The sequence below is a fragment of the Belliella pelovolcani genome (assembly GCF_900156785.1).
In the GTDB taxonomy this organism is placed as follows: domain Bacteria; phylum Bacteroidota; class Bacteroidia; order Cytophagales; family Cyclobacteriaceae; genus Belliella; species Belliella pelovolcani.
Genome location: NZ_FTOP01000021.1, coordinates 1 through 50,988 on the forward strand (window position 1 = coordinate 1; position 50,988 = coordinate 50,988).

43 protein-coding genes and 1 pseudogene are annotated in these 50,988 nt (G+C 39.3%); 18 read left to right on the forward strand and 26 right to left on the reverse strand.

The genetic code is table 11. The features are described 5' to 3' along the window. Window positions 1–13 precede the first annotated feature (13 nt). Both BW935_RS18720 and BW935_RS18805 read right to left on the reverse strand, forming a co-directional pair. Entirely contained in the window at window positions 14–709 is a 696-nt protein-coding gene (locus tag BW935_RS18720) for a recombinase family protein (protein WP_262484378.1), read from the reverse strand. 75 nt (window positions 710–784) lie between these two features. Continuing rightward, a pseudogene (locus BW935_RS18805) lies at window positions 785–1,231 on the reverse strand (recombinase family protein); the annotation flags it as partial. 257 nt (window positions 1,232–1,488) lie between these two features. Between BW935_RS18805 and BW935_RS18810 the strand changes: the two are divergent. The 8 genes from BW935_RS18810 (at window position 1,489) to BW935_RS16540 (ending at window position 14,570) form a co-directional block, all read left to right on the forward strand. Then, window positions 1,489–1,614 (forward strand): hypothetical protein, encoded by a 126-nt coding sequence (locus BW935_RS18810; protein WP_262484377.1) that lies wholly within the window; start codon window positions 1,489–1,491, stop codon window positions 1,612–1,614. Between the two features lie 413 nt (window positions 1,615–2,027). Continuing rightward, window positions 2,028–5,198, forward strand: coding sequence for a hypothetical protein (locus tag BW935_RS16510; RefSeq protein ID WP_076502895.1), 3,171 nt, complete (start codon window positions 2,028–2,030; stop codon window positions 5,196–5,198). Between the two features lie 5 nt (window positions 5,199–5,203). Beyond that, window positions 5,204–9,274, forward strand: coding sequence for a DUF6443 domain-containing protein (locus tag BW935_RS16515; RefSeq protein WP_217695382.1), 4,071 nt, complete (start codon window positions 5,204–5,206; stop codon window positions 9,272–9,274). Next, complete coding sequence (locus BW935_RS16520; RefSeq protein WP_139325565.1) at window positions 9,271–9,759, forward strand: hypothetical protein; 489 nt, start codon at window positions 9,271–9,273, stop codon at window positions 9,757–9,759. The genes BW935_RS16515 and BW935_RS16520 overlap by 4 nt, the downstream gene beginning before the upstream one ends. Further along, complete coding sequence (locus BW935_RS18495) at window positions 9,756–10,094, forward strand: hypothetical protein (protein ID WP_175606688.1); 339 nt, start codon at window positions 9,756–9,758, stop codon at window positions 10,092–10,094. Before BW935_RS16520 ends, BW935_RS18495 begins: the two co-directional genes overlap by 4 nt. Window positions 10,095–10,609: 515 nt before the next feature. Further along, window positions 10,610–11,830, forward strand: coding sequence for an RHS repeat domain-containing protein (locus BW935_RS18500; RefSeq protein ID WP_076502898.1), 1,221 nt, complete (start codon window positions 10,610–10,612; stop codon window positions 11,828–11,830). A 1,109-nt stretch (window positions 11,831–12,939) separates the two neighbouring features. Further along, entirely contained in the window at window positions 12,940–14,214 is a 1,275-nt protein-coding gene (locus BW935_RS16535; RefSeq protein ID WP_217695383.1) for an RHS repeat-associated core domain-containing protein, read from the forward strand. Beyond that, entirely contained in the window at window positions 14,211–14,570 is a 360-nt protein-coding gene (locus tag BW935_RS16540; protein ID WP_076502901.1) for a hypothetical protein, read from the forward strand. The genes BW935_RS16535 and BW935_RS16540 overlap by 4 nt, the downstream gene beginning before the upstream one ends. Before the next feature lie 32 nt (window positions 14,571–14,602). On the opposite strand, the gene BW935_RS18505 is transcribed toward BW935_RS16540, so the two are convergent. The 3 genes from BW935_RS18505 to BW935_RS16550 form a co-directional block, all read right to left on the reverse strand. Further along, window positions 14,603–14,743 carry a hypothetical protein gene (locus BW935_RS18505; RefSeq protein ID WP_175606689.1) on the reverse strand — a complete coding sequence of 47 codons (141 nt, stop codon included), beginning with the start codon at window positions 14,741–14,743 and terminating at the stop codon, window positions 14,603–14,605. 1,688 nt (window positions 14,744–16,431) lie between these two features. Then, entirely contained in the window at window positions 16,432–17,040 is a 609-nt protein-coding gene (locus BW935_RS16545) for a hypothetical protein (protein WP_076502902.1), read from the reverse strand. Window positions 17,041–17,456: 416 nt separating this feature from the next. Further along, window positions 17,457–17,708, reverse strand: coding sequence for a hypothetical protein (locus BW935_RS16550; protein ID WP_076502903.1), 252 nt, complete (start codon window positions 17,706–17,708; stop codon window positions 17,457–17,459). Between the two features lie 760 nt (window positions 17,709–18,468). Here BW935_RS16550 and BW935_RS16555 point away from each other — a divergent pair. After that, window positions 18,469–19,563 carry a BF3164 family lipoprotein gene (locus BW935_RS16555; RefSeq protein WP_076502904.1) on the forward strand — a complete coding sequence of 365 codons (1,095 nt, stop codon included), beginning with the start codon at window positions 18,469–18,471 and terminating at the stop codon, window positions 19,561–19,563. A gap of 54 nt (window positions 19,564–19,617) precedes the next feature. Here BW935_RS16555 and BW935_RS16560 read toward each other — a convergent pair whose 3' ends face one another. The 3 genes from BW935_RS16560 to BW935_RS16570 form a co-directional block, all read right to left on the reverse strand. Further along, window positions 19,618–19,968: a Spx/MgsR family RNA polymerase-binding regulatory protein gene (locus BW935_RS16560; protein ID WP_076502905.1), complete on the reverse strand. Its 351-nt coding sequence runs from the start codon at window positions 19,966–19,968 to the stop codon at window positions 19,618–19,620. Between the two features lie 412 nt (window positions 19,969–20,380). Continuing rightward, window positions 20,381–21,676 carry a glutamate-1-semialdehyde 2,1-aminomutase gene (gene hemL / locus BW935_RS16565; protein ID WP_076502906.1) on the reverse strand — a complete coding sequence of 432 codons (1,296 nt, stop codon included), beginning with the start codon at window positions 21,674–21,676 and terminating at the stop codon, window positions 20,381–20,383. Between the two features lie 133 nt (window positions 21,677–21,809). Next, a complete protein-coding gene (locus BW935_RS16570) occupies window positions 21,810–23,474 on the reverse strand; it encodes an ABC transporter substrate-binding protein (protein WP_076502907.1) in 1,665 nt (554 codons plus the stop codon). A gap of 698 nt (window positions 23,475–24,172) precedes the next feature. On the opposite strand from BW935_RS16570, the gene BW935_RS16580 reads away from it, so the two are divergent. Then, window positions 24,173–24,370 (forward strand): hypothetical protein, encoded by a 198-nt coding sequence (locus BW935_RS16580; RefSeq protein WP_076502909.1) that lies wholly within the window; start codon window positions 24,173–24,175, stop codon window positions 24,368–24,370. Next, a complete protein-coding gene (locus BW935_RS16585) occupies window positions 24,357–24,617 on the forward strand; it encodes a type II toxin-antitoxin system RelE family toxin (RefSeq protein WP_076502910.1) in 261 nt (86 codons plus the stop codon). Before BW935_RS16580 ends, BW935_RS16585 begins: the two co-directional genes overlap by 14 nt. A 157-nt stretch (window positions 24,618–24,774) precedes the next feature. Here BW935_RS16585 and guaA read toward each other — a convergent pair whose 3' ends face one another. From guaA to BW935_RS16630, 9 genes are all read right to left on the reverse strand, one after another. Next, window positions 24,775–26,304: a glutamine-hydrolyzing GMP synthase gene (guaA, locus tag BW935_RS16590; protein WP_076502933.1), complete on the reverse strand. Its 1,530-nt coding sequence runs from the start codon at window positions 26,302–26,304 to the stop codon at window positions 24,775–24,777. Window positions 26,305–26,380: 76 nt separating this feature from the next. After that, the gene (locus BW935_RS16595) at window positions 26,381–27,388 is read right to left on the reverse strand and encodes a ligase-associated DNA damage response exonuclease (protein ID WP_076502911.1); all 1,008 of its coding nucleotides are present in this window, start codon (window positions 27,386–27,388) and stop codon (window positions 26,381–26,383) included. Between the two features lie 19 nt (window positions 27,389–27,407). After that, a complete protein-coding gene (locus BW935_RS16600; RefSeq protein WP_076502912.1) occupies window positions 27,408–28,553 on the reverse strand; it encodes a hypothetical protein in 1,146 nt (381 codons plus the stop codon). 277 nt (window positions 28,554–28,830) lie between these two features. Beyond that, window positions 28,831–29,463, reverse strand: a complete 633-nt coding sequence (locus tag BW935_RS16605) for a flavin reductase family protein (RefSeq protein WP_076502913.1) — start codon at window positions 29,461–29,463, stop codon at window positions 28,831–28,833. Further along, window positions 29,460–29,903, reverse strand: coding sequence for a hypothetical protein (locus BW935_RS16610; protein ID WP_076502934.1), 444 nt, complete (start codon window positions 29,901–29,903; stop codon window positions 29,460–29,462). Before BW935_RS16610 ends, BW935_RS16605 begins: the two co-directional genes overlap by 4 nt. A gap of 24 nt (window positions 29,904–29,927) precedes the next feature. Then, the gene (locus tag BW935_RS16615) at window positions 29,928–30,191 is read right to left on the reverse strand and encodes a hypothetical protein (RefSeq protein WP_076502935.1); all 264 of its coding nucleotides are present in this window, start codon (window positions 30,189–30,191) and stop codon (window positions 29,928–29,930) included. A gap of 82 nt (window positions 30,192–30,273) precedes the next feature. Beyond that, complete coding sequence (locus BW935_RS16620) at window positions 30,274–30,960, reverse strand: SDR family NAD(P)-dependent oxidoreductase (protein ID WP_076502914.1); 687 nt, start codon at window positions 30,958–30,960, stop codon at window positions 30,274–30,276. Window positions 30,961–31,077: 117 nt separating this feature from the next. Then, on the reverse strand, window positions 31,078–31,773 hold the full coding sequence (gene folE, locus BW935_RS16625) for a GTP cyclohydrolase I FolE (protein WP_076502915.1): 696 nt from the start codon (window positions 31,771–31,773) through the stop codon (window positions 31,078–31,080). Beyond that, on the reverse strand, window positions 31,733–32,143 hold the full coding sequence (locus BW935_RS16630) for a 6-pyruvoyl trahydropterin synthase family protein (protein WP_076502916.1): 411 nt from the start codon (window positions 32,141–32,143) through the stop codon (window positions 31,733–31,735). The genes folE and BW935_RS16630 overlap by 41 nt, the downstream gene beginning before the upstream one ends. Window positions 32,144–32,439: 296 nt before the next feature. Between BW935_RS16630 and BW935_RS16635 the strand changes: the two genes are divergently transcribed. Continuing rightward, window positions 32,440–33,147: a murein L,D-transpeptidase catalytic domain family protein gene (locus BW935_RS16635; RefSeq protein ID WP_076502917.1), complete on the forward strand. Its 708-nt coding sequence runs from the start codon at window positions 32,440–32,442 to the stop codon at window positions 33,145–33,147. Here BW935_RS16635 and BW935_RS16640 read toward each other — a convergent pair. The 4 genes from BW935_RS16640 to BW935_RS16655 form a co-directional block, all read right to left on the reverse strand. Continuing rightward, window positions 33,136–34,833 (reverse strand): L,D-transpeptidase family protein, encoded by a 1,698-nt coding sequence (locus tag BW935_RS16640; protein WP_076502918.1) that lies wholly within the window; start codon window positions 34,831–34,833, stop codon window positions 33,136–33,138. The genes BW935_RS16635 and BW935_RS16640 overlap by 12 nt on opposite strands. A gap of 67 nt (window positions 34,834–34,900) precedes the next feature. After that, window positions 34,901–35,749 carry a 3-deoxy-8-phosphooctulonate synthase gene (gene kdsA, locus BW935_RS16645; RefSeq protein ID WP_076502919.1) on the reverse strand — a complete coding sequence of 283 codons (849 nt, stop codon included), beginning with the start codon at window positions 35,747–35,749 and terminating at the stop codon, window positions 34,901–34,903. Beyond that, window positions 35,746–36,300: a KdsC family phosphatase gene (locus tag BW935_RS16650; protein ID WP_076502920.1), complete on the reverse strand. Its 555-nt coding sequence runs from the start codon at window positions 36,298–36,300 to the stop codon at window positions 35,746–35,748. The genes kdsA and BW935_RS16650 overlap by 4 nt, the downstream gene beginning before the upstream one ends. Before the next feature lie 4 nt (window positions 36,301–36,304). Beyond that, window positions 36,305–37,846, reverse strand: coding sequence for a bifunctional GNAT family N-acetyltransferase/carbon-nitrogen hydrolase family protein (locus BW935_RS16655; protein WP_076502921.1), 1,542 nt, complete (start codon window positions 37,844–37,846; stop codon window positions 36,305–36,307). Between the two features lie 215 nt (window positions 37,847–38,061). Between BW935_RS16655 and BW935_RS16660 the strand changes: the two genes are divergently transcribed. From BW935_RS16660 to BW935_RS16680, 5 genes are all read left to right on the forward strand, one after another. Next, the gene (locus tag BW935_RS16660; RefSeq protein ID WP_394333614.1) at window positions 38,062–38,907 is read left to right on the forward strand and encodes a mechanosensitive ion channel family protein; all 846 of its coding nucleotides are present in this window, start codon (window positions 38,062–38,064) and stop codon (window positions 38,905–38,907) included. 69 nt (window positions 38,908–38,976) lie between these two features. Next, entirely contained in the window at window positions 38,977–39,924 is a 948-nt protein-coding gene (locus tag BW935_RS16665) for a hypothetical protein (protein ID WP_076502923.1), read from the forward strand. A gap of 105 nt (window positions 39,925–40,029) precedes the next feature. Further along, complete coding sequence (gene leuS, locus BW935_RS16670) at window positions 40,030–42,804, forward strand: leucine--tRNA ligase (protein ID WP_076502924.1); 2,775 nt, start codon at window positions 40,030–40,032, stop codon at window positions 42,802–42,804. 84 nt (window positions 42,805–42,888) lie between these two features. Beyond that, window positions 42,889–43,206: a hypothetical protein gene (locus BW935_RS16675; RefSeq protein ID WP_076502925.1), complete on the forward strand. Its 318-nt coding sequence runs from the start codon at window positions 42,889–42,891 to the stop codon at window positions 43,204–43,206. A 67-nt stretch (window positions 43,207–43,273) separates the two neighbouring features. Then, window positions 43,274–43,798, forward strand: coding sequence for an FKBP-type peptidyl-prolyl cis-trans isomerase (locus BW935_RS16680; RefSeq protein ID WP_076502926.1), 525 nt, complete (start codon window positions 43,274–43,276; stop codon window positions 43,796–43,798). A 179-nt stretch (window positions 43,799–43,977) separates the two neighbouring features. On the opposite strand, the gene BW935_RS16685 is transcribed toward BW935_RS16680, so the two are convergent. From BW935_RS16685 to BW935_RS16705, 5 genes are read right to left on the reverse strand one after another with little or no spacing between them, the layout of a single operon-like run. Continuing rightward, entirely contained in the window at window positions 43,978–44,934 is a 957-nt protein-coding gene (locus tag BW935_RS16685; RefSeq protein WP_076502927.1) for an ABC transporter ATP-binding protein, read from the reverse strand. Window positions 44,935–44,936: 2 nt separating this feature from the next. After that, window positions 44,937–45,284 carry an MmcQ/YjbR family DNA-binding protein gene (locus tag BW935_RS16690; protein WP_076502928.1) on the reverse strand — a complete coding sequence of 116 codons (348 nt, stop codon included), beginning with the start codon at window positions 45,282–45,284 and terminating at the stop codon, window positions 44,937–44,939. 30 nt (window positions 45,285–45,314) lie between these two features. Next, complete coding sequence (locus BW935_RS16695) at window positions 45,315–45,506, reverse strand: DUF6728 family protein (protein ID WP_076502929.1); 192 nt, start codon at window positions 45,504–45,506, stop codon at window positions 45,315–45,317. Between the two features lie 26 nt (window positions 45,507–45,532). Next, a complete protein-coding gene (gene ispG, locus BW935_RS16700; protein ID WP_076502930.1) occupies window positions 45,533–47,512 on the reverse strand; it encodes a (E)-4-hydroxy-3-methylbut-2-enyl-diphosphate synthase in 1,980 nt (659 codons plus the stop codon). Window positions 47,513–47,517: 5 nt separating this feature from the next. Next, window positions 47,518–48,225 (reverse strand): SDR family oxidoreductase, encoded by a 708-nt coding sequence (locus BW935_RS16705; RefSeq protein ID WP_076502931.1) that lies wholly within the window; start codon window positions 48,223–48,225, stop codon window positions 47,518–47,520. 135 nt (window positions 48,226–48,360) lie between these two features. On the opposite strand from BW935_RS16705, the gene BW935_RS16710 reads away from it, so the two are divergent. Then, window positions 48,361–50,625, forward strand: a complete 2,265-nt coding sequence (locus BW935_RS16710) for a helix-turn-helix domain-containing protein (protein WP_245802728.1) — start codon at window positions 48,361–48,363, stop codon at window positions 50,623–50,625. The last annotated feature ends 363 nt before the right edge of the window (window positions 50,626–50,988 follow it).

Genomic DNA, 50,988 nt, shown 5'->3' on the forward strand with positions numbered 1-50,988 from the left:
AAAAAGACCTCTATCAACTACTACCTTCAAACTGGGAACAGTACCGACCTAAATAAAATCCATTCTTTACAAGATGGGGTTGGTCGGAGGGATACATAAGTTTTGCACTTTCTTGATCAATTTGATCAATTAATTTAAACCGCTCCGAGGCTCTAAGCTTTTTTTCTTTATCAAATAACCCTGTAAACAGCTCTTTAATTGAGGTGACAAACTCTTTTTTGGGTTTGAATTTGGATAGTTCTTTTACGAATGCATTGTTTACATCTTCAGCTCTGAACCTTACCCCACACTTGGAGGAGCAATGGTAATAATAGTAATACTGCTTCCGTCCCTTGGAAGCACTGGCAGTAAGGTTTTTGGAACATTTCGGACAGGTCAGAAATCCACGAAGGGGTATTTCCTCTTGCGAAACAACGGTAGTTTTTCTTTTTCTCCCTCTATTTTGCAATGCTTCCTGTAATTCATAAAAAAAAGATTCAGTGATAATCGGTTTGTGGAGTCCCTTTACAAACATTGCGGGTTCATCTTTATAGGCAGGAACGAATATTTTTCCACAATAGAATGGATTCTTCAATACCCACCAAAGGTTCTTTAAGGTAAGTGTGGAACCCTTTCTTCTTATTTGCCTGCCAATCTCATCAATGCTATAGTTCGCCTCAACCACACTTTTAAAAACCCATAACAGCTCCTGTGCCTCTTTTTCATGCACTACTATTGTCGGCTTACCCTCCGGAGTGGTTATGTTTCTGTAGCCAAATGGTGCTTTTCGCGGCCAGCGCCCTTCTTTCCTCGCCCTTCTAAGGCCATGAAGTATATTCAGCGAACGTCTATCGTTTTCTACTTCTGGAGCTGCCAAATAAAACGCCAGCATCATTTTGTTTTCCGGAATGGACAAATCAAGAGGTTGCTCAATACCCTGCGGCTCAATACCCAATTTTCTTAGTGTACTGATCATTTGGTAAGCATCCCCAGCATTCCGACTAAACCTGTCCCATTTAGTAAATAGGATAAGATCAGGACACATGCTCTTTTTTCGGAAATCAATCATTAGTCCTTTCCAGGCAGGTCTTTCAAAAGTTTTTGCTGAAAAATCTTCCTATATCACTTTGAGAACTTCTATACCTTCTTTCCGACAATAGTTCCGAAGGCTCTCTTCTTGATGAGGAAGTGAATAACCTTTATCTGCTTGTTCGTCCGTGCTTACTCTGATGTATAGGATTGCTTTTCTCATGATTATTTTTTGGGTTAAAAGCTGCTTCGGCTAAGATACTAATGAAATCGAGTATAAACCTAGCTTGTTCTTTATCAACAGCCAATCCATTCTTCCTACAAACTTTTTCGACTTCTTCTGTTTTGAGCTCCCAACGATTTTTAACCATCTCTTTTTTTCTTTGTGAAAGGGAGATAAAATTGGTCTATTTGAATGGGGAAAAATCACACTGTATTTTGAAAGTGGGTTATTATTCCTGGTTTTGTAGTGTCAAATTTATGGGTGCAAACAGAAAGGACTTTACTGTAGTCTATTTTGCCTGTTTTGTGGCGGGAGGCGGAATTATATCGAACTTTTTCGAGGATATAGAAGCTATTGCTGAAGCGAAGTTTCTATTGGTCTAATTGCAGTTTTTCTTTAGTGCTATCGAAAATGAAAGGACATAGGAAAGGGGTAAAAGTAAAGAATAAGGTTTTAGTTTTTAATGTTAAAACTGATTTTTTGTTAAAATTTCTCAAAAAAATATTTTACTGAAAAAAAATCTTCTATTTTTTTTCGAGGGGTGTAAGAAATTAAATTTGGAGGTGTTTTTGGGCTTGAAAATGAAATTGCTTTAAAATGTCTCTAAATACATTAATTTGTATTTGAAAATTTTATCGTTAAGACCTCTAAAATGCAACTAGTTAAGATTTTTTTCTGAAAAATAAAATACCTCGAACTAGGTATTTTTTTATACAGATATATTTTTCAACTTAACCACCCAAACCATGCCAGTCATTGTACCGCATAGTCCGTATTTTCCCTAAATGTTTTCTTTATGGATTTGCAAACAAAAACATCTTCGCACCTATCATTCCTTCTGGCATCCATGGTCTTGGTCAATCTGGCACTCTTCCTAATGCCGAACAAGTCCCATAGCCGGCAATCCGATGTAGATTCCAAATTACCGCCCATTGGTGTTGACACTACCAATCTCCAGATGCAATCTTTCAACTTCAATTCAAACCTGATCCCCTTGGACTATAACCTGAAGGTGCAATCCCCACAGGCGGCTGCATTGGCAAAATTCTCTGATTCACCGATCGATCATACCTCCGGTACCGTCAGTCTCAGCATCCCCATTTATGAGATATCGCTTCCCGGCCTTACCGTACCGGTAAGGCTTGACTATAGTGCCTCTGGGATTAAGGTGGACGAAGTGGCTTCAAACGTTGGAATAGGATGGGTTTTGAACGCAGGGGGCATGATTTCCAGAAGCACCGTAAACCGTCCCGACATGGGTTCGTTCAGGGCATTCCCCGACAACCCATCCACTTTTTTTCCCAACAATGTCTTTACCTTCGATGATGCATATCCGGGGGGAAACCAGACACCGTACGAGTGGCTGAAGCTAAACCTTGAGGGGTGCATAGACTTTGAGCCGGATTTTTATTCGTTTTCCTTCTTGGGGAAAAGCGGCAAACTTATGGATTTCCAATCGGGCAATTTTATTCCATACCCCTACCAAAGAACAGTCTTTACAGGCAATACCGCAAAAGACGAATTTGGGAATATCTACATATTCGATGTGGTGGAAGGCTCCAACTCCACCAACAACTGTCCACAGCCCGGGTTGACGGGATGTCCCATTGTCGGAGGCTCAGAGACAAGGTTTCTTTCAAGAATCGTTACTGCCAACAGGGATACCGTGAATTTTGAATATCTGAACGAAAGCTATAACTATGCACATTCGGTGGTCGAGTCCAGGTACAGGACGATCACGACCGGACAGGGATGTACCACTTCCGAGCAGCTTGACGAGATGTGTATAGCCTACAACAATGTAAATGCCAAGGTGCTTTCCAAAATAACCTCGAACAGGGGGCATGAAATTTCCTTTAAGTTCAAGCAGTCCAACAGGACCGATCTGGCTGGAAGCAAGGCCCTTGACAGTGTCTTGGTCAAATATGAGGGGGTAACAATCAAGAAGGCCAAACTCCATACAGGCTATTTTTCGGCAGGCATCAGCAGTAAGTTCGGGTTGAATTTCCCGGCGGAAATAGGGTATAGGCTGAAACTTGATTCGGTAAGGATGGATGATGAGCTTTATGTTTTCCAATATAACCCGGGCCTTCCGGCAAGACTGCATTTTGGACAGGATTTTTATGGTTATTTCAATGGCTTGGACCCTGCCACCATGATTCCCACCCTTTCAACCCCGGTTGTTTATTCGGGGGCTAACAGATCTTCCTCGGAAAGCCATACGGCAATGGGGATGTTGAACAGGGTCATATACCCAACGGGGGGAAGTACCACATTTGCCTATGAGCTGAATCCCGGAATGGGGGGGCTGAGACTGAAGGAGGTGAACATGTACACCGACACCGGGATTCTTGCCATAAACAAACTATACAGTTACGCCGGTGCATTCCAGATAGGCATGCTGGGAAGCCATTCCTTCTACCAGACCAAAACCCAAAGACAGAGCCCAATAGACCAATGGCCCTTTTCATTGGTGTGTGATTATGCCGTGCTTAGCAACCAGGCATCCGATTTCTATAGCGTATGGCCAAGGACGGTCCGCTATTCCCAGGTTACAGAGACTGTCCAGCAGGGGGATACTTCCGGAAAAACAGTGTACCATTTTACCTCCCCGCAGAATATACAGGACAGGCCTTCAGATTTTACGGTTCAGGCAGACAATTCGGTATATACAGGCCTTCCGCTAAAAACTGAATATTATGCCAAGACCGGAAGTGCCTTCCATATCATAAATTTGGATTCAACTGTGTACAAAGTGTATTATGACGGCACCCTGAACAGCAACAGCCAACAGAGATTCACCAAAGTCCTAAAGGCTACACTCAGGGAAAGCGAAATAGAGGAAACCATGTTCAACCCATTCTATCCGGCAAGGTTTGACTATTTCTTCTATGATTATTTTTCCGCATTGCTAGCCCCCATAAAAAAAATAAGCAAGACATTCCATCCGGATCCCTCAAACAATACCTTTACCTCAACCCTGTCGGAGCTCAGCCATGATCCCGTATACGCCACCCTGTTGGAGGAAACATTCCAAGATGTAGACGGGAAGGTTTATTCCAGGAAATTCAGGTACCCCTACCAGTTTTCCTCATCAGTATACCAGGAAATGACCTCCAACAATATGGTGGGCATACCGTTGATGCAGTTGGATTTCCTTGACGGAAATGCATTTTCCGGGGTTATGAAGCCGGTCATGAAATCAGGTGAAAGGTATTTAGCCAGTGGGATCTTTATGTTTGAACCCGCATCACCCCTGGCATATACTTTCCCTACCATTTCCCCCAACCAATCTTTGGCCAATTGGAGGCAACAGGTATCGGATACCCAGTACGACGGTTATGGCAACCTCACGGGGTTTAGCGAGAACGGTGTCGGAAAGGTAATCCGATATGACCATAAGGGACTGCTTCCCGTACTGGAAGCCACAAATACAACCACCGCCGACGTGGCCTATACCTCTTTTGAGACCAATGAAAAGGGAGGCTGGACTTACAGCGGAACCCCGACAAACCTTAACGACGCGATGACCGGATCCAGGGTCTATCCCTTCACAGCCGGAACCAATATCACAAGGAGCGTATCGGCAAGTAGTGCAACCCCCTTTGTGGTCAGCTTCTGGGCGAAATCGTTTTCGGGGGCGGGAACAGTGACGGCAAACGGAACCACAACCGCCATCAACAGCAGTAGCTGGCAGTTTGTGACAAGGACGATAACCACTTCAGGTACCCTTACCATATCGGGGAGCAATGCCATGATCGATGACCTGCGGCTGCACCCGCTCAATGCGCAGATCAAAACCTATACACACCGGCCTCTTGTCGGTATCAGCTCGGTGACTGAAGCCGACGGCACCGTGCAGAGGTTTCAGTATGATGCCAATAGAAGGCTATGGCGTATTTTTGACGACAAGGGGAATATCCTAAGCCAATATGAATACAGATACAAATCTGGACCTTTACTATGACCGCCATGAAAAGGATATTCACACTCTTCCTGTTGGGCATTTATAGCATTGCCCCTTCCTATTCGCAAAACGTACCCAACGCGGTAACCACATCGACAGCATCTTCCACTGAGGTGTTGACCATCCCCTCACACACTTCCGGGGTCAACCTCAGCTTTGTAAGGGAAGTCATACCGAGAACTCCAGTGACATCTATTGCTAGCTTCCCCTCAGAAACACAAGCGACCACAACCACTAACTATCTTGATGGATTAGGACGGCCAATCCAAAAAGTGGTCTACAGGAATTCACCAACCCTCAAAGACATCGTACAGCCAGTGGTCTACGACCAGGCCGGCAGGGAGAAATATGGGCTGATGGCCTATCCTTCGGCAGGTACAACAGGCAAGTTCAAACTTTCGCCCGGTACGGAATACAACTCCAGACTTGCTACCATCTATGCCAACGAGGGCAATTTCTTTACCCGAATCCAATACGAAAAATCCCCTAGAGGAAAACAAGAAAAAGTATCAGCTCCAGGCAATAGCTGGTCCGGCTCAAATAGAGGAGTCACTTCCAACGAAAGGCCCAATACGCTTTCAGAAGATGTCAAAATACTGAAGTACGCTAATCCAACAGCCTCAAAGCCCACGCTAGTAGGTGCTTATCCAGCTGGTGACCTGTGGGTAAGTGAGCAGATCAATGAAGATGGATTCAGAACATTGTCCTACACTGATAAGCTAGGTAGGCAAGTCCTCACCAAAGTGCAGGAAGTAGCAAGCCCTGGAAATAACCATACAGGATGGCTCTGTACTTATTATGTATATGATTATAAATCCCAACTCAGGTATGTACTCCCTCCAAAAGCAGTAGAGAATCTTTTGTCTAACTCCTGGGATGTAGAGGGAACTACTGTCAACAACTTGTATTTCAAATACACCTATGATGTCAGGGGTAGAGTCATCGAAAAGGTCATTCCCGGAGGAGGGATACATTACATGGTCTATGACCAACGAGATAGACTGGTTTTCCAGCAAGATGATTTTCAAAAAACCCAAAATTACTGGCTAGTATATAAATATGATGGCTTGGACCGCCCTACTCAGGAAGGAAGATGGGATTCCTCTGCAAGCAGAGCTACACTACAGACGAATCAAAATAATAATAGCAATTATGCCAATAGCATTACCCTAACAGAGCTTTTTGTAGAGTATTATTATGATTCTTATAACATCAATAGTTCCACCCACACTTTTAACACAGCTTTTAATAACCAGTTTGTATCTGCCCCAGTACCTACCAATAAGATCCACGGAAAACTAACAGGTACAAGGGCAAAAGTGTTGGGGACTACCAACCATTATGTCACCACAGTCAATTTCTACGATGATAAAGGTAGGGTCATCCAGACCAAACAAATCAATCCATTCAATGGAGGCACATCTTATACCACTAACAGTTATGATTTTGTTGGCAACCTCACCAGATCATATCATGTCCAAAACAAAACAGGTGTGAGTGTTGATGTAAATGTTTTGAAAAATTACACTTATGATCATGCCAATAGATTGTTGTCCATAACACAAAGGATAGATACTGGTGCTACTGTCACCTTAGCAACTTATACCTATGACGAACTAGGTCAGCAAATATCCAAAACCATGGGTGGTGGATTACAGACAGTCACCTATCAATACAACCCTAGGGGTTGGCTTACACATATCAACAACCCAGAGAATCTGGGTGCTGCTACATTTGGCATGCGCTTGTATTATGATTTTGGCTATACCACGCCGCAATTTGCAGGAAATATTGCAGGACAAAGGTGGAAAAGTGCCGCCAATGGTGTAGAAAGAACCTATGGCTATACTTATGATCCAGCAGCAAGATTGAAGGCGGCCCATTTTCGAGCCAAATCTGGCACAAGCTGGACTGCTGAATCTGATCGATACACCGTCGATAACCTGAACTATGACAAAAATGGCAACATCACTGGCTTGAGGAGAAGAGGACAGACTAGTCCTTCAGCATTTGGAATCATTGACAACCTGACTTACACCTACTCAGGCAATAGGCTCACTCGCGTAGTGGATAGTATAGACAAGACAATAGGTCTTGGGGATTTTAAACAGAACAGCACGCAGACTACTGCATATACCTACCTTGCCAATGGCAACCTCGCTAGAGACCTGAACAAAGGCATGGATTCAAACATCACCTATAACCACCTCAATCTCCCAGCTGTCATTCCCCTCAACAATGGCACTGCTGGCCGGGTAGAATATACCTATGATGCTACAGGTGTAAAACTTCAGCAAAGGGTTTACACAGGAACCACACTAACCAATACTACTAATTACCTCAATGGCTTTGTCTATGAAGGGAATGTGTTAAAACACTTTGGTCACGAAGAAGGTAGGAATGTTGCTGAGGGGGGAGAAATCTATCAAGAATATTTTCACAAAGATCACCTTGGCAATATCCGTCAAGTAGTCAGAGATGCTCAATCTACCATGCTGATGGCTACCATGGAAATGAATGCTGCCGAAGAAGAAGAAACCAACTTCGAAAACCTCCGAGAAAGCCGTCAGTCAGACCACCGTCACAATACTACAGAAGGTGGAAATAGGGTAATTTGGCTTAATGCAGACAGAGGCAGGGTTCTTGGACCAATCCGAACCCAAGAAGTACAGCAAGGGCAAACACTCAATCTAAGTGTACAAGGAAAATTTGAAGATCAAAAGAAATCCACTAACTTACCCCTGTTTGCGGGAGGATTTGCAGACAAGGAGCGACTGATCCAAGGCCTGACAGAATCAGGCAACCGACTAAGCAAAACAGGAGGAGAGCTGGCAGTCATAAATGTACTCTGGCTTATCCTCAGAGACCTAGGAGAGAAAGAAGTCCCCGAAGCCTACATGGCCTACAGCCTCTACAACAGTGATAGTGTAGAAGTAGCCCGAGGCAAGCATCCGCTTTCAGAGGCTTCAAAAAACAAACACGAATTCCTTTCAGATACGCTGAAAGTAGAAGAAGATGGTTATATAGAGGTCTATCTAGTCAACGAGACAAGTGAGAATGTGTGGTTTGACGACTTCACCGTCCAAAGCACCACCCCAATCATCGTCCAAGAATCCCATTACTTTCCCTTTGGAAGCGAGCTCACAGGCCTAGCCTACAGCTACAACAACCACACAAACCGTGAAAAATTCAACGGCAAAGAATTCCAAGACGAACTCAACTTAGGATGGTACGACTACGGGGCTAGGATGTATGATCCATTATTAGGAAGATGGGGAGTTGTTGATCCCTTGGCGGAGCAGATGCGAAGGCATTCGCCTTACAACTATGCCTTTGATAACCCGATAAGGTTTACCGACCCAGATGGCATGGCACCTTTTGATCAAAATGGCGCTTTGTCAAAATTTAACGAAGATCTGGACCTAGACCGTATACTACAAGTAGAAAAGCAAGTCGATGTTTATAAAAGAGCCCAAGGAGATGAAAAAAATGATAAAGTTTATGAAGGTTCTACGCTTCCAGAGTTTACGGTTTCTGCTCCACGGTCATTTGACGGTGTTTTGGGAAGGGCAGCAGACAGGTGGATGACAGAAGGCAAAAACTATTCGACCTATGGTATAAAAGGAAGAGAGGGACTTGGTGGAGATACTGAGTGGTGGCGAGACACAAAGCGTGCTATTGGGTATGGCTATAGTCTCATCAATAATACGATGTTGGCGACCTTCCAAGCAGCAGAAATGGGGGCTGAGTTTGCTTCCGGGAATGCCGCTAAGACGAGTAGTCGAGCATTTTTCTCAGGTGCAGGCACGGAAGCAAGAGCACTAAATGAAGGATTTACAACACTAAGTCAGACACGAGCTGGGCAGAATCTCATGAAAATGACAGAAGGCATGCCATACTATCCAGGTTCGCAAGCATATAATTGGTGGGCACGACTCTCCTCTACATATGCGAAAGGCATTCCCAAAGGAAGCAATGTTAATGTCTTTTTAAATAATCCTTCTCCAACAGGAATATGGAACGCCGTCGAAAAGCCAATTCTTCAGCAGAGAAGAATAAACATAATTTATAGATGATGGAAGCTATGGACATTAATAAGATAATAAGCGAAATCATTCCTCCTGACGATTATCAGCATAGAAATGGATTCTCAAATGAGCAATTAATTGATAATCTGAGTGATGTGGAAATATTTAAAGTGGAAACAGAGCTTATCACGATGCTACAGAAAAAACCTGATATGCTTATTGTTGAAACTTTAGGCTATATGAAGTCTGAAAAGTCTCTCCCTGTTTTGTATGAATTACTGGAAAGTCTGAATGATGAGATGGCAAAGATCATTACAGCTACTTCAATATTTGAAATCAATCAAGATCAAAAAATGATTGAGAAATCAAAAGCTTCTTTCAAAACAATCAAAGACAAATTCCAATTAATTTCTGCATTTCACTATTTGATAAGAATGCAAGATTCGGAAATCTCAAAACTCATTCAGGAACACACTACAAATTCAGATTACTTGATCTCATATAATGCTAAACAAGTCTTAGGAATATCATGAGGTTTTTTGAAGTAATAATAAGAAATTGGTTTACAGGAATGATACTGTTTGTTTTAACTGCACTTGTTCTAAGTCTGAACACTACAAATGCAGCTATTACTCCTCCTTATGTTCAAGAAAAAGCAACCTCTTTGTTTTTTCATAAGGAAATTTCCCTAATAGCTTTCAATGTTATTGAAAATAATTTAGAGAGTTGTTTTCAAAATAAACTGAATTTAGTAGATTATAGAAGTAGGGTGTTGGCTTCTAAAGCTATTGCCGCTAAGGGGGTAACGAGAGTTTTAGCCAAATTTTATCCTGCCAATAATGGATTTTTGGGAGCATTTTGTCGATAAGCTTGAAGATGGTCTGCTTGTCCTCGTCCTCCATTTTCTGAATAAGCCTGAGCTGCTCTACTGCTGTCTTGTCCTCAATGACGACTTCGGACGGCATACTGGTTTTATTAAGGGTACAGCCTCAATTACTTTTATGAATAACCCATCACCTTCATTCAAACCGTCTGATGCGGGTGGGTATGTTGGGGAACCGGGCGGGCGGTGGCCTTGCGCGCTGATAGGATTTCTCCAACTTGATTTTTTGGTTACTTTTTTGATCAAGCAAAAAAGTAAGAGGAAATAATCTATCTACTATAAATATTTTCTCTCACTTTCGATAAACCTAACTTAACATACCCTTTCCTTTGAACACTAAAATTCTCAAAACCAGATAAATTTGAAGATCAAAAGAAATCTGCTAAATTGCCTATATTGGCAAGTACATTTACCAATAAGGAAAACCTTATCCAAGGCCTAACAGAGTTTGGCACAAAGGTATCTCCTGGAGTAAATCAACTTGCAATTCTAAATATTCCGTGCTTAGCGATTTGGGAGAGAAAGAAGTTCCGGAAGCCTACATGGCCTTCAGCCTTTACAACAGTGATAGTGTGGAGGTAGCACGAGGTAAGCATCCGCTTTCAGAGGCTTCAAAAAACAAACACGAATTCCTTTCAGATACGCTGAAAGTAGAAGAAGATGGATACATAGAAGTATATCTGGTCAATGAAACATCAGAAAACGTTTGGTTTGACGACTTCACCGTCCAAAGCACAACCCCAATCATCGTCCAAGAATCGCACTACTATCCATTCGGTAGCGAACTCACAGGTTTGGCATATAATTATAATAACCATATAAACCGTGAGAAATACAACGGCAAAGAATTCCAAGACGAACTCAATCTAGGATGGTATGACTACGGTGCTAGGATGTATGACCCATTGTTGGGTAGATGGGGAGTTGTGGATCCGTTGGCAGATCAAAGAAGTTGGCTGACACCGTATAACTATGTCCAGAACAACCCAATTATTAGGATTGATCCAGATGGAAGGTTGGATGACTATTTTAAGAATCAAGATGGGGAAGTTCAATGGTTTAATAATTCTTCGCAAGGTTTTTCAGATTCGGGTGGTAATTCTTGGTCAAATATTGGTACTGAGCTTATAGATTTTGATGGATCTGCTTTAACATATAACTGGCAAACTGGTAATGAATTTTCTGGTTTTAAATTGCATTCGGAAAGATTCGATGCGGTTTCTGGACAAGGGTTAGACCCCACCGGTTATTGGAACCGAACTAGGATTTTCGACTATTCAAGAGATAGGCAAAGGATTCGTGATGTAGGGCCTGTTCCCGAGGGAACGTACTCGATTAATAAGAGACCATTTGTGCCGGGTTCGAATGAAAGCGGGTTTCAGCAGTTTGAAGATATTGATCTTGTAAGGAAAATGGTTGCTCCACTAGGTGGTTCAAACTGGCCGGGAGGCACCCATTCATGGGGTGAGTATAGATGGAAATTACAAAATGAAGGGGCCCAAACTTTTGGGAGGGATAATTTCTACTTGCATGGAGGAGGACTTTGGGGTAGTAGGGGTTGTATTGATTGTGGAGCAGGTATCAATGCTTTTACTCAATCATTCATGAATCGTGACCTTGGTAATGAAAAGGTGGTTCTCAGAGTTAAATATCCTGAGAATTTGCGTTTTAATATTCAAAACAACCCGACAAATCAAGGTATTAAGTTTTTAGATCGATGACTATGAAAAAAATACTCTTCTTAGTGGTAATAAATGTGATCCCGTCTTTTATCGTTTTATCGATTATTCTTGATTTATATGATGCTATCGTAAACCCTGGCTTATTTCCTTTCGGAAGTGAGTTCTTTAGTCCTTACTCCATTTATAAACATAAAAGATTATTTATAGCATTCAATTTGGTGGAGTTGTTGTCCCTTGTTATGTTGATTGTCACAAGTATATTACGAAAATGGAAGCTTTATTATGTTTTACTTGTAATTAGTATTGTCTTAATTATATATAGAATGATAGCTATTCAATAAAAAACACAAAAGACCCGGCACTGCCGGGCTTTCGTGTTTTATGCGCTGAGGAAGTTCTGCACCTGGCACTTGAAGGGGAATGCGTCCATCAGTGCGAAGATGTGATTCCTGTCCTCTAACTGCAGTTTTTCGATGTCCTGCGGGAGTTTGACGGTTTTTTGTCGAAGGAGCTGTTTACCCCCTCACCGACCACATAGTCCAGCGACACTCCGAAGGCATCCGCTAATTTTTTGCCGCCTCAACCATTTCTTGCAGTTCTTTTTCCCTTTTCTTAACTCCTAGTTTCTTTAAGGACGGCCCTTGGTGAGGCTGCTTTTAAGTTAATTGTGGAAACCGTTAAAAAAATGGATTAGCTTGCGAAGCTTGCAGCAAGATCCACCCATTTTTAGGTTGGAGCAATTAGCTTAAAATTAAATTGGGTATTGATCTTATATTCTTTACAAATCCGTAATCCCAATTTAAAAGCATCACCTCAGGCCTAGTCCCGAAAGCTTTCGGGATTGTTACTTTTCTCTTAAAGTCCGCCGTGGCGGATTATCAATGAAAAAAGTAAGAGGAAATAATATATCTACTATAAATATTTTCTCTCACTATCTACAAACCTAACTTAACATACCCTTTCCTTTGAACACTAAAATTCTCAAAGCCATACAAATTTGAAGAGTAAAAGAAATCTACTAAATTGCCTGTATTGGCAAGTACCTTTACCAATAAGGTAAACCTTATCCAAGGTCTGACAGAGTTTGGAACAAAGGTATCTCCTGGAGTAAATCAACTTGCAATTCTAAATATTCCGTACTTAGTGATTTGGGAGAGAAAGAAGTCCCCGAAGCCTACATGGCCTACAGCCTCTACAACAGTGATAGTGTGGAAATAGCCCGAGGCAAGCATTTGCTCACCAAAGCCTCCAAAAACAAACACGAATACCTTTCAGATACGCTGAAAGTAGAAGAAGATGGATTTATAGAAGTATATCTGGTCAATGAAACATCAGAAAACGTGTGGTTTGATGACTTCACCGTCCAAAGCACCACCCCCATCATCGTCCAGGAATCCCAGCCACCGCATAACCTGGCTCAAAGACTCACGTCTTTGCCCTCATTTGGTAGCGAGCTCACAGGCCTAGCCTACAGCTACAGCAACCACACAAACCGTGAAAAATTCAATGGCAAAGAGTTTCAGGATGAGCTCAATCTGGGTTGGTATGATTATGGGGCGAGGATGTATGACCCTTTGCTTGGTAGGTGGGGAGTTGTGGATCCGTTGGCAAGCCAAGCTCCAGGCTGGACACCGTACAGGTTCGGGTTTAATAACCCGATTAGGTACATCGACCCTAACGGTCTTTTTGAAACGGAATCAGATGCCAAGCAATGGGCAAAAGACAATAAAATACGTACGGGATGGTTTAGCCGTCATAAGGTTGAGCAGGAATCTGACGGGTCTTGGGCTGTAAATAACAGAAAAGAAGGGGCAAGCTATTTTAGAGATAGTTCTCTGGATGGGTTGGATGTTGTTGGAAGAAGAGATGATGGGGTAATAAAAAGTGCCCTAGTGCTGGCTCAGCCTTATGACGAAATCACCGCAACAGCATCAGAAATTTGGAATAGTCCAATTGCTAGAAGCTATGTTCCTGATTTTATATCAATTGGAGGTGGGTTTACTGGTATAGCTGGAGTCGGTGGTGGAACCAGTTTTGAAGCCAATTGGGTTTTAAGAGGCCCAGAATCATCTTTTTTACCCGCAATCACAACGACACAAAGCGTTGGTGGTGGATTTTCAGTTGACGCCACTTTAAACATTGGTAGAGCAAATTACTTAGGGCCTGTGAGAGATATTAACCGTGGAATGTTACAAACGAGTATTCAGGACGGTCAGGTTTCTATATGGGGTTCTGGTGGTGTTGCAGCAGGCGGTAAAATTGGAGTTACAGGTTCTTGGTCGCCAACATCAACTGGTTATGGAATTATTGGTGGTCAAGTTAATATTGGGGCAGGTTTGCCAGCGGGGCCATTACCTGCCAATGCAGCTGGTGGAGTTAGTAACACCTTTATTCTACACGATTTTTATAGAAAGAGAAAATGAAAATGAAGCATATGGTAATACTTGGCTTGATCTTATTTGTAATCCTTATTCCTGTTGGAATTTGGATGCAAAATCAGGCAAAAAACAAAGGAAAGAAGCACTTTGAAGTTTTCAATGCTGCCGATATTGACAATCGAATTGAATCAGTTAGGATTGCGTATAAAGGTACAGGAATGAAATTAGATGATGGTCGAGAGTTTATTTTTTATCCACTTACGGATAAAAGATTAAACGAAGGTAGTATTTTCAACTATACGGCTGAAAGTGGAGATAAGGTTGAAAAAAGAGCATTTTCTGATACCCTATATTTATATAAGGGCGATAAAATCTTAATGTATACTTTCACGAAATTTTAAATACAAAAACCCGGCAAGTCCGGGTTTTTTCTTTATAGAGCGGCCACATTTTTTTGGAAGAAGTCCTTGAACTTCTTTTTGGTCAGGAAAGTATCAATCATCTTGAATACCATATTTTTTTCTTCGGGTTCGAGTTCAGCAATCCGCTTTTCGGAATTTGCAATTGCGATCATTAAATAACCCTTTATCCCCCTCAAAACACCCTCCCCTTATCGTCCCGATCTCTATTCCTTTCCCCTATATCTATAATTAACGGGACTCGCGGTCATTCGTGCGCACATCTCAACCCCGCACTGCGGCGCATGTCGGACATTGTGACTATCCCTACATTCAAGCGCCTGGTACGGGGCTACTAAGTGTTGATCCCCCTACGGAGCCTGCCCCGCAGCATTGCGGGGGATATGTCTTGTGACTATCTGCGCTTTAATGCGGGCAGGACGACGGAGATCCGGGCCAGCGGTGGCCTTGTGGGTGGATAGAGCCTGTCCCGATCACTATCGGGGCCTGTCCCGATCACTATCGGGAATATCTCCGTCTTGCCCCGATGCCTCGGGGTTGTTACTTTTCGCGTCAAAGCCTGTCCCGATTATTTCGGGAACAAAAAGTACGAGAGAATCACCTTAATATCAAATTCAATTCTCTCACTCTTCACAAACTTATCCTAGATTCAAGCTTTAACGAGACAATTAAAATATGTTAAGCCTGATAAAATTTTTTAGTTATGTCAAAATCAAAAGGGATGAATAAAAATGAATGAAAAACCGAAAATTTGTATGTACAGAATATCCATTCCACTAAGGTAATATAGATCAATCAGCACCCTGAGTCAAAAGTTTGTCTCCTCATTATCATAAATTTACATCCTCAAGATTCCCAAACTATCTTTTTTATCAATCCATAAAAGATTATATGGGATTTTTTGTCTTATTTGCACTTCTCTAATTATCTTGAGATGCTTGTTTTCAAGCTATTCATCATAGAAAAGATCATGTAAAGGTCAATTTTATGACTCTTCACTTTGGAGATAAACCTGTCGCTAAAGTAATTAATAGCCTCCGTCGTCCTCTGTCCACAAATTTCTTTGTTATGGACTGACAGGTCTTAAGTGTTACAAAGAACACCAATGACTGCTTTAACCTGGTCCTCTTAAAAGTCTGCCATGATTCAATATGTTTCCCTTGTGATTTTGGGGTCAAAGCTAATGTTTCGTTCATGTGGGGTTCTTTGTTTATGTCAAAACGGAGGCTATGGACTGCTTTGTCACCTCTTAAGTTTCACTCATTTCCAAATGAGAATCAGTTTACTTCTCCCCTGAAATTCTCTTCCATTTAGGTTTTAAAAGGTTAATCTAAACCACTCTCAGCATTGGCTCCTATTCGTCTTTTTAACCAAACAGTCTTTCAATTTGTAAAATGTTCTAATTCTTTTTACTTAATTGCATTTTATTGATCTTTTTCATAACCTTAACTGAATTTTAAAATTTTTACAGTTTAGCTTTAGCCTCGAAACAAATTTATAGATGAATATATTAAGTAAAGTTTAATTATAACTAAGTTTTTTATTTTTTATCTAAATAGTAAAAGTAGTTATTTGCCTGTAAATCAGTATTTTTGTCTAAGCGAAATGGCGAAAAGATTGAGCATGTAACTTTTTCCTTTCCGATTATGAAAAATAAGATCTTATTTAAAATTAAAGCTTAATTTAAACGCAAAATATTAATTTAATCATATTATTTCCTGTACTTTTTTGTGAAAAATCAAACTCCTTTTTTTTCTTTTTGGCTATTTTATGCCGTAATCTAAATTGGTTTAAATGATAAATTAGTTAGAGATATTTATTTTTTTGACAACTAATTAAACTTTCAATGCTTGTGGGGATATTTCCTTAACCTTACTTCTGAACTGTAGAAGGACTGTCTTAAAATTTCTTTTGTGCTTAATTCATCCACTTTCAAGTCTGGTTTTATTTTCTTTAGTCCGGTTTTTAATTCATTTTTTCGCTCTTGAAACCACTGAATATCTGGATCGGTTTCCAAATATTTCAAAAATAAACTTGGAAATTTAAATCCTAAAGACTCTCCTTTTGCCTTGGCTTCTTCTTCACTAGTCCAAATACAAAAACTGATTGTCTCCCAAGTACTCACTATTTGATTTGTAGCAATCCTTGCTGCATCCCAATCTTGAAAATGATCAAAAAATAAGACATGAATAGAATCTGTATAATCCATCTTATTTCGTTTCCCAAGATTCATTACTTTAACCTTCTTTTGAAATTCCTTTGAAGATATTGGTTTAATATTAAATTCAGAATCAAAGTATTCATAATCTACTACTGTAAAATCAACATTTATCAAAGAATCAACTTTATTCTTCGACTTATCTCTATCAAAAACAAATTCCTTTTCATTGTTATTTTGATAGTGGCAACTAAAAAAGGAACTCAAAATTAGGGGTAAATAATAGTATTTCATGTAATCCTATAATTAAATTAATATCCAAGTTCGCCTTGCATTTCTGTAAAAAGCCATAATTTTGAGGTTGAGTATGCCACACAGGGTAATACAAATCCTCAATCTACATCTTCTGGATACAAATATGATTGTGCACTTTGCTCAACACCTCACATTTGGATTTTCATTACACATGCTGAACTCGCTCCTGCCTCTTCACACCATACTGATGGTTCTAAATTTGCGTCACGAGAAACATCTAGTAATGTTCTCGAACTAAAAAGCCAGACATAATCAACAAAACTAACATCTTGTTGATTAATAAAAGTAACTTTATGAAATAAGATATCATCATCATCATCATCAGTAGTTCTTAATGAAACACTATTATACTTTTTTTGCTCTGAGCCATTAAGTCTTTTCTTATAGATTTCCTTTTATTCGGGATTTAAAACTAATATTTCCTTTACTTTTTTTAACTCTTCAATATACGTTTTTGTAGAACCATCAAAGACCATATCAATGACCCTTTGCCTTTCCTCTGTTGAAAATGAATATTCTCCATCCAGTATATCAATTTCTAGTTGAAGGATTGATTCCTCCGTGGATTTTTCTAATTGATAATTTTCTAATTCTGAAGTACAGCCAAACAACACTGAAATAATTAGAATAAAATAAAACTTATCCATAATAAAATATAGGTTAAAGTGGATATTAACTTTATTGTTAAAGCTAAGTGCTTGTTTGGTTAAAAGCAAATCATATTAATAATTTATAAAATTTTATTATTTGATATATTATTAAATACGTTTTAAATTAAAATATATTTTAACATTAACACGATTAATAAAACATTCAAATACGGCCAAAACATCACTTTTTGATTACGAGCACCCAAAATTAAAAGGTCAAAAAACAAGGGGGCTTTTTTGATTATTCCCATAAACATAAAATGATGGCATTGTTATACGCATTTCACGATCTAATAGAACGCTGATTTTGCGGATCGAACAGATGGTCACTGATTCAAAAAAGACAAATACTATTGCAAGTTGATTCAAAAAAATATTGAAGGTGTAGATACAATCTACACCTAGTCGTGGAAACAGATGCAATCTACACCTAGCCGTGGAAACAGATGCAATCTACACCTAACTGTTGAAAAAAAATCTTTGAAATCCCCCAAAAATAGGTAAAGGATAGCGCTTTTTTTATTAGCTAGAAACAATCAAAGATGTTTATTTTTTTTTATTTATATTTAATTAATAATTTTAAAAAATTCTCAACGGTTAGAATCATAATGTTTAAGTTTTAAAAGCAGAAAAAGCTATCCAAGATGGATAGCTTTTTTTAATTAGCTACACCAACATCTAATTAATTCATACTATTTGCTTTTAAACTTATTTGCTAGTTATTTTATAACTAAACCATTACACTAAAAGTACGATTATGAAGACGAAAGTAAATCATTCATTCAGATTCCAAATAAATTTATGGATTCCCTTCTTACTTATTGCTATTCTTTTAAGCTGCAAAGAAAATACAAAGGAGGATATTTCAATTTTTGAACTAAGTGAATTTGAAACTGTTGAAAAACTGAAAGCTGAATACATGTCAATAGCTTCCACGCACATTAACAGGGCGTATGATTTATTAATTTTAAATGATAATCTAATCGTCTCAGATCCGAATAGTGAAAAACATTTTAAAATAATTGGCTTATCTAATGAAGCTTTTTTAGGGTCATTTGGAAGAATTGGTAATGGTCCTTGTGAAATTCAATTTCCTGCTTCCATTCAAATTTTAAATGAAAGTTCATCAGTTATCGGTGTTAATAATAGAAAGAATTTTGGTTATAGAGAGATTTTTTTAGACGAAAATCAATTTAACTCCATGAAAGACTCCTGCCTCAAAGATTATGGGAAGTTTGATTACAATTATCAGAAAATCATAAAATTAGACGAAAAAAATCTTGTAGGTACTGGACTATTTGAACAAAGATTTGCTTTATCTAGCATAGATAATGGATCAATTATTTCGGAATTCGGGAAATATCCTTTTGAAGAAGAGTTAAGTCAGTATGACCATAATGTCTTAGCTATGGCTTATCAAGGAGAAATTATAAAACATCCAAAAAAACCTTTGTTCATATCAACATCAATTAATTCTTTTAATTTTGATATTATAGCTTTAAATACTGATAATTCACTTAGTGTAATTGCCCAAAAACATTATTGGTCACCTTTATTTAATGGGGTATCTGGCAATGCTATTCAGGCTACTATGACCTCCGATAACAAGAAAGGCTGTTTGAGTACTACTGTAACCGAGAAATATATATATATACTTTATTCAGGTAAGTCTCGAAAAGAAGGAGGTGTAGACAGCAATACTATATTGGTATATGATTGGGAGGGAAAACCAGTCAAGCTTATCAAATCAGATAAGAACTTAAATCTTATTGCCGCGGACGCAAAAGGTAAATACTTAATCGGCTATCATGACGACGGTCAGCCTAACCTGTTTAAAATCACTTTGAATTGAATCAATAAACCAAAAAAAGTTAAAAAAAGGGGGAAGTAGATCCCCTTTTCAATATCAAAACTTCCCCTTGATCTCCTCCGGCTCAAAGCCCAGTACCAAATCTCCATTTGGGAATTCGATGATGGGTCTTTTGATCATGGAGCTTTTTTCTGCTAGCATTGCAAGTGCGGACTTCTCGGATTCTAACTTTTCCTTGTCTGCATCGTCGAGTTTCCGGTAGGTGGTACCTCGCTTGTTGATCAAGGCCTCGAAGCCTACTTTATCGGCAAACTTCACCAAAAGTGCCGCATCTGGTGCTTGCTTTTTATAATCGATGAATTCATATTCAATTCCTTCCGATTCTAAGAATTCGAAGGTCTTTTTCATGGTGTTGCAGTTTTTGATGCCGTATATTTTGAGTTGCATGGTTTTGTAGTTAAAATGTTAAACGTTAAATGCGTTAAGCGTTAATTGGGCAAATGGGTTATTTGGTTAAAAGGTTAATTGATTATTTGGTTAACTGATTATTTGGTGAATTGGGATAAAGGTTGAGCGTTAAAATCGTTAAACGTTTATCGTTGGTTAGGGAATATGTATATCCGCTTTCACACCAGTAAACATTTGTATTAGATTTAAACCTTAAATTCGGCTGTTGTTGACTGTCAACCGTCGACCGTCGACGATTATCCGCTTGATCCTTTCATTTTATTGAATTCCAGGTGTCATTGCGGATAATCATTTTTGGGAATACTAGCTCTAGTGTCTTGTTTCTTGTTTCTTTTTTCTTGTGTCTTATTTCTTGTGTCTTATTTCTTGTGTCTTATTTCTTGTGTCTTTTTCACAAACTCAAAATCTCTTTTAAAGAGGTTTCATTGGCATTTAGAATCTGGGAGATATAATCGTCTGTCAAGGCTGTAGAGAGGAATAAGCTTTCAAACTGTGATGGAGCAAGGTATATTCCTCTGTGGAGCATGGCTTGGAAGTACTTGCCAAAAAGGCCCGTATCCGCATGCTTGGCTGAGGCAAAATCAAAGACCTCTTTGTCAGTAAAAAATAAACTGTACATACTTCCTAGGTGATTGATGGTGTAATTGAGATCAAGTTTATTCAAAGAAGCTTGAATTCCTGAAACTAGCTTATCCCCTATGGTATTGAGTTGCGCGTAGACTTCGTCATGTGTATCCAAATACTGTAGCATGGTCAAACCTGCCGCCATGGCAATAGGATTTCCAGAAAGCGTTCCAGCTTGGTAAACAGGCCCTGCTGGTGATACGAATTCCATGATTTCTTTTTTGCCACCGTAGGCGCCAACAGGCATGCCTCCACCGATGATTTTGCCCAATGTAGTCATGTCAGGTGTAACTTCGAAAAGTTCTTGTGCGCCTCCTTTGGCAAGTCTGAAGCCAGTCATCACTTCGTCAAAAATCAGAACTATCCCTTCTCTGTCACAGATTTTCCTTAGTCCTTCTAGATATCCAGGCTTGGGTGTAACCAATCCCATATTACCTGGTACAGGCTCCAGAATCAGTGCAGCAATTTCACCTTTATTCGCTGATATTAGTTGTTCTATAGCTTCTAGGTCATTGTATGGAGCTAGCAAAGTATCTTTTGCTGTTCCTTTGGTAACCCCTGGTGAGTCTGGGTTGCCCATGGTGATGGCACCTGAGCCAGCTGCGATCAAGAAGGAATCTCCATGACCATGATAGTGTCCTTCCATTTTGATGAACTTATCCCTTCCAGTAAATCCTCTAGCCACTCTGATTGCAGACATGGTCGCTTCAGTGCCGGAATTCACCATACGGACTTTCTCAACCGATGGTACCATTTTGGTGATCAATTCAGCGATTTCCACTTCTCTGGCAGTTGGTGCACCAAAGGATGTCCCATTTTCCATGGCTTTGATGACTGCCTCTTTGATCATGGGATGATTGTGTCCAAGGATCATTGGACCCCAGCTATTGATCAGTTCAAGATAGCTATTGCCATCGGCATCATAGATATGTGCTCCGTCAGCTTTTTCAATGAAGATCGGGTTCCCTCCTACCGCTCTAAAAGCTCGAACAGGGGAGTTGACACCACCAGGAATATAATTCTGAGCCTTTTCAAACAAGGCTTTGCTTTTGCTGATTTGCATTTATTTTTGGTTTATTTATTAACACTGGTTATTGAAATTTGGTTGACGATCGACGGTCAACCGACCATGGAACTGAAGTTCTCAAAATTGAAAGATTGTTGTTTATGGTCAACTGTTGACAGTCGACTGTAGACTACTTCATTTCCAACACGCCCTTTTGTAATTGAAGAACGGGTACAAAGCGGTTGTTTTTACTGTTTCTGAAATCTAATCCGTATGAGATTTTCCCTTGTGTTTGGGTCATTTGATTCAAGTTATTTCTTAGATCAAAACCCCTTGAATTATTAATTGTTCCAGAAATCCAAGTCATTAATTCATAGCCCAAATGTGCATTGAGTGAAGGGTAAACTTTATACTTAGCATAGAATCCCTCTCTAAAATCCTCCAATTCTTGACTACCAAATTTCATGGTATTATTTGCTATAAAATGGAAATTTTGGCTTTGTAGCATCTCGAAGTTGGCGAAGTTGAAGTATAGCCAGCTATCCATCACTAAGACTGGTATTTCTCTAGAGATTGACTCTAGCAATCCAAAAGTGGGAGAGGCTACATTGGGATCATCAGAAAGTATGATGACCATGTCTGTTCTCGGGTTTTCATTGCCTCTTTTCAGATTGATACGATCAAAGAAGTCTCTGATGTTTCTTTCGTTGACTTTTTCAATTGCGACAATTTGATAGTCAAACCTACTGGATTCCTCAGCAATTTTTTTGGCTAGCATTTCATCTCTGGTCGCAGTTGAATAAGCGATAGCAATTCTTTTGCCTTCAATATTTTTTCTTGCAAAATCCATGACTCCATTAGCTATGGAGCTGATAGATGGTCTAAAAAGGTATGCAAAATCAAAAGTCTCCAACTTGTCATCAATATTGGAAAGTGGATTGATGAAAGGGATGCCTTTTTTCTCAGAGAAAGCGGCTACAACATCCATCTCTTCAGGGTAAAGAGGTCCGATGATCACATCTGCTATATCAAAAAATGGATCTGCCAGGATGCTGCGTGTTCTATCAGGGTTTCTTTGCGTGTCAAAGGATTTGACATTGAATCTAAGTCCTTTTCTTCTGGCTTCTTCTATTGCAAAATTGATCCCTTGATACAGTTCAAAAATGAAATTCGTGGAATTTAGTCGTCTGACATCAGTACCTCCATTGTAGTTGAAGGGTAGAACAACTGCAATATCCAGCACATCATCTCGCTTGACTTGAGGTGTAAGGTCCTTTTGACCTTCTACCCTTACATCTTTGATTTGATTGTAGATATTTCGGTCATTGGAGGACATGACGGTTTGTCTTTCCAGCTGTTCTTTTAGCGCTAGCAAAAAACCTTTATTTGATTCATATTTAGCTATATTACCTACCATGTAGCTCAAGGAAGCATTCTTTAAGTAATTGTAGGTAGCATTTTCAGCTTCTTTTTTTAGATCTTCATCTGTGATCAAAAGAATTTGTCCTAAGCCATCTGAAAAGCTTTCCTCTTCAAAATGAACCAAAGCCATCAGGTACCTCACATCTTCAATTTTCTCCCAACGGGCATTTTCAATTAAAGGTGAGAGCGAAGCCTTAGCGAGCGCAGTTTGTTTGTTCAGAAAAGCTGCCTGAGCAAAATAGAAAGTGGCATAATTAGAAAGATTACCAAATTGCTTTTCATCCATATAAGGGCGAAGCAGATCCATGGCATCTTTATAATTACCATAACTGATGAGCGTTTTGGCTCTGTTATAATTATTTAGTGGGTCTTGTGCTTGTACTTGAACAAAAAATGAAAGCAGAAACAAGGGCAACAGGAAAATACTTTTCATAGGATTATATCTCGTTTTTCAAAAGCCATTGGGCTTGATTGAATGAACATTTCAGGATATGTATATACGGAACTTTGCCAGCAATGAAATTAAGCTTGGGTTTTCAGTCCAAATCGATATTAATTGATATTTAGATACTAATAGATATTGTTTTGCAACACCCTTTTGTGTCAGAAATTGAAGCTACTTGTAAAGAAGCGTATAATCATTTTCAGGATTCAATGTCGTTTAGTTTAGGGTAGCTTTTCCAAAGTTCAGATTTGTAAACAATTCTTGTTTTTCACTTTTAACCCAACTTTGGAAAAGTTTAAATTCAACTTGTAGTCTTATCTAAACGACATTGTTTCATGATTATAAAACAGTCCAGATTGAGGCTATTTTATAAAGAGATTTGGGCAAATATCATTCCGATTGAAATGGGATACGAATTTAATCCATTTTGCGGTTATAGAAAAGAAAATGCTGATATACGAAAGCTTACCAGTAAAGAAACAAATTCCAACTTTATATTTATTCAGATATTCATGGATATAGGATATTAGATTTGATATTGACCAATTGAAACTGAAAGCCTTGAAACTGAACATGCTTGAAATAAATAGATAAGTAAAATTAAATCAGAAAGATTAAGACAAGTGTATCAGAATGAATTATTTATTTGATTAAATAGTTAAATTTATACTCTAAAAACTAATAAAATGAAGGGAATAAGCTATTTGACCGACGAAAAAAACAGAAAAGTTGCTGTTCAAATTGATTTGAAATTATATGGAAAACTTTGGGAAGATTTTTATGATAACATGATAGCAGAAGAGAGAAAAGAAGAAGAAAAAATACCACTTAAAGATTTAATCAAGGTCTTGAAAAAAGAAGGTAAATTAGATGAATCAATATGAGATAGTTGTAAGTAAATCTGCTAGCAAAGAGCTTCTAAAATTACCTAAAAAGGTCAATAATAAGATTATTAATGCCATTCTATTATTAGCTGATAATCCAAGACCTAGTGGTGCAAAAAAGCTTCGTGGCTTATCTGAAAATTGGAGAATTCGAATTGGCGATTATAGAGTTATATATGCTATTTCAGATGAAATCTCAATAGTAGACATTCGAAAAGTAGGCCATAGAAAGGATATTTATGAGTGATCCAGTTTATTTTTAATCCAAAAACAACCCCACCCTATACAATTTTGAATTAAAGAAAATCGTATAAAATGGGGTATATTGAAACCTTATTTGAAGCTTAAAATTAGTCTTAGGAGTAATTCTACTATATCAACCTTGTTTCATGTCTGCCTCACTTCTACTCCCATTCAATCGTCGCAGGTGGCTTGGAGGAGATGTCATAGACCACTCTGTTGACGCCCTTCACTCTGTTGATGATTTCGTTGGAGATTTTGCCAAGGAATTCATAAGGTAGGTGAATCCAATCAGCAGTCATGCCGTCCACAGAACCTACGGCTCTAAGCGCTACCACTTTTTCATAGGTTCTTTCATCGCCCATCACTCCGACAGATTGGATTGGAAGTAGGATTGCTCCAGCTTGCCATACCTGATCGTAAAGACCATGGTCTTTGAGACCTTGGATGAAGATATAATCTACTTCTTGGAGTGTCTTTACTTTCTCTGCGGTGATATCTCCTAAAATCCTGATGGCAAGTCCCGGTCCTGGGAATGGATGTCTTCCTACGATAGTTTCAGGAATATCTAAGGCTCTACCCACTTCTCTCACTTCATCCTTGAAGAGGGTATTTAGTGGTTCAACGACAGAAAGTTTCATGAAATCAGGAAGACCGCCTACGTTGTGGTGCGACTTGATCGTGGCTGATGGTCCCTTGACAGATACAGATTCGATCACATCTGGATATATTGTCCCTTGCCCTAACCATTTCACTCCTTCGAGTTTATTGGCTTCATCATCAAACACTTCAATGAAAGCATTGCCAATGGCTTTTCTTTTTGCTTCAGGATCAGAAATACCCGCAAGTGCATCATAAAAACGCTGCTTGGCATCTACACCGATCACATTGAGTCCCATGTCTTTGTAGGAGTGTAAGACCTCCTCGAATTCATTTTTTCTCAGCAATCCATTATCTACAAAAACACAGTATAAGTTGGCACCGATAGCACGGTGAATCAAAGTCGCTGCAACGGAGGAATCAACTCCTCCTGACAAGCCCATGACTACCTTGTCATCGCCAATTTTAGCTTTTAGTTCGGCTACTGTAGCATCGATAAACACATCAGAAGTCCAGTCTTGGCTACAGCCACAGATATGGACGACAAAGTTTCTCAACAGGTTCTTTCCTTCTACAGAATGCGTCACTTCTGGATGAAACTGTATGCCGTAGGTTTCTTCATTTTTGATTTTGAAAGCTGCTACTCTTACCGAGGCAGTACTGGCGATGACATCAAAACCAGCTGGAAGCTCCTTGATGGTATCTCCATGTGACATCCATACTTGGGATCCATGGGTCATTTCCTTCAATAAGTCATAGTGGGTATCAATATGGCTCAGGTTGGCTCGGCCATATTCTCTAATTTCGGACGGAAGCACCTCTCCCCCATATTTCTGCGCTAAAAGTTGCGAACCATAGCAAACACCCAATAAAGGAAGCTTACCCCTCAAGCTATCCAAATCCAAGTCTGGAGAACCTTCATCTCTTACGGAGCAAGGGCTTCCAGATAAGATGACACCTTTGATGTCGTCGGTAATTTCTGGGACTTTGTTGTAAGGGTGGATTTCACAATAAACATTGAGTTCTCTAACTCTTCGGGCGATGAGTTGCGTGTACTGAGAACCAAAATCGAGGATTAAAATCTGTTCTGCCATGCGCAAAGGTAAGCAGCCCATGACAATTGATAAAGTTAAATGCTAAAATTTTCGAAAGATTATTTGGCTACCCAATTTACTCTTCTGTAAAATTAGCATTATCACCTTCAAAAAGCGTATTCAGTGATACTGCTTCTATGCCAAAAGTCTCTACCAAATACCTCTCAAAGATTGCGGTACTTCCATGAGTCAAGTAGACTTTCTCAGCCTCCGTAGCCTTGATCGCTTGGATCAATCCTGGCCAATCTGCATGATCAGAAAGCACAAAACCCGTATCCACTGCCCTCCTTCTTCTAGCTCCACGTACATTCATCCAACCAGAGCAAACTCCTGTCCTGTAAGGTGCAAACTTCTTCATCCAAGGTGAGCCCATGGCTGCAGGAGGAGCGATGATCATGGCACCTTTGAATGCACTTTTGGGTAATTCTTGCGTCACTTTGGGTATATCCATGACCGGTACCCCATTGGCAATCAAAGCTTGATTGGTATTCCAAATGGCGCCATGGGCAAATATCGCACCTATCGCAGTGTCCAAATGATTGATCACCCGCTGCGCCTTCCCAAGCGAATAGGCAAAGAGCACGGAGTTTCTACCCTGTTTGGCATTGGTTTTCCACCATTGATTGATTTCTTTGAAGATTTGCTGTTGACCTTGCCATTTATAAATTGGCATTCCAAAAGTACATTCAGAAACAAATTCGTGACATTTGACAGGTTCAAAGGCTGTGGACAATCCATCGTCTTCTACCTTATAATCTCCTGAGACCACAGTGACTTTCCCCTGGAATTCCAATCGCACTTGTGCAGATCCGGGGATATGTCCTGCTGGATGAAGCGAGATCTGCACGCCATTGATGTGAATTGGTTCACTATATTCCAGTGTCTCCAAATTAATATCCTGTCCCAACCTCAGCCGCATTACTTGTTCGGAATGATGGTGCGCCAGGTAATGCTTCATCCCCCAGCGGGCATGATCGGCGTGGGCATGGGTTATAACTGCCCTATCCACAGGCTTCCAAGGATCAATAAATACATCAGCCTGTGGACAATAAAGTCCTGATGGGGTCAATTCTAGTAGAGACATATCCAAAGAACATCACCGGTTAGTCAATGTTTACGCTATAGAAATAAAATACTTCATAATCCTTTTCTACTTCATCTTCTTTTTCACCAATCTTTAACCTAGAAAACATCAGGTTTCTGATGCTTTCTAGTTTGACATTCATATACCCTTCCCAAAGTTTGTTTTCGTCTTGGAAAATCTGATAATAGTATTTTTCATATTTCTTTTGAAGGGCTTGAAATTCGGGTTGCCCGACCACATTTCTAGGCAATTCATCTACCTCTTCTTTTGGTGCTCCCCCCTTGTACCAAGCAATTAAATAACCATTTGAAAAATTGAAGCCTTCATAAGTAGAATAGATGATTCTATTGAAGAATTTACCGAAATTTTCATTTGGATCACTGGGTACATTTTGCTTGTAGTTTTCCTCAGGTTGTAAGGAGATTTGTCTTTTGAGCTCCATGGAAGGTAAGTTGTAGACATATATTTCTGGTGAGGAGGAAAAATTGATATAGAGTTCGCCATTGTGATAGACAGCAAGGGGACCGTCAAAATTATAGCTTCCTGGGTTGATCACCATTTGACTTTCCGCGGGGAATTCTGTTCTTGCCAGCATAGAGAAATCCTCGATGCTATACAAAGACAACAAAGGATAGCCAAGTCCAAAATTTTCAGAAAAACTTTCTCTGTTATCTTCTGATTTGAAGGTAGAGGAAAACATCCACTCTCCTATTGGCAAGTTGACTGTAGAACCCATGATGTGATTGGTGATGGGGCTGTAGGGAGTCTTCCTTTTTTCTTTCAGATTGAATTCTCCATCATAGATGAACTGTTGTCCGAATGTCTCTATCAAAATATCACCTGAATCAAGATACTGTGCAGTAAGGAAATAATCTGATTGATAATTGTCTTTCCCATCACCTGTTCGGTTGACTTGCTGAAGGATCTCTCCTTTTTTGTTCACCCTCAGAAACTCATTGGTCAATATATCATAGAGGAGGAATTCGGACTGATCTTCCTTGAGGTCAATCATGTAGAGTTTGCCAAGGTGATCGATTTGAAGACTGTCAACAATAGTCAATTCAAAATTTTCGAAAGTTGCTTTTTCCTGTTTGTCAGAAGAACCACAAGAAAATAAACTTGAAAGCAAAAGCCCTGATAGCGCAAAAACAAATAAGTTTTTCATAGCAATAAAATTAGTGGACTTAAACTAAACTAATAAAATGTTATTATCAAAAAATACGCTATCAAATTTGGATTTAAAGTGATGAAAAGGAGGAATCTAGGGATCAAATACTCACTTTAGAAAACAGCATTTTATTGTATTAGATCATATTTAAATACCTCATATGAAAAATATCCTTCATTCTCTTTATACAAATCTTTCCTGAATATATTTATACCCTCTTCGGTTATGAAAATATTTGTGCAATCGTAGATTTTCCCATCTAATTTGCAAAGATTCAAATCAACACCTCCAAATCCTTCCCTGGTTTAGGATAACTCAATTTAGCCAATCTCTTTCCTACATAATATTCATCCAAGCCAGAAACCGTCACAGTCCCCAAGACTTCCAAATCCAAGGAGCCATCTGCTCTAAGTCCTTCGGCATCCACATAAACTTCTTCGATAGAAGCGATGATCAATACCGTTCCGTTTACCTGTAAGGTTTGTTTTTCGACTAGTGTACAGGCTAATTGAACAGGACTTCCTGCTACAAATGGAGCGAAGAAGTCATTCTTGTAAGTTTCTTCTAGACCTGTCGCTGCAAACTCAGACCCTTTATACCTCGCTGCTGTCTGGTGTGCTTGTTGGTAAAAAGATTCATGCACATGATTGAGTGTGAAGTATTCTGTTTGAAGAATATTTTCAAGAGTATGTCTCTCCACCGTATGCGGTCTAAAAAGTATCCCTACCAAGGGAGGCGTCGCTCCAATATGAAAAACTTGAGAAAATGGAGAGAGGTTGGTCTGTCCAGTCTTAGATTTGGTCCCGATCAGGTTAAGGCTTTTGTACCCTGAAAGGGAATTGATCAAATCCCTTCTAAAAGCCGAATCAGCTTCTAGCAGGGATTGTTTGGTGAAAGCTTTCATCATATAGCAATCGCTTCTTCTATGGAATCACAATACCTGATATCCAGTTTCTCGATGATGTTGTCAGGATTATTTTTGAGAATTTGCTCTTTGGCAATCATGACCATTTTCTCAAACCATTTCTCAGCTGGCAGGATTTTTCTATGTTGTGTGACACCATATTCCAGCATTTCATTTTTCCAATGTAGGAAATACCATTCCATACTTGGCTGATGAAATGCTCTCAAAGCTCTTTTATCAAAAATGAATTTGGTATAGCCACCTCGTTTGATGATATCAGAAATCCTCAAAAAGATACTTTTAAAATTGTCGATAGGCACGTAATCAGAGAGCAATTCACAGATAACTATTCCTTTTTCTGGACTTGCATATACTTTGGCGTCCCTTTCCTCAAATATCAGTTCAAAATTATTTGTTTCAATAAGATTTACTGTTGCGTTCATTGTCATGAAGGTTAGATTGGATGGTTAATGAAATGACTTCTTTTTCAGCGTTGGTGCATTGGCTACTTCAACTTTAAAACTGTCCAAGTTCTCTTCCAAACGGATGGCATATTCCAAAGTTGTCTTCATCAGCTCCTGTTGTGCAGCAATCTGTTCTTTCAACCTCTCCAGTTCGTTATTCATATTAGCCAATTTAGATTCGTATTCCCTTTGAAGTCGTTCTTTTTCTAATCTGGCCTTTTTTAGTTCTTCCTTGAAAATCAAAAATGATTCTGGTGGAGTCTTCATAATCTTTGTACTTGTTACTCGTGGGAACATACCCTTTATCTACTACACTATTTCTACCCTAATTGTTTTAAACATTTTCGATTTACATGCCTTTCACCGAAGACATTCCCCCATCCAAGTGTAAAATCTGACCAGTCATCCACGAAGCGGCATCTGAAAGTAAATAAACTGTCGCTGCTGCTATATCTTCCGGCTGTCCATATCTCCCAAGCGGATGTCTCTTGTTTGAAGCTTCTTTTTTATCCTCGTTTCCTAGTAGTTGATTCGCCAATGGCGTGTCAGTCAAAGAAGGCGCAATTGCATTTACCCTTACTTTGTTCGGCGCCCACTCTGCTGCCAAAGACCTGGTCAAACCTTCAACAGCACCCTTGGCACTGGCAATTGATGCATGAAAACCAAGTCCAACTTGAACAGCCACAGTACTATAAAGCACTACTGAGGCGGTATTGGATTTTTTCAGCCCTTTCATACATGCTTGAAGCACTTTGACCGCGCCAAGAACATTGATCTCGTAATCATTTTTAAAATCTTCAATAGAAAATCTATGAAAGGGTTTGAGGTTGATAGATCCAGGACAATAAACCAAACCATCGATTAGTTCTGGGAGACCTGAAAGTTCCTTGAAGTCTGAGGTCACGTCAAGTTGGAAATCACCAGTGGCTGACCTAGAGTAGGAAAAAATATTGGCTCCTTCTGCTTCTAATTTTTCCACTACCGAATTCCCAATTCCAGAGTTGCCTCCAATGATTACTATATTCTTATTTTTCATAATGTTATGCTTTATATATTAATCAATTTACGTGTAAAATGTTTGCTCCAAAAGGGCATAAAAAAAGACCAAAACGTACATTTTGGCCCTTCTTGTTGGTTTAGTTTACGCTAATATTTACATAGAAATGTATTTCATAAATTCATTTCTTGATTGTTCATCTCTTTCGAATTTACCACTGTAATAGGATGTCACTGTAGAGCTGTTGACATCATTGATTCCTCTTGATGACACACACATGTGATTGGCATCTATCACTACGGCTACATCATCCGTACCTAGAATTTCTTTCAACTCATTACCGATCTGCATGGTCAATCTTTCTTGAACCTGAGGTCTTTTGGCAAAATACTGAACGATCCTGTTGATTTTAGAAAGTCCAATGACGTTACCGTTGGATATATAGGCCACATGAGCCTTTCCGTAAATCGGTACAAAATGGTGCTCACAGTTGGAGAAGAAAGTGATATCCTTCTCTACAAGCATTTCGTTGTACTTATATTTATTTTCAAACAGCTTTGCAGCTGGCTTATTTTTAGGATTCAGTCCGCTAAAAATTTCTTTCACGTACATCTTGGCTACTCTCTTTGGCGTGCCTTTGAGGCTATCGTCAGTCAAGTCCAAACCCATAATGAGCATGATTTCTTTGAAGTGCTTTTCGATGAGTTCGATTTTCAACTCGTCATCCATCTCGAATGCATCTTCTCTCAATGGGGTGTCATAAGATGTACCTACGTGTTCATCTCCGATTTCATCAATGTCTCTGTTCACATTAATTTCCATCGTATTCAACAAAGTTTCTTTCTGTTTCATATAATCGAATCGTTAAGTCGTATTTTGTATCAATTTCAGTTCTTAAAATATTCCAAATAACCACAGCAATGTTTTCCGCAGTTGGATTAAGATTTCTAAATTCATGGGTATCTAAGTTTAGGTTTTTATGATCAAATCTATTTAATATATTCACCTTGATCAGGTCGCTCAATACCTTCATGTCAAATACGTATCCTGTTTCAGGGTCGACAGGACCTACTAACTTCACAATCAATTCATAATTGTGACCGTGGAAATTCGGATTGTTACATTTACCGAATATCTCCTGATTTTTTTCATCTGACCAGTTAGGATTGTGTAATCTGTGTGCTGCGTTGAAATGCTCTTTTCTGTATACTGCTACTTTCATTGATTATCAAACTTCATCTTTTGAATTTTTGTTTAATAATATTCAAATATCTTTAAACAAAACAGTCAAAACACTGGGTGACAAGCTAATAAAAAAATCCATTTTTCACATGAATGAGATTACAAGCTTGGGGAGTAATTGAATTTTAATTCGCAATTTAACAAGCATTTGGTCAAAAACAGTTCCAATGGTATCAATATGCAATCGAAAATCAATTCATCAGATAGTTAAGCAATTGATAACTTGATTTTTATCTTAATTGGAACTTTATTTATGGGCTAATGCTTATACAACCAATGAAGAAAATCATCCTTACACTTATTTGCCTTACTTCAGGTCTTCTTTACAATTTCTTTGCGGCAAACTCAATAAAAAATGACCCTGTGATAACACCCCATAGGGTACTTGAAATTGACCTGATCTACGCTAATCCAAACAATGCTGCTATCAATCTACCAGAAGAGACCATTCTATCTCTGGGCATATCAGGGCATCAAAAGTTAGTCAAAGAAAATAAAATTCCTGAAAGTAAACCTCTGACGGTAATAGATTTCAGCCTTCCTTCGTCAGAAAAACGGATGTGGATTATAGATGTAGTCTCAGGACTCGTACTGCATTATGGCTATGTCTCTCATGGGAGAAACTCTGGCGACTTGATGGCAAAGCGCTTTTCAAATGTGAGTTCGTCCTATATGAGCAGCTTAGGATTTTATCTCACTGCTGAAACTTACCAAGGAAAGCATGGTTATTCTTTGAGATTGGATGGACTTGAACCAGGTTTCAATGATAAAGCAAGAGAAAGGGCGATAGTCATACATGGAGCTGACTATGCCAAAGAGGAATTTATTCAGACTACAGGAAGACTCGGGAGAAGTTTAGGGTGCCCTGCGCTACCAAGTGAAGAAGCCAAAGAAGTAATCGATCTCATAAAAGAGAATTCACTCCTTTTTATTTACGCCAAAGACGCTCGATACCTTGACGAATCTCCTATATTAAATACCTGATTTTCTACCTCTAGGTTGATTCAAAGCAGTTAAAATCTCTTGATCTCTATTATAAATATCCCTGCGGAAGTATTCATTGCCAGAGCTATCAGTCCAAAATGTCAGATAAAGTATTACCACAGGTATTTTTCTATCCAAGTTTACAATTCGCTCTTTACTCAATTTCATGGACTCTCTGATTTTTTCATCAGTCCAAGTAGGATCTTGCTGTAGTAAAATTTTAGCAAACTCAAATGGTTTTTGCAAACGAATACAGCCATGACTCAAGGCTCTGTCTTCCCTTGCAAAAAGGCTTCTAGCTGGCGTATCATGGATATAAACACTGTATTTATTGGGAAACATAAACTTGACTAGACCAAGAGCGTTCTGCTCTCCTGGCTCTTGACGGATGATATAAGGAAAATTTCTTGGATTTACTTTTTGCCAATCAATACTTGCTGCATCTACTTCCTGCCCATTGGCTGTGAGTACTTTCATGTTCTTGCTTATGAGATAATCTGAATTCTTCTTTACCGCAGGGATGATTTCATTTCTAGTAATAGAATTAGGAATGGTCCAAGTAGGGCTAAAGACCAGATAAGACATCTCAGCGCTGAATTGCGGTGTAGAGTGGTAATTCTTTCCGACAATAACTCTTGAACTCAAAAGTGTGTCTTTTTTAGCTATAAAATCTAACTGAAAATTGGCCGTATTGACTAAAATCACCTCTTGATCTTTGACATTTTCAGGAAGCCATCTGAAGCGTTCCATATTAATTCTGGCTGTAGCGATCAGATCAGTTGGCTTTTGATTCAAGGCATGAATTGTACCTTGCCCAATGACACCATCAGGTTCCATACCGTGACGTTTTTGGAGCTTGATGATAGCAGGCTGCATCAATGAGTCATAAATTTTATGATCTTCAGGCTGATCATCATCTAAATATTTCCAGAATCTAAGTCTTGCTCTGATTTCATCCATTTGGCTATGCGAATCTCCTAGCTTGATAGACTTATCAATCTTCAAGGTCTTCCATTGTGCCACGGGATTGGACTGAAACCTTTTATCATCTTCATAGAGAAATCTCAATGCATCTCGCATCTTCCTATAGACTAGGAAGGATGGATATAATTCTTCAAAACTCTTTCTGATACTTTGATTTTGTAGAGCTTGATTCAATCGTTCATCTATCATCAATTCAGGAGCAGACCTTTGGATATTCCATTCAGACTTGAGGCTTTCTGGGTTGATTTTACCCAAGTATAAGTGAGACGAAATAATGATGTAAGCATCTGTCAGCAGGATATCTAGGTTGGCAAAGTCCACCATGGAAAATTCCCCCTGCCCTCTGCGAGCTGATTCAAAGCGATTGAAAAGCTGATTGATGGCTTGAAGGTGATAATCATTAGGGTTTAGTCCGTCAAATTGAATCTGCTGGATTTCGTATCGCATTTCATAGGCAATCTCTGGAAGAGTAGCGCCATCTGTCCATGCAGGTAAAAATAAACGCTCACTATAAAATCTTCTTAATACTACAGAACTGAATAAGTCCTGCCCAAAAACCTTGGTAGATCTGTCAGGATCATCAATCTCAAGAAGGCTGTTGATGACCGCAGCCACAGCCTCGTGTGAGTCCTGCGCCTGAATCTCTTGAGGCTTGATACAAAATAAGACCAAAAGCAATACAATAAGACTATCTCTCTTCATAAAATAAAAATCTAAAAAAAAGGGAATCCATCAAAGTGAACTCCCTTATATGTTTCGTTAAATTTCCTTATCGGACATTGAAATCTTGGTATTTTCTACCCAATTCCCAAGCTTCAAATAGCATCTCCAAGAAACCTTCCATTCTATCCAAAGGAATTAAGTTTGGTCCATCGCTGAGCGCTTTAGCTGGCTCGGGATGCGTCTCGATAAAAAAGCCATCTATACCAGTAGCCGCAGCTGCTCTTGCCAAAAAGGGAGCAAACTCACGTTGCCCTCCACTGGTACCGCCTTGACCACCTGGCTGCTGTACACTGTGCGTAATATCAAAGACAACAGGGGCAAATTGACGCATAATCGGTAGGCCTCGCATATCCACGACCAGGTTATGGTAACCCAATGAAAATCCTCTTTCGGTTAAGCATACGTTGTCATTGCCCGTGGATCGAACCTTTGTCACTGCATATTGCATGTCCTCTGGAGCCATGAATTGCCCCCTTTTGATCTTGACAGCTTTACCTGTCTCTCCAGCAGCCAATAGTAAATCTGTCTGTCTACATAGGAATGCGGGAATCTGAAGTACATCTACAACCTCAGCTACTTCTGCTGCCTGATAACTCTCGTGAATATCTGTCACCAAAGGAACTTGTAACTCTTTTCCTACGCGTTGTAATACTTCCAAAGACTTGTCCATCCCTATACTTCTAAAAGAACCAGAGGAAGTTCTATTTGCCTTATCAAAGGATGCTTTGAATACATAGGAAAATCCAAATTTCTCAGCAAGTGCTTTTACTGTGGATCCGATTTCAATGCAAATATCATAACTCTCCACGGCACAAGGACCTGCAAAAAGTACAGGCTTGTCTTGCCCTAAAATCACCTTGTCTGTGATTTTCATTGGCTGGGTAAATTTATTCATGATTTTTTGGTTAAGTTTTCAATGATTTCATCCATTTGATCTTTGGAAATGAGAATAGCATCTGCAAGCTCTCTAAAAACTCCTTGCCCCCCATTGAGTGAGGACACAAAATCTACTTTGGACTGGATGTATGGCAAAGCATCAGCTGGACAAGCAGACAAACCTACCCTACTCAGGATTGGAAGATCTATCAAATCGTCTCCAATGTAGGCGACTTCGTCGGGATACAATTCTAAGGTTTCCAAAATCTCCACAAGCTTGCTTCCCTTATCTTTGATTCCATGATAGTGAAAGTCAAATCGGAGTTCTTCACAACGATTTTCTACGACTTTTGAATTTCTCCCTGTGATCGCACCCACCATGATGCCATTCTTCCTGAGATAATGAACGATCAGACCATCTTTGACATTGAATCGCTTATATTCAAGCTTATTGTCATCATAGATGATCCCTCCATCGGTGAGCACACCATCTACATCAGTGATGACAAGGCGGATGTTTTTTGCTTTAAGTTTGATGTCCTCGGTCAGCGCCGAGAGGTAATTTTGCATGTTTCTATTTCTTTTTCTTCAGCTGAACTGAATACAAGTCCAGTCTTCTTTGTTCTAAATTTCTTACGCTACCAGCTTTGCGTTGCTTGGTCAATAAGTCCAGATCAACATCTGCTACAATGGTCGTTTCAGCATTTTCAGATGCCTGAGCTACAGTCGCATCATGGGGGAATGAAAAATCAGAGGGGGAATAGATGGCTGCCTGGGAATACTGAATATCCATGTTTTCTACTCGCGGAAGGTTACCTACAGAGCCAGTAATAGCCACATAACATTCATTTTCTACTGCCCTTGCTTTGGCACAGGTATTCACTCTTAAGAAGGCATTTTTGGTATCTGTCCAAAAAGGCACAAATAAGATGTCCATCTCTTGTTCGGCAAGAATTCTACCCAACTCTGGAAACTCTACGTCATAACAGATCAAAATACCAATTTTTCCTGCATCTGTATCAAAAACTTTGATACCATTTCCACCTTGGAGGCCCCAATAGGACTGTTCATCCGGGGTGATGTGCAGCTTGTATTGCTTGTCTATAGTTCCATCCCTACGACAGAGATAACTTACATTCCTAAGCTTCTTACCATCATACTCGGGCATACTTCCTGCTATGATATTGACATTATAGGACAGTGCCAAATCTCGCATTCTAGTAACAATCTCGTCTGTATAATCTGCCAGATTTCTGATCGCCTCTGAAGCATCCATATCGTTGAATTCCGCCAAAAGTGGGGCATTGAAAAACTCGGGAAGCAAACAGAAGTCTGACTTGTAGCCTGAGACGGTATCCACGAAAAACTCTACCTGTTGCATCAAGTCGTCTACATTATTAAATCTACGCATTTTCCATTGCACCAGTCCTAGTCTTACGATGGACTTTTTGTTACCTATTAGCTTCTCGTCTTTTTCATAATAAATATTGATCCACTCTAGCAGTGTTGCATAAGCTCTAGAATCAGTATCTTCTGGCAAATATTTGGTGATTACTTTCCTTACGTGAAACTCATTGGCCAGCTGAAAAGATAGTACAGGGTCAAATATCTCTTTACTTTTCACTAAGTCAATATACTTCCTTGGTGTCATCTGATCATAATACTTGGAATAGCCAGGAATACGACCTCCTGCGATGATGGACCTTAGGTTGAGGTTTTCGCAAAGTTCTTTTCGGGCGTCATAAAGCCTTCTTCCCAAACGCATTCCTCTATATTCTTTGTGAACGAAAACATCCGTACCATACAGCGTATCCCCTTCATTGTCATGCGTGTCAAATTTCCCAAAACCAGTGATTTGATCATAGGTGTGATTGTCCCCAAATTTAGAATAATCAACTACTAAGCTCAATGCAGCAGCCACAACCTTGCCATTATCTTCGATACAAATCTGTCCTTCTGGGAAAGCTTTGATTTGGTTCTTTAATTCCTGACGGGTCCAAGCTCCCCCTTGATCTTTGTATATACTCACCATGATATCCCTGATATCATCATAATCAGAGAGTTTGATATTTCTTAATTTTAAGCGGTGTTCTAATTCTTCTTTCTGCTTAGTCATGTTACAAAATTAATTAAAATTCAGTCAATAATTTTAAAAGCGGATCAGGTGTCATCCAAAACCAAAGTTTCTTTCGAATATTAAACAAAGATTTAGCCAGATTGATTTAATTGTAAGATTAGTGTAATTTGTACTTTGTAAATTTGGAGAAGAAAATTGATATGGATGAAATAATAGAATTTAAAAAAGAAACAGTTTCTAATTTTTTCGAAATTATGAATGATTTTTTAAGCCAAAAACTTTTCTCAATCGGAGAGTCAAGCCTTACTGTTGGCCTATTGATAACTTTGGTTTTCTCTATATTCCTTTTGTTGATCATTTCTGAATTTGTCAGAAAAATACTGGTTAAAAGAGTCCTATCCAAATATCAGATCGAGCGAGGCACTAGGCAATCTGTTGGGACAATTGTCAAGTATGTTATTATCATTGCTGGGTTGGTTTCCATTCTTCAGACTAATGGGATTGATTTGAGTGCTTTTGGTATTTTGGCAGGGGCACTTGGTGTAGGTATTGGTTTTGGTTTGCAGAATATCACCAATAATTTTATTTCGGGATTGATCATTCTTTTTGAGCAACCTATCAAAGTTGGGGATAGAATAGAGGTTGGGGATATATCCGGAGATGTAATCAAGATCTCAGCCAGATCAACGACTATAGTGACCAATGACAATATTTCAGTCATTATTCCAAACAGTCAATTTATAGATAGTCAGGTCATCAATTGGTCTCACAACGATCGAAACATCAGATTCAATTTCCCTGTTGGCGTATCTTACAATGAAGATCCTGAGAAAGTAAAAGCAATCCTAATAGAAGTCGCTAAAGCCAATGAAGGGGTGCTTGCTTCTCCAAGTCCAGATGTCCTTTTTGACGATTTTGCTGATAGCAGCTTGAACTTCTATTTGCGCGTATGGACTTCGGAATACATCAACAAACCCAAAGTACTAAAAAGTCAACTTTATTATGAAATCTTCAGGCGCTTTAAGGAGCAAGGTATAGAAATCCCTTTCCCACAAAGAGATATTCACATTATTTCCGGCGGAGAAAAATTGAAAAGCTAAAGATTCTTAGTTTATTTACAAGTCGAATTAATTTCAATACCGAAACTGACTCAATCAGTTCAAAACAAGATGCTTAGATTACTTAGAAATATTAGCTTTTTCTTAATACTATTCTTAGTATCTGAACAGACATTTGCCCAAAGTTTGTATCGTTATAGATTTGAAGAACCTTGGTCTATATCTGTCTCCGCTGGCCCTACCCAGTATTTTGGAGAATTATATTCTCTCTGGAAGTACAATGAAGGCGTACAACCGGATTGGAATGCTAACATTGCCTTGAGAAGAACACTAGGTACGAGGATAAGAGCTAGAGCAGAATTTACTTATTATCAAATATCAGGACAAGATCCACCTTCGGATCCTAGAGCTTTAAGGACACCTAGAAATCTTCATTTTAGAGCGAGGAATATGGAAGCTTCCTTGATTGGAGAATTTCACTGGAAGCCTGTCAAAGTCTATAATATCACAAGAAGTTACTTCAACCTATATGGTTTTGCAGGAGTGGGTATGTCTTCAAATGATCCCAAGGCTCAGCTAAGGGGAGAGTGGGTCGCTCTCAGGCCGCTACAAATAGAAAACAACCCTTATAATAAGTATATTGTCGTATTTCCAACTGGAATCGGCGCTAAGTACAAGTTAAGTGTATATGCTGACCTTACCTTAGAATTAAATTACAGGTGGACTTTGACTGATTATATGGATGATATCAGTGCATTCAATGTCAGTGAATTTTATTTAGATTTGCTTGCTGATTACGGAACAAATGGAGAAGGCCCAAATCCAGACAGGTTGAGGTTAGCTATTAGAAACCCAGACTTTTTGAGAGAAAATGGTGAGCCAGATGTACAAAAAATACTAAACAATAGAGGTCGTATCAGAAGAGGCTCTGGATTGACAGAGAGATTTGATGGCTATCTAGGCATCAACCTTGGAATTGAAATCTACCTTTCCCCAGATATTTGGGACAACTGGATCTTTAGAAATAGACTTTACGAGAAACGATTCAGATTCTGGTAAGAATTATCACCTTTCCATTACCCTTCTTGAGGATTTGAAGGTCATTTCTAGCTATTTTTTCTATTTTTGCAAGCAATTCAAAAATCTTTAAGCTTTTAATCAAAAATGGCTGATTACAATCCTTCAGTAATAGAAAAGAAATGGCAGCAATACTGGGAACAAAACCAGATTTTCAATGCCCAAGTGAATCCAAACAAACCGAAATTTTATTCTTTGGACATGTTCCCCTATCCGTCCGGAGCAGGACTACATGTGGGACATCCGCTGGGCTACATTGCCTCTGATATCATCACAAGATACAAGAGACTTCAGGGATTCAATGTCCTGCACCCAATGGGTTACGATTCATTTGGATTACCTGCGGAACAATATGCCATACAGACAGGACAACACCCAGCCATCACAACTGAAGAAAACATCAAAAGATACACTGAGCAGCTCAAAAACATCGGTTTTGCCTTTGATTGGGACAAGGAAGTCCGCACTTCCAATCCAGACTACTATAAATGGACTCAGTGGATCTTCATGCAGCTTTTCAACAGCTATTATGACAAAACTGAAGACAAGGCCAAGAGCATCGCTTCTTTGATAGAAAAATTTGAATCTAATGGAAACGCAGGTATATCCGCGGTTTGCGATGAAGATACACCTGAGTTTTCGGCAGAAGATTGGAAAGCCTTTTCTGAAAAAGAAAAGCAGGAAATGCTACTCAAATACCGCTTGACCTATTTGGCTGAGACGACTGTCAACTGGTGTGCAGCACTCGGCACGGTACTTTCCAATGACGAAGTAAAAGATGGCTTCTCCGAAAGGGGCGGACATCCTGTGGAACGAAAGAAAATGATGCAGTGGTCCATGCGGATCACAGCTTATGCAGACAGGTTGCTCAAAGGGCTGGACACCGTGGACTGGAATGAACCCATCAAAGAAATGCAACGCAACTGGATCGGAAGATCTACTGGTGCCGAAATGGTATTTCAGGTCAAAGGACAGGATAAGTTGATCAAAGTGTTTACCACCAGAATTGACACTATCTATGGAGTGACGTATTTGGCTTTGGCACCTGAGCATGATTATGTCAAAGACCTGATCACTGACGATCAACGACAAACAGCAGAGGCTTACGTTGAAGTTGCCAAAAATAGGTCTGAACGTGAAAGAATGTCAGATGTCAAAACCATTTCCGGTGCATTCACAGGTTCTTACGCCATCAACCCATTCAATGGAGAAGAAATCCAAATCTGGGTAGCCGATTACGTTTTGGCAGGCTATGGCACTGGGGCTGTGATGGCCGTTCCAGCGCATGACGAGAGAGATTATAACTTCGCTAAGCATTTTGGACTGGAGATCAGACAGGTGATCGAGGGAAGCATGGAAGAAGGATCATTTCCTGGAAAAGGAGGTACCATCATCAACTCTGACTTCCTATCAGGCTTGGAGATGAAAGCAGCGATGGACAAAGCCATAGCTTTCCTGGAAGAGAAGAAAATCGGAAAAGGCAAAATCCAGTACAGGATGCGTGATGCAATCTTCACCCGTCAGCGCTACTGGGGCGAGCCACTTCCTGTATATTTCAAAGATGGACTGCCTTATCTGATAGATGAAAAAGACCTGCCTTTGGTGTTGCCTGAGGTAGATAAATATTTACCAACAGAAGATGGTGAACCGCCTTTGGCAAGGGCCAAAGACTGGAACTATACCACTTCAGAAGGGACTTTCCCACTTGAGCGAAGCACCATGCCAGGTTGGGCCGGTTCAAGCTGGTATTTCTTCCGCTATATGGATCCTAAAAACGAGGAGAAAGTTGTAGCCGAGGAGATTGTCAAATATTGGGGGGCTGTAGACCTGTATATTGGCGGGGCGGAGCATGCTACCGGACACCTATTGTATTCCCGATTCTGGACCAAGTTCCTTTATGATATAGGAGCTGTCTCCATAGAAGAGCCTTTCCAGAAAATGATCAACCAAGGTATGATCCAAGGAAGATCAAATTTTGTATATAGGGTAAAAGGCAGCAATCAGTTTGTCAGTTTGGGTCTGAAAGATCAGTACGAAACTTCCGCCATGCACGTGGATGTGAACATCGTACACAATGACCAATTGAATTTGGATAAGTTCAAGGCCTGGAGACCTGATTTGGCTGATGCAGAATTTATCCTGGAGGATGGCAAATATATCTGTGGAGCTGAAGTAGAGAAAATGTCCAAGTCCAAATACAATGTTGTCAACCCTGATGACATCATCGAAAGATATGGAGCTGACACTTTAAGATTGTACGAAATGTTCTTGGGGCCTTTGGAGCAGTTCAAGCCTTGGAACACCAATGGTATCGACGGAGTATCCAAATTCCTTAAAAAACTCTGGAAACTTTTTCATGACAATAATGGCAATGTTACTATTTCCGAGGCCAAGCCAAGTGCAGAAGAATTGAAAACCCTGCACAAGACCATCAAGAAAACACAAGAGGACTTGGAGAATTACTCTTTCAATACCTCTGTGGCTTCCTTTATGATCTGTGTAAACGAACTGACTGCATTGAAATGCAACAAGAAAGCCATTTTGGAACCATTGGCAATTTTGGTTTCACCTTATGCACCACATATTGCAGAAGAGCTTTGGGCTATTCTTGGTCATGAGGAGTCTATCATTCATGCAAGCTTCCCGGAATTCAATGAAGCCTATTTGGTCGAAAGCAGCCATGAATACCCTGTATCGATCAATGGAAAGATGCGAACCAAGTTAACCCTTTCACTTTCTTTATCTAAAGAGGAAATCGAGAAAGCAGCCTTGGAAGATGAAACCGTTCAGAAATGGCTAGAAGGTCAAGCGCCTAAAAAGATGATTGTCGTGCCAGGTAAAATTGTAAATATTGTACTTTAATCAAGTCAGACAATATCATCATCAGGTCATTGGAAAGTCTTACAGAAATCTTTCTAATGACCTATTTTGTTTCTAGGATCCATTATGAATAGAATATTTGTCAATCTAGCCGCTATTTTGCCTTCGGGAATATTCGCTTATTCCTACTTGAGGGAATGGATAGGCGCTGTATTTTTCAAAGAAGAGATTCTGCTGCAAGCTTCAAACCCCGAAGCTCCTTACTATCACAGCAGTTTAGATCTTTACCTTTGGAACACTTTGACATTCGGTCTGATATTCTTTGGGATCTTCGTCACAGCTATTTATGCTGCGATCAAAAAAAAGGAAGGACTGGTCTTTCTCTGCTTTGTATTGAGCATGATTGGGGTTTTCTTGATCATGTTCAACGGGGCTTTCAAATGAGAAAGTAAAAGCTATTCAACAGAGCTATTGCAAAAATAACCCTACCTTTGTGGCAGAATAATTTACTATGAAAATTACAAACAACACCGTAGTAGGATTGACCTACGAGCTCAAAGTCAGCAAAGAAGAAGAGGAAGTAGAATCTGCACCATTCAGTGTAGAAGTTAGAGATGGAGAAGACCCTTTTTATTTCCTTTTTGGAAACAGTGGTTTGCCAGAGAAATTCGAAGAACTACTCGCTGGTAAAACACAAGGAGACAGCTTTAGTTTTGTGTTGACTGCGGATGAAGCCTATGGGCCAGCAGATGATGAAATGATCATGAGTTTGCCAAAAAGTCAATTTTCAGGAGAAAGGGGTTTTGAACCAGGCATGTTGGAAGAAGGAAACTTTCTTCCATTAGTGGATGAAAATGGCTATCCTATGCAAGCAAAAGTATTAAAAGATTTAGGAGAAGATATTCTATTAGATTTCAATCATCCTTTGGTAGGTTTTGACCTGCACTTTGATGGAGAGATTCACGAAGTGAGAGAAGCTACAGCAGAAGAAATCGCACATGGCCATGTTCATGGTGAGCATGGTCATCAGCATTAACAACAAAAGAGCCTCGGATTTAATCCGAGGCTCTTTATGTATATAATCTGATTACAAGCTTCATTGACAGTAGATGAATTAATGGGCTCATTCGGTTGCTAATGGTCAATATCGATTAATAACTTTCAGAGGCGGATCGGAATTTTGTAATGTTATGGGCAAAGTTCCTTATATCCATATCATTTAAAGCTTATCTCTTTTTCAGTATCCCATTTGAGATAAACCTTAGCACCTTTTTCAAAAGACCTATCTTTATCCTCAACTTTCCATATCAAACCATCACTGGTCTGCACAGTCAATAGGTTATAGTGAATTAAATATTGCTTATCCATCACTTTTGCACACAGCCCAGTACTTTTGAATAATTGGATGTCAGAAGGTCGGATATAGGTTTTGCTTTTGTCTTGGACAGCATTAAGCGTACTAAATAGCTTTGCTGCATAGAGATTTTTTGGCTGTTTGAATATCTCTTCGGGACTACCGCGTTGAATTAATTTCCCTCCTTGCATGATAGCGAGATCTGAGGTCATTTGAAGAGCATCATCCAAATCATGTGTCACAAAAAGTACCGTGACGTTTAATTCATTGAACATCTCTTTCAATTCTTCAATCAATTCCCTTCTTTGAATCGCATCCAAACTTGAAAAAGGTTCATCTATAAGCAATACCTCTGGCTCCAAGCTCAGTGCCCTTCCAATGGCGACTTTTTGTTGTTGCCCACCGGAGAGTTGGCGAGGAAGTTTATCCTTAAAGAGCTCAAGCTTAAGCAGTTTGAGCAGACTTTTTACTCGTTGATCTCTATATTTTCTATCATATTGGATCAATGGTCTTGAGATGTTTTCCTCAACTGTTGAACTTGGGTAAAGTTGGTATTCCTGGTAGACCAACTGAACTTCATCATAACCTGGAATCAGTCTTTCATTTGGATTTTGAATTTGGAGATCTCCTAATTGAACTTTACCAGCATCTTTATTTTCCAAGCCAGCGATAATTCTAAGAAGTGTACTTTTCCCAGAGCCACTTTCGCCTACTAAGGAAAGAATCCTCCCCTTTTCAAGTTGTAAAGAAAAGTTTTTGACTACCAGCTGTTCATTTTGGTAGGCTTTATTGACTGAATCGATGGTTAGAAAACTCATTTTTACCTTAAGGCTTCTTTAATTTTCTTGGGTAATTTTTGAAAAATCAAATTATAAGAATGATCTACCAATGCTAGAATCGCCGCATCATGTAAATCTTGATGGAAGGATATTGTATTCCAATGATTCTTATTCATGTGAAAGCCTGGATTTACAGCTCGATATTGTTCTCTCAATTCTACTGCCTTCTCTGGGTCACATTTTAGATTTACACTTTCAAATGAAGTGATATCTACAATCGCAAAGATTTTACCTCCAACTTTGAAACAAAGTGTGACCTCGTCAAAAGGTGTATCTTCTGTAGCACCAAATTTAGAGAGACAATATTTCCTAAAAGATTCAATATCCATATTGGTCGTCTTAAAGGATAAAAGTACGAATTATAATACTCGCTTTACAATCCAAATGATAATGGCTGCCAAAAACATCAAAATGGAAATTTTATTGATACCGTGCATCATTTTCAAATTGAAGTTTGACTTTTTGTTTGGATCAGGTTTCTGGAATACCCTGATGAAGTAATTTCCTAATTCTCCTAGTTGGAAAAACTCTTTAAGTCTATTATTACCCATGATTATTTTTTGATAGAACCTGATACTTATGCCTCAGGTTCATTCCACATACCATCCTTTTTGATGATTTCAATAAGTTCGTCTACTGCTTTTTCAGAGGGTACTGATCTTTTAACCACCTCTTTACCTCTGTACAAGGTGATTTTCCCCTTTCCTGAACCTACATACCCAAAGTCAGCATCTGCCATTTCGCCTGGACCATTGACAATACAGCCCATGATGCCAATCTTTACTCCTTTGAGGTGGTCGGTTCTTTTTCTAATCATCGCTGTAGTCTCCTGAAGATCAAAGAGCGTTCTTCCACAAGAAGGGCAAGATATATATTCTGTTTTGGACATCCTTGTTCTTGCTGCCTGAAGCACACCAAAGCTAATGGAGTTATGTAACTTGATCTGCTTCAAGATAGTTTCCCTTTCCAGTTCTCTGTAAGCTTGCGCATCAATCATTATCCCATCTCCAAGTCCATCTACCAATAAGCCGCCAATATCTGTCGCTGTGTAGAGCATAGTTTTATCATCACTTTGTTGCTGATAGGCCACTTGAGGCACGACAGGGATTTTACAATGTTCCTCCAGCAGATAAACAAAAGCTCTTCTAAGCGCAGGGTAAGTGTGTGTGTTTGAGGTTTTCAGAATGATGACCAAATCAGCCCTTTCTTTGATAAAAGGAATAGCAGCTGCTACCTCTGAATCTTTTAAGAAAAGGAAATTTAACTTTTGGTGAAATCTATTAGCATGTAGAAATTCCTCGAAAGTCAAAAGCGGGAATTTATTTTCTGTATCAGTGGTATTTTGCCAAACCTCATAATTCTGAATTTCTTTCATTCCATTAGGAAGCATAAAAGGAATGGGATTGGAGCCTGTGAAAACAAAATCAGCACCTTGGTCATTCATCTTCCATTTATCTAATTCAGGTAAGTAAAAATGACCTACATGCTTCATTTCCTTTGGAGTAATCTCCTTGATAGCAGAAACATCAGTAATAACTCTAGGCACATTACTAGCGCCAAAGTTGTAAACTTCAAAAGTCTCTCTTCGATTATATTCAAAAGGGTTGATCGGGTAATGTGAAAGGGCAGCAATTGCTTCGTGATCGGCTCTTTGTTGATAGCGATCTACTAATGCTTTGGCTACTGGCGCTTCAAATTCTGGATCTTCAGTCAAGGAAACTCTAACTGTATCACCAAGTCCATCTTCCAAAAGTGTCCCGATACCTACTGCAGACTTAATTCTACCATCTTCCCCATCACCAGCTTCTGTTACGCCAAGATGGAGTGGATAAGGTTTGAAATTTCCTTCCTCCAATTTCTGAACAAGTAGTCTATAAGCTTGTACCATGACTTGGGTATTAGACGACTTCATAGAAATGACAATGTCATAAAACTCTTCATCTTCACAAATTCTCAAAAATTCCAAAGCCGATTCTACCATTCCAAGTGGGGTATCTCCATACCTACTCATGATTCTATCAGATAGTGAGCCATGGTTGGTTCCAATACGCATTGCGGTACCGTGCTCTTTACATATTTTCACTAATGGGAGAAATCGTTCCCTAATTCTATCGAGTTCTTCCTGATAGCTTTCATCTGTATACTCTATGACCTCAAACTTCTTCTTGTCAGCATAGTTCCCTGGATTGATTCTGACTTTTTCTACAATTTTAGCAGCAATTTCTGCAGCATTAGGTGTAAAATGTATATCAGCTACAAGCGGTGTATTGTAACCTCTTTTCTTGAGTTCATCTTTGATGTTTTGTAGATTCTCAGCCTCTTTGATACTTGGAGCAGTGATTCTGATGAGTTGGCAGCCACTGTCAATCATCCTGATGCATTGCTCTACAGAACCTATAGTATCCATTGTATCCACAGTAGTCATGGATTGTACGACGATTGGGTTATCACCACCAATCACCACATTTCCCACCTTTACAGGAATGGTTTTTCTTCTAGAATAGCTAGTCAGGCTATTACAATAATTGATTTTTTCCAATAATGCTTTGGTCTCCATGTGATTTACAAATCTCCTAATTGTGGTCTGATTACTATTTCTTCAACAACTGAATTCGGGGAAAGGTTATAAGCAGACCATACAGAATCTGCCACATCTGATGATTTCATAAACCTTTCTTCAGGAATATCCACACCTGCCCAACTTGCGGTGTAAGTAGCTCCTGGCAATACTGAAGTTACTTTGATGCCAAAATCTTTCAACTCTTGTCTCAGGCATTTAGTAAATCCCAACATTGCCCATTTAGAAATAGCGTAGCTCCCTCCATTGGCGTAGGCAGTCAACCCTGCTATTGACCCAATTGAAAAAATATACCCTGATTTTCTTGTGATCATCTCTTCAGTAAATGCTCTTGTGAGATAATAGGCAGAATACAAATTGGTTTGAATCATCATTTCTAAGTTCCCCTCAGGCTCAGAATGAATTGATCCTGGAAGGAAAACCCCAGTGTTATTGATGATTACGTCAGGTATACCTAAGGTAGATTTGACCTTTTCAGCAAATTCAAGTACTTGATCTTTCACTGATAAGTCGGCTTGAAATGCGAATAATTTTTGCTTGGGGAAATTTTCAGAAAAAAAATGCTCAAGTGCTTCTAGATCTGATGCGCTTCTTGCACAGGTAGATACATCAAAACCTTCACTTGCAAACCTCTCAATGATTGCTCTGCCGATTCCTTTGGTTCCTCCTGTGACTAATATATGTTTGGACATTTACTTCGTGTTTTAATAGTTAGTATGACAACTATCTAGCGTGGACAAAGTTACATTTTTTTGAAAGATTTGCGAACATAAACGATTATAGATAGGTGCCTGATATTTTTTTATACTAATTTTAAACCTATGGAAATGGAAAGCACAGATAGATTAGAGTTAGCTGCACATTTTGTCAACACCACCAGCAGTCCGATCTTTTTGACAGGCAAAGCTGGAACAGGTAAAACTACTTTTCTTAGGAATTTGACAGAATTGACACATAAAAGCCATATCATCATCGCACCAACAGGGATCGCTGCCTTGCATGCTAAAGGAGTGACTGTCCACTCTCAGTTTTTATTTCCTTTTGGATCTTTTTTACCTACTAAAGAGCCTGAGGGGAATTTTTCTAATAGTGGTAACTTCTACACCCAATATACCCTCAACAGAAAACATCCTCTCAATGCCGCCCGAAAGAAAGTCCTCAATTCCATAGAACTGATAATTATTGATGAAGTCAGTATGCTGCGCGCGGATCTACTTGACGCTATTGACTATAGAATGAAAAAAGCCAAGCAAAATTTTGAAGAGCCTTTTGGAGGTGTTCAAGTTTTGATGATAGGAGATTTGTTTCAGCTACCTCCTATAGTAAAAGATCAAGAATGGCAAGTTTTAGCAAAATTTTATAAAAGCATGCATTTTTTTGAAGCCAAAGCCTTGCAAAGCTCTGGACTTGTCTATATTGAGCTTAATAAAATTTTCAGACAACGAGACGAGCAATTCATATCCATCCTCAACCATCTGAGAGACAATCAGGTGAGTGCTGAAGATATTCAGTTTCTCAATAGATTCTATAAAACACCAGATGAAATCAAGGCTCTAAAAGATTATATCATTATCACTACACATAACTACAAAGCGGAAGAACATAATTCTAACGAATTAAGGGCTTTGAAAAGTAAATCACATTTTTTCGAAGCCATTGTAAGTAAAGATTTTCCTGAGAGTCTTTACCCTATACCCAAGAAACTGGAATTGAAGGAAGGTGCTCAAGTGATGTTTATCAAAAACGATAGCAGTGGCTTATCAGATTATTTCAATGGCAAGATGGCAATGGTGAAGGATATTTTTAATGATGAAATCAAAGTCATTATGAATGATAGTAAAATGGAATATGTGCTCCATCGGGAAGTCTGGGAAAATAAGCGTTATGTGGTCAAAGAGGAAACCAAAGAATTGGAAGAGGAAATTATTGGTACTTTTGAGCATTTTCCAATTAAACTAGCTTGGGCTGTAACAGTCCACAAAAGCCAAGGCTTGACATTTGATAAAGCTATTATTGATGTAGGTCAAGCATTTGCTCCAGGGCAAGTTTATGTAGCATTGAGTAGGTTAAGAAGTCTAGATGGCTTAGTGCTACGCACCAGAATCCAATCCCATATTATCAGTTCAGACCCTACAGCTCTTCATTTTACAAATCAAACTAATACGCAACAAGCACCTTTAGATAAGCTTCTGGAGAATCATCAGACAATCTATATTCAAAAACTTCTAAGTAGAACATTTGATTTCAGTCCTTTGATTACAGCAATAGGAGTTTTTCAAAAGGAGTTCACTAGTACGATGGTATTTGAAGATAAAGAAATGCGAGAAGCTATGGGTCTTATTCTTGAAAAAATCAGCCAAGAGGAGGGGAACACTTACAAGTTTACACGGCAACTCAATTATCTCGTGCATACCAATGATCAACTTCAATTGATGGATAGATTGGAGAAAGGAAGTACTTATTACAGCAAATTGTTTAAGTCGATTTTAAAAGATATCATAACTCATCAAGCCGAAGTTGAGCAATTCACAAAAACGAAAGGTTATTTAGATAGTATTTCTGAGATTGAAACCATGCTTTTAAGAAAGCTTAACGAGATCATGAAAGTCGGTATTTTGGTACCTGCTATCCTCAATGGAGAAGAGATTGGTAGGCTCTCGCAAATCACGGACAGCCTAACTCAATTGCGAATTTCACTAGCGCAAGAAGCCAAGGAAGCTACAAGAGACAACCCCAAATTTGCAAGCACAAAAACTGGTAGGAAAAAGAAAAAAGAAGGAACCCCGAAAATCAAGCTTGAAAAAGGCGAAACTTTCGAGATCACTTATACGCTGAGTAGAGAAGGACATAGCGTTGAAGAAATCGCAAAAGAAAGGGGACTTGCAAAGTCCACCATTGAAAGTCACCTAGCAAAAGGGATATTAAAAGGTCAAGTCGACATTCATCAACATCTTTCAAAAGAAATCGTCCAAGAAGCAGCTATATTTATTGAAATAGCCAATGGAGAAATCAGTAAAGTAGTAGAAAAATATCCAGAAAAATTTGATTATGCCACATTGAGAATGGTTGCAGCACATATGGCAAGGGATTAGGATGCTAGGATTTTGAGATTACAAGATTATAAGATTGAAAAATTGGAAATTGGGTTGAAAGGTTTGAAGGTTTAAAAGTTAGCGGGGATTAGTTGATTGAGTTAATGGTTGATTGAGTTATTGAGTTATGATGTGAATTGACTATTTGATTGAGTTGAAATGTTGGTTAAAGAATGTTGGTTAAAGTTTAAATAGGCATGACTATATCGCCGAAAGGCATATATCAACATTATATCGCGAAGCATATATCTTCCTTCTACTTCCACAGCGCTCTTTACTCCTTTGCTAGCTTAGTGAGAGCAAGGGGCTATAAAACACAAAAGCCTCTCAGTTTCCTGAAAGGCTTTTTAATAATGTGGCGGC

Bases quoted from the DNA above. Each gene is read 5' to 3' on its own strand.
- leuS (WP_076502924.1), top strand. From the start codon at position 40,030: ATGGCTGATTACAATCCTTCAGTAATAGAAAAGAAATGGCAGCAATAC.
- BW935_RS16630 (WP_076502916.1), bottom strand. From the start codon at position 32,143: ATGAAAGTAGCAGTATACAGAAAAGAGCATTTCAACGCAGCACACAGA.
- guaA (WP_076502933.1), bottom strand. From the start codon at position 26,304: ATGGCAGAACAGATTTTAATCCTCGATTTTGGTTCTCAGTACACGCAA.
- BW935_RS16640 (WP_076502918.1), bottom strand. From the start codon at position 34,833: ATGAAGAGAGATAGTCTTATTGTATTGCTTTTGGTCTTATTTTGTATC.
- BW935_RS16695 (WP_076502929.1), bottom strand. From the start codon at position 45,506: ATGGGTAATAATAGACTTAAAGAGTTTTTCCAACTAGGAGAATTAGGA.
- ispG (WP_076502930.1), bottom strand. From the start codon at position 47,512: ATGGAGACCAAAGCATTATTGGAAAAAATCAATTATTGTAATAGCCTG.
- BW935_RS16585 (WP_076502910.1), top strand. From the start codon at position 24,357: ATGAATCAATATGAGATAGTTGTAAGTAAATCTGCTAGCAAAGAGCTT.
- BW935_RS16665 (WP_076502923.1), top strand. From the start codon at position 38,977: ATGCTTAGATTACTTAGAAATATTAGCTTTTTCTTAATACTATTCTTA.
- BW935_RS16650 (WP_076502920.1), bottom strand. From the start codon at position 36,300: ATGCAAAATTACCTCTCGGCGCTGACCGAGGACATCAAACTTAAAGCA.
- BW935_RS16515 (WP_217695382.1), top strand. From the start codon at position 5,204: ATGAAAAGGATATTCACACTCTTCCTGTTGGGCATTTATAGCATTGCC.
- BW935_RS16680 (WP_076502926.1), top strand. From the start codon at position 43,274: ATGAAAATTACAAACAACACCGTAGTAGGATTGACCTACGAGCTCAAA.
- BW935_RS16685 (WP_076502927.1), bottom strand. From the start codon at position 44,934: ATGAGTTTTCTAACCATCGATTCAGTCAATAAAGCCTACCAAAATGAA.
- BW935_RS16605 (WP_076502913.1), bottom strand. From the start codon at position 29,463: ATGATGAAAGCTTTCACCAAACAATCCCTGCTAGAAGCTGATTCGGCT.
- BW935_RS16555 (WP_076502904.1), top strand. From the start codon at position 18,469: ATGAAGACGAAAGTAAATCATTCATTCAGATTCCAAATAAATTTATGG.
- hemL (WP_076502906.1), bottom strand. From the start codon at position 21,676: ATGCAAATCAGCAAAAGCAAAGCCTTGTTTGAAAAGGCTCAGAATTAT.
- BW935_RS16615 (WP_076502935.1), bottom strand. From the start codon at position 30,191: ATGAAGACTCCACCAGAATCATTTTTGATTTTCAAGGAAGAACTAAAA.
- BW935_RS18810 (WP_262484377.1), top strand. From the start codon at position 1,489: ATGGGTGCAAACAGAAAGGACTTTACTGTAGTCTATTTTGCCTGTTTT.
- BW935_RS18505 (WP_175606689.1), bottom strand. From the start codon at position 14,743: ATGATCGCAATTGCAAATTCCGAAAAGCGGATTGCTGAACTCGAACCC.
- BW935_RS16595 (WP_076502911.1), bottom strand. From the start codon at position 27,388: ATGTCTCTACTAGAATTGACCCCATCAGGACTTTATTGTCCACAGGCT.
- BW935_RS16545 (WP_076502902.1), bottom strand. From the start codon at position 17,040: ATGAAATACTATTATTTACCCCTAATTTTGAGTTCCTTTTTTAGTTGC.
- BW935_RS16610 (WP_076502934.1), bottom strand. From the start codon at position 29,903: ATGAACGCAACAGTAAATCTTATTGAAACAAATAATTTTGAACTGATA.
- BW935_RS18495 (WP_175606688.1), top strand. From the start codon at position 9,756: ATGAGGTTTTTTGAAGTAATAATAAGAAATTGGTTTACAGGAATGATA.
- folE (WP_076502915.1), bottom strand. From the start codon at position 31,773: ATGAAACAGAAAGAAACTTTGTTGAATACGATGGAAATTAATGTGAAC.
- BW935_RS16540 (WP_076502901.1), top strand. From the start codon at position 14,211: ATGAAAATGAAGCATATGGTAATACTTGGCTTGATCTTATTTGTAATC.
- BW935_RS16600 (WP_076502912.1), bottom strand. From the start codon at position 28,553: ATGAAAAACTTATTTGTTTTTGCGCTATCAGGGCTTTTGCTTTCAAGT.
- BW935_RS16560 (WP_076502905.1), bottom strand. From the start codon at position 19,968: ATGCAACTCAAAATATACGGCATCAAAAACTGCAACACCATGAAAAAG.
- BW935_RS16510 (WP_076502895.1), top strand. From the start codon at position 2,028: ATGGATTTGCAAACAAAAACATCTTCGCACCTATCATTCCTTCTGGCA.
- BW935_RS16550 (WP_076502903.1), bottom strand. From the start codon at position 17,708: ATGGATAAGTTTTATTTTATTCTAATTATTTCAGTGTTGTTTGGCTGT.
- kdsA (WP_076502919.1), bottom strand. From the start codon at position 35,749: ATGAATAAATTTACCCAGCCAATGAAAATCACAGACAAGGTGATTTTA.
- BW935_RS16655 (WP_076502921.1), bottom strand. From the start codon at position 37,846: ATGACTAAGCAGAAAGAAGAATTAGAACACCGCTTAAAATTAAGAAAT.
- BW935_RS16660 (WP_394333614.1), top strand. From the start codon at position 38,062: ATGAATGATTTTTTAAGCCAAAAACTTTTCTCAATCGGAGAGTCAAGC.
- BW935_RS16675 (WP_076502925.1), top strand. From the start codon at position 42,889: ATGAATAGAATATTTGTCAATCTAGCCGCTATTTTGCCTTCGGGAATA.
- BW935_RS16710 (WP_245802728.1), top strand. From the start codon at position 48,361: ATGGAAAGCACAGATAGATTAGAGTTAGCTGCACATTTTGTCAACACC.
- BW935_RS16570 (WP_076502907.1), bottom strand. From the start codon at position 23,474: ATGAAAAGTATTTTCCTGTTGCCCTTGTTTCTGCTTTCATTTTTTGTT.
- BW935_RS16690 (WP_076502928.1), bottom strand. From the start codon at position 45,284: ATGGATATTGAATCTTTTAGGAAATATTGTCTCTCTAAATTTGGTGCT.
- BW935_RS16635 (WP_076502917.1), top strand. From the start codon at position 32,440: ATGAAGAAAATCATCCTTACACTTATTTGCCTTACTTCAGGTCTTCTT.
- BW935_RS16620 (WP_076502914.1), bottom strand. From the start codon at position 30,960: ATGAAAAATAAGAATATAGTAATCATTGGAGGCAACTCTGGAATTGGG.
- BW935_RS16580 (WP_076502909.1), top strand. From the start codon at position 24,173: ATGAAGGGAATAAGCTATTTGACCGACGAAAAAAACAGAAAAGTTGCT.
- BW935_RS16705 (WP_076502931.1), bottom strand. From the start codon at position 48,225: ATGTCCAAACATATATTAGTCACAGGAGGAACCAAAGGAATCGGCAGA.
- BW935_RS16520 (WP_139325565.1), top strand. From the start codon at position 9,271: ATGATGGAAGCTATGGACATTAATAAGATAATAAGCGAAATCATTCCT.